The sequence below is a fragment of the Pantoea sp. EKM101V genome (genome assembly GCF_011800325.1).
GTDB lineage: Bacteria > Pseudomonadota > Gammaproteobacteria > Enterobacterales > Enterobacteriaceae > Pantoea > Pantoea anthophila.
In genome coordinates this window covers 230,083-287,753 of record NZ_JAALFP010000004.1, presented here as the reverse complement: position 1 = coordinate 287,753, position 57,671 = coordinate 230,083, and the positions used below count along the sequence as shown (strand labels likewise).

Below are 57,671 nucleotides of genomic sequence, written 5' to 3'. Positions count from 1 at the left end.
CAGTTCGATTCTGGTGCTGCCAATTGAGAAGATGATGGAGTAAGCCATGGCCTTTTCTACCCCGATTGAATGGCAGCAGTGCACCCCGGAACAGCAGCAGGCGCTGCTGTTACGTCCTGCGATTGCCGCCTCTGACAACGTCACACAGACGGTGCGCGACGTCCTGGAGCAGGTAAAGTCCGGTGGTGATGAGGCGCTGCGCCAGTTCAGCGCCCGGTTCGACAAGGCGCAGGTTGACCAGCTGCGCGTGACCCCGCAGCAAATCGCAGAAGCCAGCGCCCGTCTGAGTGACGCGCTGAAGCAGGCGATGGCTGTGGCGGTGAAGAATATTGAAACCTTCCACAATGCCCAGATCCTGCCGCCCGTGGATGTGGAAACACAGCCCGGCGTGCGCTGCCAGCAGATTACCCGTCCGGTGAAATCGGTCGGGCTCTATATCCCCGGCGGTTCCGCCCCGCTCTTCTCAACCGTGCTGATGCTGGCAACCCCGGCACGCATCGCCGGATGCGGGCGCGTGGTGCTCTGTTCACCTCCGCCGATTGCCGATGAGATCCTTTATGCCGCGCAGCTGTGTGGTGTTGAAGAGGTCTTTCAGGTGGGCGGCGCGCAGGCTATCGCCGCCATGGCTTTCGGCACGGAAACGGTGCCGCGCGTGGACAAAATTTTTGGTCCGGGCAACGCGTGGGTCACCGAGGCAAAACGTCAGGTGAGTCAGCGCCTGGATGGCGCGGCAATCGATATGCCGGCAGGCCCCTCAGAAGTGCTGGTGATCGCCGATGAGGGGGCGACGCCCGCGTTTGTCGCCTCTGATCTGCTTTCACAGGCGGAACACGGCCCCGATTCACAGGTGATTCTGCTGACGCCTTCCCTGAAGCTGGCTGAGGCAGTTGCGGACGCGGTTGAACAGCAGCTGGCACAGCTTCCGCGTGCGGCCACCGCCCGTCAGGCGCTGGAGAGCAGTCGCCTGATCGTGGCGCGTGACCTCGAGGAGTGCGTGGCGATTTCTAACCTCTACGGCCCGGAGCACCTGATTCTGCAGACCCGTCAGCCGCGCGATCTGGTGGACACCATCACCAGCGCCGGTTCCGTCTTCCTGGGCGACTGGTCACCGGAGTCGGCGGGGGATTACGCGTCAGGCACTAACCACGTCCTGCCAACTTACGGTTACACCGCGACCTGTTCCAGCCTGGGACTGGCCGATTTTCAGAAACGCATGACGGTGCAGGAGCTGACGCCGCAGGGTTTCCTGAACCTGGCCGCGACGATTGAAACCCTGGCCGCCGCTGAGCAGCTGGATGCCCACAGGAATGCCGTCACCCTGCGCGTTGCCGCACTGAAGGAGCAAGCATGAGTAAGGATATTGAGCAGCTGGCGCGCGCCAATGTGCGCGCGCTGACCCCCTATATGTCGGCGCGTCGTCTGGGTGGTAACGGCGATGTCTGGCTTAACGCCAACGAGTTTCCGCTGCCGGTGCCGTTTGAGCTGTCGCAGCAGACGCTGAACCGCTATCCCGAGTGTCAGCCGAAAATCGTGATTGAGCGCTACGCCGCCTACGCAGGCTTAACCCCCGAGCAGGTGCTGGTGAGCCGCGGCGCGGATGAAGCCATTGAACTGATCATGCGCGCCTTCTGTGAGCCGGGTCAGGATGCGATTCTGTTCTGTCCACCGACCTATGGCATGTACAGCGTCAGCGCCGAAACCATCGGCATCGAATACCGCACCGCTCCCGCGCTGGACGGCTGGCAGCTGAACCTGCCCGCGATTGCAGAGCAGCTGGAAGGCGTTAAAGTCGTTTATCTCTGCAGCCCCAACAACCCGACCGGTAACCTGATCAATCAGGAAGATATCCGTCAGTTGCTGGCAATGACCGCCGGAAAAGCGCTGGTCGTGGCCGATGAGGCCTATATTGAGTTCTGCCCGCAGGCGACACTGACCGGATGGCTTAAGGATTATCCGCATCTGGTGATCCTGCGTACGCTCTCGAAAGCCTTTGCGCTGGCAGGCCTGCGTTGTGGCTTTGCGCTGGCGAATAAGCCGGTGATCGACCTGCTGATGAAGGTCATTGCCCCCTACCCGCTGGCGACGCCCGTGGCCGACGTTGCGGGTCAGGCACTTAGCGAGCAGGGTATCGCCCTGATGCGTGAGCATGTGGCGCAGCTGAATGCCAGTCGCGGCTGGCTGCTGGATGCACTGGCTCAGCTCAGCTGCGTGGAGCAGGTTTTCCCCAGTGAAACCAACTACGTGCTGGCGCGCTTTACCGATTCGCCCAGGGTCTTCAAAACCTTATGGGATCAGGGCATTATCCTGCGTGATCAAAACAAAAACCCAGGCCTGTCGGGATGCCTGCGCATCTCCATCGGCACGCGTGAAGAGTGCGAACGAGTGATCGCCGCGCTGCAAGCCTTTTCTGTGGAGCAAGCATGAGCCAGAAGACCCTTTTTATTGACCGCGATGGCACCCTCATCTCTGAGCCGCCTGAAGATTATCAGGTTGACCGACTGGATAAGCTGGCATTTGAGCCAGACGTTATTCCGGCGCTGCTGGCGCTGCAGGCCGCCGGTTATCGGCTGGTGATGATCACCAATCAGGATGGTCTGGGCACCGCCAGTTTCCCGCAGGCGGACTTCGATGGTCCGCACAATCTGATGATGCAGGTGCTGACCTCACAGGGTATCGCGTTTGATGATGTGCTGATCTGCCCGCATATGCCGGACGATCACTGCGACTGCCGCAAGCCGAAAACCAGAATGGTGGAAGCCTGGCTGGCAGAAGGCGCGCTCGATACCGCCAACAGCTACGTCATCGGCGATCGCCTGACCGACGTTCAGCTGGCGGAGAACATGGGCATTCAGGCTATCCGCTACGGCGCAGATGGCCAGAGCTGGCAGACCATCCAGCAACGCCTGACCCAGCGCGACCGCCATGCGCTGGTGCAGCGCAACACCAAAGAGACGCAGGTTCGGGTTGAACTGTGGCTGGACCGCGAAGGCGGCAGTAAGATCAATACCGGCGTGGGCTTCTTCGACCACATGCTGGATCAGATTGCGGTGCACGGCGGTTTCCGCATGCACATTGAAGTGAAAGGCGATCTCTATATTGACGATCATCACACGGTGGAAGATACCGGTCTGGCCCTGGGGGAAGCGCTGCTGAAAGCACTGGGCGACAAACGCGGTATTGGCCGTTTTGGCTTCGTGCTGCCGATGGACGAATGCCTGGCGCGCTGTGCGCTCGATATCTCCGGCCGTCCTCACATCGAGTTCAAAGCCGAGTTCAACTACCAGCGTGTGGGTGACCTCAGCACCGAGATGGTCGAGCACTTCTTCAGCTCGCTCTCTTACGCCATGATGAGCACCCTGCATCTCAAAACCAAAGGCAAGAACGACCATCACCGTGTCGAGAGCCTTTTCAAAGCCTTTGGTCGTACGCTGCGCCAGGCGATTCGCGTAGAGGGTAATACCCTGCCGAGCTCGAAAGGAGTGCTGTGATGAACGTGGTGATCATGGATACCGGGTGCGCCAACCTCTCATCAGTGAAATGGGCGATTGAACGTCTGGGCTACCGCCCGGAAGTCAGCCGCGATCCTGATGTGGTCCTGCGCGCCGACAAACTGTTTCTGCCGGGCGTTGGCACCGCGAAGGCGGCGATGACGCAGCTGGAAGAGCGTGACCTGATCGATCTGGTGAAAGCCTGTACCCAGCCGGTGCTGGGGATCTGTCTGGGGATGCAGCTGCTGGGACGCGGCAGCGATGAAAACGGCGGTGTGCCGACGCTGGGCATTATTGATGAACCGGTTTCGTTGATGGACACGCAGGGTCTGCCGCTGCCGCACATGGGCTGGAACCAGATTACCGCGCAGGCGGGCAATCACCTGTTCCGCGGCATCGACGATGGCAGCTATTTCTACTTTGTTCACAGCTACGCCATGCCGGTCAACGCCAGCACCATCGCACAGTGTCACTACGGCGAAGCCTTCACCGCAGCGGTGCAGAAGGATAACTTCTTCGGCGTCCAGTTCCACCCGGAGCGTTCGGGCAAAGCGGGCGCACAGTTGCTGAAAAATTTCCTGGAGATGTAATGATTATTCCCGCGTTAGATTTAATCGACGGCAAAGTCGTTCGTCTGCATCAGGGCGATTATGGGCAGCAGCGCGATTACGGCAGTGACCCGCTGCCGCGTCTGCAGGATTACGTTCGTCAGGGCGCAACCGTTCTGCATCTGGTGGATTTGACCGGCGCGAAAGATCCGGCGAAGCGTCAGATCTCCCTGCTGAAAACCCTGCTGGAAGGGGTGGATGTGACGGTGCAGGTCGGTGGAGGCATCCGCAGCCGTGACGATGTGCACGCCCTGCTGGAAGCCGGTGCCAGTCGTGTGGTGGTGGGTTCCACCGCCATCAAACAGCCGGAAGAGGTCAAACGGTGGTTTGCCGAGTTTGGCGCTGAGGCGATCGTGCTGGCGCTGGATGTGCGTATCGACGCCAGTAACCGTAAAGAAGTGGCCATCAGCGGCTGGCAGGAAGCGGCAGGCGTGACGCTGGAAGAGGTGATTACCGATTTCCAGCAGGTGGGCCTGAAGCACGTGCTCTGCACGGATATCTCCCGTGACGGCACCCTCAGTGGCTCCAACGTCGCCCTCTATCAGGAAGTGACCGCACGCTTCCCGTCCGTCGCCTTCCAGTCCTCTGGCGGCATTGGCGAACTTAATGATATCGCCGCCCTGCGCGGCAGCGGTGTTCAGGGCGTCATTGTCGGTCGTGCGCTGCTGGAAGATAAATTCACTGTTTCGGAGGCGATCTCATGCTGGCAAAACGGATAATTCCCTGCCTTGATGTGCGTGACGGCCAGGTGGTCAAAGGCGTACAGTTTCGTAATCACGAGATCATCGGTGACATCGTGCCGCTGGCCCAGCGCTACGCCGCCGAAGGGGCCGACGAACTGGTGTTCTACGACATCACCGCCTCCTCCGATGGCCGGGTCGTAGACAAGAGCTGGGTGTCGCGGGTAGCGGAAGTCATCGATATTCCGTTCTGCGTGGCGGGCGGTATCAAAACACCCGAAGACGCGGCGCGTATCCTGGAATTTGGTGCGGATAAGATTTCGATCAACTCACCGGCGCTGGCTGACCCGACGCTGATCACCCGCCTCGCGGACCGTTTCGGTGTTCAGTGTATTGTGGTCGGGATCGACACCTGGTTCGATGAGAGCAGCGGCAAATATCAGGTTAATCAGTACACCGGTGACGAAGCGCGCACCCGCGTGACCCAGTGGGAAACGCTGGAGTGGTTGCAGGAAGTGCAGAAGCTGGGCGCGGGTGAAATCGTGCTGAATATGATGAATCAGGATGGCGTGCGTAATGGCTATGACCTGGTGCAGCTGAAGAAAATGCGGGATGTCTGCAAGGTGCCGCTGATCGCCTCTGGCGGCGCAGGTACGATGCAGCACTTCCTGGAAGCCTTTATCGAAGCCAATGTTGATGGGGCGCTGGCCGCCTCGGTATTCCATAAGCAGATTATTAATATCGGTGAGCTGAAGAGCTTCCTGATCGACAACGGAGTGGAGATTCGCGCGTGCTAACCGAACAACAACAGGCTCAGCTCGACTGGGACAAAACAGAGGGCATGATGCCGGTCATCGTGCAGCACAATGTCTCAGGCGAAGTCCTGATGCATGGCTACATGAATCCGGCGGCACTGGAAAAAACGCTGGCTGAAGGCAACGTCACCTTTTTCTCCCGTACCAAAAACCGTTTATGGACCAAAGGTGAAACCTCCGGCAACTTTCTGCAGGTAGTGAGCATTACGCCAGACTGCGACAACGACACGCTGCTGATCCTGGCCAATCCGATTGGCCCGACCTGCCATCTGGGCACCAGCAGCTGCTTCTCCCCCGCGGCACCGGAGTGGACCTTCCTTTATCAGCTGGAGCAACTGCTCGCTTCCCGTAAGACAGCCGATCCGGAGAGCTCTTACACCGCCCGCCTCTACGCCAGCGGCACCAAGCGTATCGCGCAGAAAGTGGGTGAAGAAGGGGTGGAAACCGCGCTGGCGGCAACCGTCAATGACCGGCATGAGCTCACCAATGAAGCCTCAGACCTGGTCTATCATCTGATGGTGCTGTTGCAGGATCAGGATCTCGACTTCAGCACGGTGATCAATAACCTGCGCGACCGCCATCAGTAAATGTGCAACATACTGCTCAGAATACCGTTTTTATGCGGATTCTGAGCAGGATTCTTCTCACATCCTGCACCGCTCCCCCTTCGTGAACACCGCCCATCTTCCCGGGAGAAGACCATGACCACCCATGAAAAGTTAATCGCCCTTCTCGACCAGCATCAGGCGCGCTATCGCCTGATGGAGCATGAGGCGACCGGTAAATGTGAAGCCGTCGCGGCAATACGCGGCACCGAAATCGGTCAGGGCGCGAAAGCGCTGGTCTGTCATGTCAAAGGCAACGGCGTTAAACAGCATGTGCTGGCCGTGTTACCCGCCGATCGGCAGGCCGATCTGAATAAGGTTGCCGACGCGGTGGGCGGACGACGCGCGTCACTGGCCAGTCCGGCAGAAACCGACCAACTGACCGGCTGTGTATTCGGGGCGATACCGCCGTTCAGCTTTCATCCCGACCTCCGACTGATTGTGGACCCCGCGCTGTTTGAACGTTATCCGGAGATCGCATTTAACGCCGGTCTGCTGGAGCGCTCAGTGATCCTGAACACCGAAGACTACCGGGCGCTGTGCAAGGCTGACGTGATAGAGATAACGCAATAATTGCCATCCCGGCAGCCCGGCGATACTCTGCATAATCACTCATCACGACAGAATAAGAGCAAAATCATGAACATTTTCACGCAACGCCTGCGTCAGACGCTGGCTCTCACCCTTCTGGCAGGCTGTGCATTTGGCGCGCAGGCAAAAATTGAACAGGTGCGTTTCGCGGTCGACCCGACCTATCCGCCATTTGAATCGAAAACGCCCCAGGGCAAGCTGGTCGGCTTTGACATTGACCTGGGCAACGCACTCTGTAAACAGATGCAGGCGAAATGCGTCTGGGTCGAAAGCCAGTTTGACGGCATGATTCCCGCGCTGAAAGCACGTAAGTTTGATGCCATCCTGTCAGATATGGGCATTACGGAAGAGCGCCTGAAGCAGATTGACTTTACCGTGCCGCTGTATGACACCCACACGCAACTGATTGCCCGTAAAGGCGCCGGCATCCTGCCCACCGTCGAGTCTCTGAAAGGAAAAACGGTTGGCGTGGAACAGGGAACGGTTCAGGAGCGCTATGCCCTGGCGAAATGGCAGCCTCATGGTGTGACCGTCGTCCCTTATGGCGATCAGGCACAGGTAGAAAGCGATCTGGTTTCAGGCAGGCTGGACGCGGTCTTTACCGATGCGGCACAGGCGGCTATCGGATTCCTCAAACAGCCACAGGGCAAAGAGTTTGAGCTGGCCGGCCCGATTATTCAGGATCCGATCATCGGCCCCGGCACGGCGATTGGCCTGCGTAAAGGCGATACTGAGCTGAAAACCGCGCTGGATAACGCCTTTGCCGACATCAAAAAGAACGGCACCTTTGATGAGATTCAGAAGCGCTACTTCGCCACGGATATCTCTATTCAGCAGTAGTGTCGCAGGCCCCATTTTCGTCCTCACTGCGATCCGGCACTATACTCTAACCTTTTCGGGACGGCGCGCTGTCGTCCTTTGCCGATTAAAGGACATTAACACGGTATGCATCAACAACATCATCCACTGTTAAGCGCCTCTTTAGGCACCCAGCGTGAAATCATCAGCTTTCACTTTGCTCAGGATCATGAGCGTCAGGTCTATATCCAGGCGGCATTGCACGGCGATGAACTGCCGGGGATGGCGGTGGCGTGGTTCCTGAAGCAGCGGCTGCAGGCGCTGGAATCCGCCGGGCAACTCAAAGCCGCCTTTACGCTGGTGCCGGTTGCCAATCCTCTGGCACTGGGCCAGCACTGGCACGGTACTCACCTCGGACGTTTTCATACCCTCTCCGGTCAGGATTTTAATCGCCGTTTCCCCTCCCTGGGCACCACCCTGGCGGCCGGGCTGGCTGAGAGCCTGACCCAGAGTGAATCGCAGAACAGAAGCCTGATCCGCGATGCGATCGATCGCCACTACCGCGATACCGTCCCTAAGACCGAACTGGATGCACAGCGCTACACGCTGATGCGAATGGCCAGCCAGGCCGATCTGATGATTGACCTGCACTGCGACTGGGAAGCTGTACCGCATCTCTACACCACCCCGCATGCGTGGCCGGATATTGAGCCGCTGGCACGCTGGCTGGGCAGTGAAGTGCAGTTGCTGGCGCAAATCTCCGGCGGCGAACCCTTTGATGAAGCCTGCTGCGAACCCTGGCTGACGCTGGCGGAGCGGTTTGGCAAAGATTATCCGATGCCACGCGGGCTGCTGCCGGTGACACTGGAGCTGCGTGGCGTGCGTGATGTCTCGCCTGAGCAGGCGGAAAAGGATGCGGATGCCATTATTTCAGCGTTGCAGGAGGGGGGCTATATCGGCTACAGCGAACCTTCGATTTCTGTGGAAGTGGCCGCGCCCGTTATTGGCGGCGATGAGCTGGTCCCCGCGAGCGCAGGCGGGGATGATGTGGTGGCCATCAATGACGGCTCCATCGGTTTAACCGTACCCGATGCGGCTGAAGCGCCGGGAGAGACTGGCGTGATCAAAGAACGCCATAGTGAGGGTTCTGCGGCCTCCTCCCCTGCCCTGAAAAACCCGCCGACACCTCTGGCTGGCTGTGAATATATTCACTCGCCGGTGTCAGGATTGATTCTGCATCGTAAACCGCTGGGCGCAGAGATTCGTCCGGGAGAGGTAGTGGCTGAGATTGTCGATCCACTGACGGATCACATCACCCCGCTGGTGGCGGAGCATGGCGGTATTCTCTATGCACGGCACTGGGTGAGGTTTGCTACAGCAGGCATGCTGGTGGTGAGGCTGGCGGGAGAGAAAGAGATTCGGAATGGGGATTTACTGGTGGGATAAAAAAAGGGCTTCCCGAGGGAAGCCCTTTTTAGTGATTAATCTAACCACTCGGTGTGGAATACACCGTCTTTATCAATGCGCTTGTAAGTATGGGCACCGAAGTAGTCACGCTGCGCCTGAATCAGGTTAGCAGGCAGGACTTCTGAACGATAGCTGTCGTAGTAAGCAATCGCTGCCGAGAAGGTCGGCGTCGGAATACCGTTCTGGATGGCGTAAGAAACGACATCACGCAGCGCCTGCTGATACTGATCCGCGATATCTTTGAAGTAAGGCGCCAGCAGCAGGTTAGCGATGCCTGCATCGGCTTCATAAGCATCAGTGATCTTCTGCAGGAACTGGGCACGGATGATGCAGCCAGCACGGAAAATCTTCGCGATTTCGCCGTAGTGCAGATCCCAGTTGTTCTCTTCTGATGCCGCACGCAGCTGTGAGAAGCCCTGCGCATAAGAGACGATTTTACCCAGGTACAGAGCACGACGAACTTTCTCGATAAACTCAGCTTTATCGCCGGTGAAGGCCTGCGCCTGTGGACCGCTCAGGACTTTAGACGCCGCGACACGCTGGGTTTTCAGCGAAGAAAGATAACGCGCGAAGACAGATTCAGTGATCAGGGACAGAGGTTCGCCGAGATCCAGCGAGCTCTGGCTGGTCCACTTACCGGTACCTTTGTTCGCTGCTTCATCCAGAATCACATCAACCAGGTATTTACCGTCTTCATCTTTCTTGGTGAAGATATCTTTGGTGATGTCGATCAGGTAGCTGCTCAGCTCGCCGTTGTTCCAGTCGGTGAAGGTTTCAGCCAGCTCTTCGTTATTCAGACCCAGTGCGCCTTTCAGCAGTGCGTAAGCTTCGGCAATCAGCTGCATGTCGCCATATTCGATGCCGTTGTGAACCATCTTCACATAGTGACCCGCGCCATTTGGACCGATGTAAGCCACACAGGCTTCACCATCTTCGGCACGTGCTGCAATCTTATCCAGGATTGGCGCAACCAGCTCATAGGCTTCTTTCTGGCCACCAGGCATGATAGATGGGCCTTTCAGTGCGCCCTCTTCCCCACCAGAAACACCGGTACCGATGAAGTTGAAGCCCTGGTCAGACAGCTCTTTGTTACGACGGATAGTGTCTTTGTAGAAGGTGTTACCACCATCAATCAGAATGTCGCCTTTATCCAGGTGTGGAGTCAGAGAGGCGATAGTCTTATCGGTCGCTTCACCCGCCTGAACCATCAGCAGGATACGACGAGGTTTTTCCAGCGATTCGACAAACTCTTCAACGGTGTAAAAAGGAGCAAGTTTCTTGCCCGGGTTCTCAGCGATGACTTCATCAGTCTTTTCGCGTGAACGGTTGAAGATTGAAACAGTGTAACCGCGGCTCTCAATGTTAAGAGCCAGATTGCGGCCCATCACTGCCATACCTACAACGCCGATCTGTTGCTTGGACATATTTTACTCCTGATCGATATATACAGAGCCGTTCAGCTCTATCCCACTTATGAATTCAGACAATTTTAACTTAGCGATTACCATACAACATTTTTTTAAAGAATGTTATCCGTAACACTAAGGTCGTGTTGAAGGAAAGCACTGCTAAACAATAAGAGAGGCGACAATAAGTAAAATCTCAAACCTGTCTTATTACGAATTCTTACAGTTAAACTGTGAAAGGCATTTAGCGTTAAACTGCTCTCTTTCACGATCGTTAAACCAGCCCCATTTGTTGAAATAACGGACAGCGGAAACAATGTGGTAGAAAAGGAATTTAGCATCCTGGTATGAGCGTCGTTGCGATTCATGCACAACGGTGGATTCAGGACAATACTGGATGCCCAGCCCGGAAGCGGAGACACGCCTGGAGAGATCCACATCTTCCATATAGAGGAAAAAGTGTTCGTCAAATCCATTGGTATGATCGAGCGCCTGCCGGCTGATAAGCATGAAGCAGCCAGAAAGTGAAGGAGCATAAAATGGACGACTATAATCAGCTTGATGCAGCTCATAATCGCTATTTGAAACTTTCATATAACGCGAGCAAAAGCGTCGCATAAATAACTGATAAGGCGTCGGCAACAGCTTACAACTATGCTGAAGAGTTCCATCGGGGTAAATCACTTTAGGAATAGTCAGTGAAAGATTATTTTCTTTAGTAAATCGATAAAGAGAATCAACTTCTCCGCAGCCAAAGCTGATATCAGGATTACAAATCAGCATATATTCACACTGATGCTTATATTCCTGAAAGGCTTTATTATGGCCAGCACCGAAACCTTTATTATTTGCTACAGTTAAAACCGAAACTTTCGGATGAGAATAATCATTTAACCAGTTACAATGACCACCATTGTCAACTATGCAAACTTTATCAATACTTTTCTCAGCCAGCAATGAATCCAGCGTGCGTGAAATATCCTCATAAGCATGACGATACAGGACAAGCGATGCGATTATTTTCACAAGATTACCAAAATTAGAACCTGTTAAATAGAGCGTAAGAGAAATTCGTCATCTGCCCCAGGCGGTTTTGATGATAGACGCCGGAGGCTATGAATAATTTTAAACGCGCAGGTAACGCGCTGTCCCTGATTTGGCGAAAAGCATCAAAAACAACCCGATTTTCAGGAGTCATTTCAGCTTTAAGTTGTGCCAGAAAGCTGAAATTCACATCATTCCAGTGTCGATTGCGCCCCTGATGAGCATCAATAAAATTACTGACTCGCTGTGTCAGCTTCATTCCGTTGCCAATCACGTTAGCGTTGTGCTGTCGGTATAACACTGATGGCTCAGGATCATAAAAGACGCTTCCACCACAGGCGGTGACGAGCAAATAAAGCGCCCAGTCATGGGCGATAACAGGCATGTCGAGTATTTTCAGAAAAAGCTGGCGCGCCGCAGCATTGAAGACCATGGTGTTTCCGCTTGCGATATTTTGCAGTAATGCGTTAGGGAAGCCAGGTCTTTTAGCATTAAGTGGCGATAAGCCCAGAACCTGATCATGCTCGTCTATTAACCGGGTTCTGCTGCAATAGAGTGCCGGGCTCTCGTCGGGCAGGGATTGCAGATATTCAACGGCACGTAACAGCTTAGCAGGATGCCATATGTCATCCTGGTCAGCAAAAGCATAAAAATCTGCCTGTATTGCCGGGTTGCCAATCAGAGACTTAAAATTTTCGCAAAACCCTTTTTTCGGACCGGCAAGCACTGTGCAGCTATTTTCTGCACCCGAAAAAAACCGCTCTGTGACAGAGCGGGTATCGTCTGTGGAGCCGTCATCAGACACCCATAAAGACCAGTTTTTCCACTCCTGATCTTTTATAGACTGCAGTTGCTTGCCGATGAAAGCGGCACCATTGAAGGTGCCCATAAGAATAGCAACCTGTCCCTTATGTTGTGTGGTTAACATTGGGAATGGTTCTTGAAGTAATCCTGAAACTTAACAACTTTATTACGTGTACTGCCCCAGGAGTCAAAATTCTCTATCTGCATGAAAAGATGATTTTTACGCCAGTCATCTTTTGTCGTCAGTGAAATAAGCGGTTCCGCCAGCTGCATCGGGGTGAGATTCACCTTTAATCTTGCTACCATCGCCAGAAAATCGTCACAAAATCTATCCACACCTTCGGTCAATTGTGCATTAATCAGGTTATGATCCTTTGATTTAGTCCGGCCAGGATCCGTTACTGGATAAACACCATCTTTAACCGGTTTATAGCCAATAACCGTATTATGTGGTGCAGAGAAAAATAGCTCTATGGCCACGCGATTCTCATAAATCCTGTCCACTAAATCCGGACTGGTCGTATCATTATCAATAAATGCTTTCATTATCTGATGGGGTGTACGACGTTTTCTTTCAAAAGTATTGGCAATGCAAAAATAGTAGCCAATTACATTTATGTTCATGAATTTCTTGACAGTATGGATAAACGCTTCCTGAGTCGTTCCGCTCCAGCCCACGTCTACCATCGCGACAGTGTCGCCCTCTTTAATGCCCAGAGAGTGAAGATAAATGAACAATCCGCGACGATTACGCTGACATACCTTCAGAATTTCTGCTCGAAGCGCGATAAGAAACTTTTCAACTATCTCGTAATTTTCTGGGGCAATGACCAGATCAGGTGCAACACCGGCTGAGACCATCACGCTGTCAGCCGGTGGCTCTACGCCAATACGCTCCAGTAATTCACCCGGGGATAATCCATCAGAGCCTGACATCAGGAAGGGCAGGTTCTGGCTGAAGTTCTCTTCGTCCATCAGAGAGAGATTGAAAGCAATCCGGGATCCCATGAAATAGGAGAAAGAAGGCAGCTTTTCCGTGAAATAACGTGATGCCAGTCTTTCCAGCGCATAACCATCACGGGAAACAAACAATAGCTTATCAACATTGTCTGTAATGCATTCTTTTCGAATCCATTCAAGGAAGCCCCAGGTCGCGGGTGCCTGGTATTCGTAGCCCAGCTGCTGAAAAGAACCGGCAGCGACATTTTCAGGCCGCAGGGTTCGCATCATGCCGTTAATCAGGGAAGAGGCCAGAGGCTGCTTTTTCCCCTTATTGATTAAATGAGGCGATTGGTAATGCCATGCAGTGATACTTTTTTCGCGTGGCTTAATAAAATCAGCCAGTTCATTATCACCGATGTGCAATACCTGATACGGTTCCACTTCGCACTCTGCAAGCAGGTAGTCGAATATTTCTCCCGTATCACGTTTCGTCGCATTACGACTTGCAGAAATGTACAACGGCACGTCTGGCATATCATACTTCTTCAATGCCGCGCGGAAGAAATCCTCTTCAAGATACATATCTGAAGTGATAACTACGGTTTTACCCGATGAAATCAAATCGTTAAAAAAATCAACAAAGAAAGGATTTGGCTCGACCAGAGCCAGCTCAAGCTGATATTCCGCTTCCATCAGGCTTTCAGTACCGCCACGGGTGCCCTGAAAATTATTATAGATATTCTTAAGGGTGATCTCTTTTCTGCCCTCTCTGACCATCTGAGCAAAGGCATTTTTTTGCGCTTTACGACGCAACTGTCTGAAGTCTGGAAGATAGAACTTATTCGCTAACAGATCAAAAGCATCTTCAGGATCGTCCAGTGGACGAATAAAAAGAGTATCAAAAAAATCAAAAGAGATAACTCTGGCGTCTTTAGCTAAATGACGAAGCGAAATCAGATCCATCTCTTCTTTCGTATAAGCAGTGTTAACAGTGTTATCGCAATTAATCATTTCATGATCTCGAAATTATGTCCATTAAACGCAAAGTTGACATTGTAGAAAGGGTCATACTGATAGTACTGCGGATGTTTACTGTTCAGACGACTCAGTTCATTTTGCAAACGTCTTACTTTTTCAGCATCCATATGATCAAGACCGCGCGAAACAGATTCATGATGTATTAGCGTAACAGCCTGACACATAACGTTATAATAACCGTTTTCAACCAGACGCATACAAATATCAACATCGTTATAAGCGATCGGGAATGATTCATCAAAACCGTTTATCGACTCATATTTATCACGTGCAACCATCAGACATGCTCCTGTAACGGCGAGCCAGTTATATTCAATCTGATTGCGTAAGAAATAGCCGGGATGGTTTTTATCCTGTCCAATATAGGCGTGCACAGGGCCTGTCTGAAGATTGAGCACCCCGGTATGCTGAATTGTCTGCCCGTCAGCATAGACCAGTTTAGCGCCAACAGCACCCACGTGTTTCTGCTGAGCGTAGCCGCCCAGTCTGTTCAGCCAGTCGTCCTGCAGGACTTCAGTGTCATCATTGAGGAAAAGTAACAAACTCCCCTCAGCGTGCGCAACACCAATATTATTGAGCTCGGAAAAATTGAAGGGCTGGTCGTGTCGTATTACAGAGACAGCACTTTCGAGCTTGAGCTTATCGAGATACGCAAGCGTTTCGGATTTCTGAGATCCGTTATCAACCACGATTATTTCATAATGAACCCAACTGGTCTTGGTGCGAATTGAATCAATGCAGCGCGCGAGCACGTCATGATTGTCCCGCGTAGGAATGATGATCGATATTAAGGTCTCTGGACGGAGATCATAATTCACGCGGAAATAACCATGATAGCCAGGCAGCTCCTCAACAACACCTTCGATACCACGACGCTTCAGCGCATCTTCACGTACCGCTCTGGAAGCGGCTAAGACGTAAGGCTTGGCAGTAATATCCGACGCGACTGAGGCGGGGATAATACGCCAGTGATAAAGAATTTTGGGTATATGCGAAATTTTCTGAGTAATTTCACTCAGTCTGAGAATGAAGTCCCAGTCCTGACAACCATTAAATTCTGTCCGTAATCCTCCCAGCTGACGGGCAGTGCTCAGACGAACACATGCTGCGTGGCAGGTATACATAGTACCCATCATGGTATCTGGCGACCAGTTTGGTTTGAAGTGAGGCTGAGAATAGTTGCCTTCCGGGGTGAATTTATCCTCGTCACTGTAGATAAAATCAGGATCTTCTTCGTTGATGCATTTTACGAATTCAAACAGGCAATCCTGTGTTAACTCATCATCATGATCCAGGAAAACAATGTAATCACCGCTTGCATTCTCTATCGCAACGTTGGTCGCACCTGCAATCCCCTGATTTTTTTCCATATGAATGACTTTGATTCGGGGATCGGATAAAGCATCGAGAGCCGGTGCGGTCTCCTCGTCAGGACTGCAATCATTAGCCAGCACTAGTTCCCAGTTGTCATACCATTGATCTTCAACCGACTTAACCATCAACGCCAGTAAATCCAGCGGCGTGTTGTAGATAGGCACAATTATTGAGAAAAGCGGTTTGACCTCGAACTCATTGAGAATATCTTCAAAATAATTCGGCTTCCTGGCCGGAATATAAACGTACTCATCCGGACGATCAGAGAACGAGTAGGTTCCATTATTACTGTGCGAGAGAAAAACTGGCTTGTGACCGTTGCCATTATTGATAATCGTCTGTTCATATAAAGCCTGATTGAAAGCAGGATGATGCCGGAACCAGGCAGGCCTTACTTTCATGGCAATTTTTAATGCTTTTTCTTTATATCGCTCAGGTAATTGCAGATAGACGTTGCGCGATACTTCTCTCACGCGCTTTTTCAAACCGCTGTTGTTAGCCTTCGCCTGTGCAATGGCCTTACCTGATTTTACTTTTATTCTCTGCCCCAGATAAAAGAGCCTGAAGAAGTTTCTCTTAATTGGTTGTCTTATCTGCAATGGAACCCGGCGGCCTGCAACACGTAATGGGGCGGAAATTTTCCAGCTTGCAGAGTTCAGAATGGTTTCGACATCATGACGATATTTGTTCAGAAGATGGCTCTGATGTTCATGAAGTGCATGAAGCTGATTTAATTCATCCTGCAATCTGATGGCGCGATCACTTTCATTCTTAAGCGATTCTTCAAGATTAACAATACGCAGCTGGTATTGATCTTTGAGGTTTTTTTCGTGGCTTATTAGTGAATTGAGACCGTTCAGGTCAGTCCAGTATTCAGCACGAACGGCAAGCGAGAATCCTTTAAGCGTGCTGTAAATATCTTCAGCATTCTTATGCTGAATTTTCGCCAGAAAAGCTGACTCCTGCTTCAGATATTTTCGTGAGTCAGCCCCTGAGCATGAAAAGCCCATAGCATTCAACACTGCCGTGGTTAGTTCAGCGATGTTATTACTAATACAGTTTCGGCTATTACCAGCAGAGGTCACCCGTAGCAGGGAGTGATAAATACCGCGATATGCGATATAACCCAGCGTGATGGCGTCGGACGCGTGCCACTCCTGGTCAAAGAAGACAAACTCACCGTTGTCTTTTCTGATCACATTAAAGGGTAAGGCATCCAGATAAGAATCGGGCAGGACAATATCTTTATCTGTCACTAACGGCACCTGCGCTCTGAGCTGTAGCTGATCAAGCCACCCTTTTGCCCATGCCGCCAGTTCTTCGACACGCCAGTGAGGACGATTGATAATACGTAAAAGATCGGTCCAGAGAGATTGGCCATAAATGAACCTTTCCATATCCGCAGACTCAACATCGTTGTCCTGACTGGATCCTGAAAATACAGATAAGCCCTCATCTGTCTGTATGAATTCTACACTCTTTTTCTTATCTGTATTACGCTCATCTGAATAGTAAATAGCAGCCACGTTTTCATGAAGAGCATCCTGCTTAACCGCACTTGTGACCATCAAAAAGGAACTTGAGAGATCAGCAGCAATTTCATTGTTCCAGATGTTTTTGATGCCCTGCTCAATTGAGAACAGATGCTGTGGTACAAGTTGCTTTTCTTTGTGTGCACTTTCCATGGCTAACTGGCTTAACGCTCTGGAATGCTTCTGCCAGCCCAGCGGGGTGACCACTGTGCAGGGCAGCTTATAATCCGGTAACGGAATATATTCCAGTGTGTCCTCGAAACCGGCTTTATCCAGTTCATTTAACAGCTCTTTACGACCAAACGTTACAACGCTCTTTTCGTCGTAACTGTTATTCAGCCCATACATTGGTAAATTCACATGGTCTTCACGTGCGCCCGAGAAATATTTGATGCCCAGTTTATTTTCAATGGCTACAAATAATTTACCCTCTTTCTTCAGACGTTTTTTGCACGCCTGCAAAAGCTTCTGTTCACCGTTTTCACCAACGAAGACCCGAGCGTATTCAAGCACCCCGATCAGTAAAACCGCATCGAAATCACCGAAATCCGGGAGCGTATCGGAAGGCGCACAAATGACAGTGACATTCGGAAGATCACGGCAGCGTGAGCGGGCAATCGTGGCGCGACGGAAACTTCCTTCAACAGAGACAACCTCTGCCGCATTCTCACCGAGGAACCGACTGATTGCACCACATCCACAACCGATTTCTAATATTCTTTTCCCCTTCATCCACTCCTGGAAGGGGCGTAACAGGTTCGAACGAACAGGGCTAAGATGATAGGTTGAAGGCCAGTCTACAATGAAGGGTTCTAATTCTTTTGAGTCAACGCTGACGTCTGATACTTCACTGATTGTTTTGTATATGTAGTTTTCAGTCTCTTCGCCGTCGCTATACGCAAAATCCTTCATGTCTGAAGGCGACCAAAGGGTCGTCTTTTCATTTTTCTGAAAACCAGCATCTGATAAAATTTTTTCTAAATTAGCCATTTTCAAGTTTTATTCTCGCGTTTAAATCGGCCAAACCGGTAAAAGTACCTACAGGTCCTACAGGCAAATGAATTGAGTCATAGCGACGATCATGAGGGATTATTTCGCCCTGCGTGTTGCTACTCGCGATGCCCACAGAAACAAAATAGTCGCCTTCAAAAAGAAGATTTGGCAGTGTTACCGATACGATAAAGGACTGATCGGGCTTTGCCTCTTCGACGATCGAAACGGCCTGCCACTCACTGTTGGTATTGTAGATGGTGACACCCTCTTTGGTTTTGATGGCAAAACCAAAAATAGGTCTGAAAATATAGTCATGACAAATGATTTTAAACAGAAATTGAATGGGCAGTTTAGGCTCAAAGATACCCGGAAATGCCTGACCATCCTGTTCAAAATGATAGTCATAAATTTCTGCCGCCTTATCTCCCCACCGATATTCTGAGGGATTGTAATGGGGCCGCTCATCGAACACGCTGTTCAGCCTGCGCTGGCTTTCTGTGTTACCCTCCGCCGCTGTTTCCAGATCAGTTTCCCGCTCCAGCCGCTCCTCTTCACCTTTAGCCGCCAGCGCAATTTGCTTATCCACATCGGCACGCGTGCTGTCATTATCGCGTTTTTTTCCGAATAAAATATCCAGATAGCGGTTTATCACTTCACGGGGTGCACCACACTCCTGCGTAATCCCCCCATCAAGCAGTAATGCCCGATCACAATGCGTTACGATCTGCTCGGTTGCATGGGAAACAAAGAGAATGGAGGTGCCATTTTGTTTGAGCTTTTTCAACCGGGCAAAACATTTAGCCTGGAACTTTGCATCTCCCACGGCAAGAGCTTCGTCCACGATCAACACTTCTGGTTCGATCTGAGCCTGAACAGCAAAAGCCAGTCGGACGAGCATGCCGCTTGAATATGAGCGGACAGGAGAATGGATGAAGTGGCCGATGTCAGCGAACGAAAGAATGTCATCAAGTCGTGATTCAGTTTCTTCACGAGTCAATCCCATCAGGGATGCGTTGAGGTAAACGTTTTCGAGTCCGCTGAAGTCGTTGTTAAATCCTGCACCCAACTCCAGCAGTGCGGCCACGCGCCCGTTAACGGTGACATTACCGGATGTGGGCGTTAATGTTCCGGCGATAATCTGCAATAACGTAGATTTGCCCGAACCATTTCGCCCGACGATACCCATTGTTTCACCCTTGGGTAAAACAAAAGAAACATCCTTTAAAGCCCAAAAATCTTCATGATAAGCCCGGCTTTCGCGTCCTACTACCCGGTCTACTTTTGGCACAATAAACTGTTTTAATCGTCGTACTGGATTTTCATACACCTGAAAACATTTACTTACGCCATCTATAATAATCGCATTTTCATTAAAGGACATCAGCAAAACCTTTTCGCGTTTTTTGGAACCAGGCGTAACACAGCCACATGATCAAAAGTGAGATAAGTGTGTAGATTGCCATACCAGAAAAATCAGGTAATTTGCCCCATATAAGCACCGCCCGGGCCTGCTCAATGATGAACGTTAACGGATTGAGCATTATCAGCGGACGCAGATTTTCGGGGAGTGAAGATATCGGATAGAATACCGGCGACAAAAACATCATCACGGTCATAATTATGGTAATTGTCTGTCCCACATCGCGCAGATAGACGCCTAAAGAGGATAGGAACCAGGTTAGCCCTAAAGTCAGCAGAGCCAATGGCAAAATAACAACGGGTATAAAAACGATAGTCCAATGGATATAACCATTGAAAATGAAGAAAGCGGTGATTAAAACGAGCAAACTGATAAAGCTATGGAAAAGAACGCTCAAAAAACTCACAACCGGCAGTATTTCTAAAGGAAATACCACTTTTTTGACATAGTTTACGTTGCCGAGTATCAGTGAAGGAGCACGACTAAGCGTTTCGGCAAAAAGACCATGTATAATCAGGCCGACAAACAGAATCACGGCAAAATCAGTCTTTGATTCATTCAGCGCGCCAGCGGTTCCCCACCGGGCTTTAAAAACCACTGAAAAAACGAAGGTGTAAACCATGAGCATAAAGATTGGGTTAATAAAAGACCACAAAATGCCCATTGTCGAACCGCGATAACGACCGACAACCTCTCGTTTGGTCATTTGAAAAATGAGATTTCGGTTTGCCCATGTCTGACGAATCAGAGAAAAGAGTGAGGTAGATCTCGAACTATGCGGATTCATTAGTAATCTCTTAAAAGCTTGAGCTGGAGTTTTTACTGCTGTTACGAACTAATTTTGACTTCAAACGCTTATAGTCCCGGCAATACTGATTGCCAGACACACGATGATTAATATTTTCTCGTGTTTTAAAAGGCATCCGGGCCTGTCGGTTAAATTCTGGTGTAAACTGAGCTTTCTTCTCAATCTTTATTGATACAATCTGTGTTGGAATTTCAGCGACACTGCGCCTTAAAACAAGTAAAGGATGGCCATTTTTATTGGCTCATCCTTAACTTTAACAAATCAAAATAATCACTTCAGTTCGGACAGGAGTAATCCGGCTTTATCTTTTTCAGATAAGATAGGATCTGAAACAGGCCAGTCAATGCCTAATTCAGGGTCATTCCATGACAGACAGCCTTCGCTTGAAGGATCATAATAGTTGGTACATTTATATTCAAAATCTGCAAAATCTGAAATTACGACGAAGCCATGTGCTAAGCCTGGCGGAACCCAGAATTGCGTCTTATTTTCTTCTGACAGATAGACGCCAACCCACTGTTTATAGGTTGGTGATTCAGGCCTGATGTCGACTGCGACATCAAAAACCTCCCCTCTTACAACACGAACCAGCTTGCCCTGAGGATTATTGCGCTGGAAGTGTAAACCTCTTAACACATTTTTTGCTGAGCGCGAATGGTTATCCTGAACAAATTCACCTTCAATGTTAAGCGCGCGCTTATATTTTTCACTCTGGAACGTTTCCAGGAAAAAACCACGTTCATCACCAAAGACTTTTGGCTCAATAATTTTTACATCAGCAATTTTAGTATCGATAATCTTCATTATAAACGCCCTTCCACCAGCGCCATCAGGTATTTGCCATATTCATTTTTAAGATAGGGCTTAGCCAGTTCCTGTAATTGCTCTTTATTAATGAAACCCATTCTGAAGGCAATTTCTTCCGGACAAGCGACTTTCAGCCCCTGACGTGATTCTATGGTCTGGATGAAATTATTCGCTTCCATCAGGCTCTGATGCGTGCCGGTATCCAGCCAGGCATGTCCGCGGCCCATAATGGATACAGAAAGCTTACCCTGCTCCATGTAGATGCGGTTGATGTCCGTTATCTCCAGTTCGCCGCGCGGTGATGGCTTGAGGTTTTTCGCCATCTCAACCACGCGGTTATCGTAAAAATAGAGTCCGGTTACGGCATAGTTACTGCGAGGATGCTCAGGTTTTTCTACCAGTGAAACAGCTTTACCTTCGCTGTCAAACTCGACAACACCATAGCGCTCAGGATCGGTCACGTGGTAGGCAAAGACCGTGGCCCCTTCGTCTTTCACAGACGCGGCTTCAAGCTGCTTGTAAAGGTCATGCCCGTAGAAAATATTATCGCCCAGAATAAGAGCGACAGAATCCTCACCAATAAACTCTTCACCAATAATGAAGGCCTGCGCCAGGCCATCCGGACTTGGCTGAACTTTATACTGAATCGAAATCCCCCACTGGGAACCATCACCTAACAGACTCTCAAAGCGTGGCGTATCCTGCGGCGTACTGATGATCAGAATATCGTTGATACCAGCCAGCATTAACGTGCTGAGTGGATAATAAATCATTGGCTTATCATAGACCGGAAGCAGTTGCTTACTCACTGCCATCGTCACCGGGTAGAGGCGTGTTCCTGAGCCACCAGCGAGAATAATACCTTTATTCTTTTTCACTATTTCACCTTAATTGACCAGGCCGCTTGTGCAGCCTGCGGCTATTAAATAAGAGTTTCAAGCAACATACGTTCGACGCCCACAGACCAGTCCGGCAGTGTCAGACCAAAAGCCTGCTGGAACTTTTCCGTGTTGAGTCTTGAGTTAGCCGGGCGTTTAGCCGGTGTCGGGAATGCACTGGTGGGTACCGCATTAATTGTCTGAACCTGAAGCTCAACACCCTGTGCTTTCGCAAACTCAATCACTTTAGTGGCATAGGCATGCCAGGTGGTCTCACCTGCTGCAATAAGATGGTAAATGCCAGTAACGCCACTGTTACCCAGCGCCACTCTGATTGCGTGAGCAGTGCTATCAGCGATGAGTTCTGCCCCGGTTGGCGCGCCATACTGATCGTTAATCACAGACAATGCATCGCGATCTTTTGCCAGCTTAAGCATGGTTTTAGCGAAGTTATTTCCCTTCGCGGCATAGACCCAGCTGGTGCGGAAGATGAGGTATTTAGTCATGTTACTGACGATGGCTTGCTCCCCTTCCAGCTTGGTCTGCCCATAGACATTCAGTGGCGCTGTTGCATCGTCTTCACGCCAGGGTTGAGAACCCGATCCATCAAACACATAGTCGGTTGAGTAATGAATCAACCACGCGCCAGTTTCTTCGGCCGCTCTGGCCAGCGCATCAATTGAGGTAGCATTGACCAGACGGGCTTTGTCCTCTTCTGACTCAGCCTTATCCACTGCGGTATAGGCAGTAGCATTGACGATAACGGCTGGTCTGATTCTGCGAACTGTCTCTGCAATCCCCTCAGGATTTTCAAAATCGCCACAGAAGTCAGTAGAGTGACGATCTACGACAATCAGATTACCCAGCGGTGCCAGCGCACGCTGTAACTCCCAGCCAACCTGACCGTTCTTACCAAAAAGCAGAATATCCATTAGCTACGTTTCTCGTAGTTTTGTTCGATCCAGTTCTGATAGGCACCACTCTTCACATGCTCAACCCATTGTGAATTATTCAGATACCATTCGACAGTTTTCTTCAGGCCTGTTTCAAAGGTCTCTTCCGGTTTCCAGCCCAAGTCTTTTTCAATTTTAGCAGCATCGATCGCGTAACGGCGATCGTGTCCCGGACGATCCTGAACGTAGGTAATCTGATCGCTATACGGGGTTGCTTTTGGACGCAACTCATCCAGCAATTCGCAAACCTTCAGCACTACATCGATGTTTTTCTTTTCGTTGTGGCCACCGATGTTGTAAGTAGTCCCGGTTTTTGCCTTTTTCACCACGGTATAGAGTGCGCGCGCGTGGTCTTCAACATAGAGCCAGTCACGGATCTGATCGCCTTTACCGTAGATTGGCAGTGGTTTGCCTTCTAGCGCATTGCTGATGATCAGCGGGATCAATTTTTCCGGGAAGTGATAAGGACCATAGTTGTTTGAGCAGTTAGTGACAATCACTGGCAACTTGTAGGTGCGACCCCATGCGCGAACCAGATGATCGCTGGCAGCTTTAGTCGAGGAGTAAGGGCTGCTCGGTGCATAAGGTGTCTCTTCGGTAAACAATGGCAGCTCACCATCCATTTCATCCGGATGCGGCAGATCACCATAAACTTCATCCGTCGAGATATGGTGGAAACGGAAGGCATTTTTACGTGCTTCAGGTAAGGCACTCCAGTAATGACGTGCCGCCTCTAACAGCGCATAGGTGCCTACCACGTTCGTCTGAACAAACTCTGCCGGTCCGGTAATCGAACGGTCTACATGGCTTTCGGCAGCCAGATGCATGATCGCATCCGGCTGAAACTCATTCAGCACGTCAGTGACAGCCTGTCCATCACAGATATCAACCTGTCTGAACGTGTAGCGGGAGCTGTCGCTGACGTCTTTTAATGACTCAAGATTGCCTGCATAGGTCAGTTTATCAACGTTTATAACTTCATCATTCGTATTGTTAATAACATGACGGACAACTGCCGAACCGATAAAACCTGCACCACCAGTGATAAGTATCTTCATAACGTGTTTATTCCTGACAAGCTATCTGAGGCATGGGTGCCTGTATAAATTGCAGACAATCATATGCGTCCAGAGCACGCTACCGCCCCTGGGTTACAGCTCCCACAATGCTGATTGTCTTCAGACGAATGACTATGCTGATACCGAGCACTCGCTTCACGATCAGCATTTCATTGATTGATATCACTTTATTAATGAAATTGTTTAAGTGGGTTTATCATTCAACAATCGCAAATTCTATCACTCAGGTATGGCTATTACGAATAAAATGCGTTTGTTTAACAGGTGTTAGTTCAACTTATGAGCGCTTGACTGACGCAGGGGATGGTTACTGATGTGCCAGGACGAGACAATCAGAATAGTGAGAAAGGGTCGATAAGATATTTCAATGTAAACATTAAAAAAGGCGAACCTCAGTTCGCCTTTTTTCAACTACCGGAACCCATCCGGGTTCTTACTCTGCCAGTTCCACGTATCGCGCATCATCTCATCGATGCCGCGCGTCACGCGCCAGTCGAGCTCACGGTTCGCCAGGGACGCATCCGCCCAGAAGGCAGGCAGGTCTCCGTCACGACGGGGTTTGATCTCAAACGGAATCGCTTTGCCGGAGGCCTGCTCAAACGCCTTGATCATCTCCAGAACCGAGAACCCTTTGCCGCCGCCGAGGTTAAAGGCGGTGTAACCCTCAACTTTGCTCAGATGGTCCAGCGCTTTCAGGTGTCCTTCAGCCAGGTCGACCACATGGATGTAGTCACGCAGGCAGGTGCCGTCTGGCGTATCGTAGTCTCCGCCAAACACACCCAGCTTCTCCAGACGACCAATCGCGACCTGTGCGATGTAAGGCAGCAGGTTATTCGGGATGCCGGTCGGGTCTTCGCCGATTTCGCCTGACTCATGCGCGCCAACCGGGTTGAAGTAGCGCAGCGCAATCGCCTTAAACTTCGGCTCTGCTTTGGCAAAGTCGCGCATGACGAACTCGATCATCAGCTTAGAAGTGCCGTAAGGACTGGTGGTGCCGCCAATCGGGGTTGTTTCCACATAGGGAACCGGTGCATCCGCGCCATAAACGGTGGCCGATGAACTGAAGATGAAGTTCCAGACGCCCGCGTTACGCATCTCTTCCAGCAGCACTACCGTACCCGCGACGTTGTTCTCGTAGTACTCCAGAGGCATACGCGTCGACTCTCCGACCGCTTTCAGCGCGGCGAAGTGGATGACGGCGGAAATGCTGTTTGAGGCAAACAGGTCGCGCAGGCAGGCGCGGTCACGGATGTCGCCTTCGACGAAGGTCGCTTTCTTCCCCGCCAGCTTTTCAACGCGGTTGATCGCTTCGCGTGAGGCATTGCAGAGGTTATCCAGCACCACTACATCATCACCGCGCTGCAGCAGCGCCAGTACGGTATGGGAACCGATATAGCCCGCCCCGCCCGTTACCAAAATAGCCATGTGCACTCCTTGTAAGCTGCCGCGCAGTGCGCGGCAAAATAATTACTGTTGTTTTGCCAGGATGTTCTGAATCGCTTCGCGGAAATCGCGGCCCTGGGCGTTGTTACGCAGTCCGTAAGAGACGAACGCCTGCATGTAACCCAGTTTACGACCGCAGTCGAAGCTGTGACCGGTCAGCAGTGAAACATCAACAGGTTTGTTTTTGCTCAGGCTGGCGATCGCATCGGTCAGCTGGATACGGCCCCAGGCACCCGGTTCAGTGCGCTCCAGTTCAGCCCAGATGTCCGCAGAGAGCACATAGCGTCCTACCGCAGCCAGGTCAGAGTTCAGCTCAGCCGGATGCTCTGGCTTCTCAACAAAGTTGGTGATACGGCTGATATCGCCTGGGTTATTGATCGGCTCTTCGGTGGTGATCACCGAGTACTCAGAGAGGTCGGAGGCAGGCATATGCTGTGCCAGAACCTGACTGTGGCCGGTCTCTTCAAAACGGGCAACCATTGCCGCGAGATTATAACGCAGGTGGTCAGCAGTGGAATCGTCCAGCAGCACGTCCGGCAGCACCACGACAAACGGATTATCACCGATCATCGGACGGGCGCAGAGAATCGAATGGCCCAGACCCAGCGGCTGTGCCTGACGCACGTTCATGATAGTTACGCCTGGCGGGCAGATAGACTGCACTTCGCTCAGCAGCTGACGCTTCACACGCGCTTCCAGCAGCGCTTCCAGTTCATAAGTGGTATCGAAGTGGTTCTCGACCGCATTTTTCGATGCATGCGTGACCAGCACGATCTCTTTAATACCTGCGGCAACACATTCGTCAACGATGTACTGGATCATCGGTTTGTCGACGACAGGCAGCATCTCTTTCGGAATGGCTTTAGTCGCAGGGAGCATATGCATACCGAGGCCCGCAACCGGGATTACTGCTTTAAGCTTGGTCATATTTATTCCGTTTAATAAAATGAAGATGTGGGTCGATTATGCAGGATCGGCCGGAAGAGCAAGTATAATCTTTATCTGAAAAGCGGACAGTAACTCTCTGTCATAACTTAGAAATTCGGCATTTTGCCCATTGCAGGCGATACCATAAACTGAGTAAAGACAATCAGTAATCGCAGATTGTCACTGTGATCTGCAGCACTGTTCGTTGCATGGCTGAGACCAGCCATAAATGAAAACGGGCGACCCTGAGGTCACCCGTTGATATCGCTGCGTGATGATTACAGCCAGCCTTCAAACCACTCCGGCATGATGAACAGATTGAAGTGGTTCACCAGCACCATCAGGCCGACAAAGACCACCGACACCGCCACCCACTGCCGGGCATAGGGCATAAAGCGAATGCCAATCACCGGCTTGATAAAGAACGGGTGGGCCAGCGCCGAGATCAGGATCTGCGAGATGGAGAGCGTCAGCGCCACATAGAGCACGTTAGGCCAGATAAAGGTGGTCGCCAGCACGCTCAGCACCACGATACTCGCCACGATGTTCCAGTAGAACTCGACGTTGGTGCGTCCGTTAGCCTGCGAAATGGCACCGGTCAGTCCCCCCATCGGCCGCAGCATACCGAACAGCAGCATCAGCGGGATCAGATGATAAACCTGCTCGTGAGATGCGCCATAAAGTATACGGACGATCACCGGCGAGAAGATGCCAATGACCAGATACATCGCGCTGCTGAACAGCATGATCCCCAGCGTGCCCTTGAGGAACAGCTTTTTCAGCTGCTCGGCATCGTGCTGCTTCTCAGCAAAGCGCGGCAGAGCCAGACGGTTGATGACCGGCGTCACCAGTTTCAGCGGTTGCAGCACCAGCTCTTTCGCCAGCGAGTAGACACCCAGCATCTCTGCGCCCATCACCTTACCGACCACCAGCGCATCCGCCTGGGTGCGCAGCTGGTTAATGGTCTGGGAGCCAAGCTGGTAGCTGCCGTAGCGAATCGCCCCGAAGAACGTCGCTTTGTCGAACTCCCAGGTCGGGCGCCATGACTTCTCACCCAGTGCAATCATGCAGAGGATACGGGTAAAGGCGTTGATGAACAGGCCGAGAATCGCTGCCGCTACGGTCAGTGAGGTGAACTCCAGCATTGCCACCACACAGAGGAAGGCAAACAGCTTGGTGCCCATCTCAATCTTCGCCAGCGACACCATCCGCCTGGTCTTGATGTAGTGCGCCTGATACTGCGACAGGTGTCCCAGCACGAGGAAGTTGAGACTGGTCAGCATGATCAGCCCCGTCAGCTCCGGCAGGTGATAGAACCAGGCCACCGGGAAAGCGATCAGCAGCATGATCAGGCCGGTGCAGAGACTGAGTGATACATTAACCCAGTAGATGGTGCTCTGCTCACGGCGGGTGATGTTCTGGCGATGCACCAGATAACTGCTCATCCCCATATCCTGCAGGACACCCGCCACCGCCAGAATGGCGTTGATGATGGCCAGCAGTCCCAGCTCGTGGGTTTCCAGTTTGCGGGCGAGAAAGCTCAGCTGTGCAACCTGCAGCACCGCAGAAAAACAGGTGCTGCCAAACAGCCAAATCGCCTGTGACTTAAATCCACTCACACCAGTCGCTCCAGAATCTGTGCCAGTTCGCCATAAGCGATATGCTGATTGAACTCCGTCTCAACTTTATGCCGCGCAGCAGCGACCACCGGGGCCACATCCACTTCGCCCTCAGAGAGCTTAAGCAGCGTCTCTGCCAGCGCCTCGGGATCGTCCTCTTCCACCAGCCAGCCGGAGACGTTGTTCTCAATCAGTTCGGGAATACCGCTGTGGAAGGTGGAGACCACCGGCAGGCCGACCGCCATCGCCTCCATCAGCGCAACCGGAATCCCCTCCATGTCGCCATCGGCGGCAGTTTTGGAGGGCAGCAGGAAGATGTCCGCTTCGCTCAGCGCGCGACGGATCTCCTCCTGCGGTTTGAAGCCCGGCATACTGACGCAATCTTCCATCCCCTCGCGGGCGATGAAATCACGCATCATCTCATCCTGATCGCCATTGCCGATGATGGTGTACTGGAACTGACCGCCCCGCTGCTTCAGGATGGCGCTGGCTTTCACCGCCACATCCAGCCCTTTCTTCTCGGTGAGGCGCGCCACCGAGACGATACGCAGCGGCTTGTGAAATGCCTGACGCGGCTGGAAGTTAAACTTCTCTGGCTCAATCCCCATGCGTGTCACATGAATTTTTTCCGGCGGGCAGCCCATCTCAATCAGCTTGTTTTCCCACAGGTGGCTGATTGGCAGCATCAGTTCGCTCTGGCGGAACAGGTTGACGTAGTCGAGCTTGTGCTCTTCCAAAATGTGACGACGGGAAATATCGGCGCCGTGAAACACGGTCGCCTGCTTGCCCTTCAGTACGCCCAGCTCACGCAGCTTGTTCGCCAGCGCACCGGCATAGCCGAAATGCACCAGGAAAACATCCGCGGTGAAGGTCTGCTTCGCGTTGGCCACGATCGACGGCAGCAGCAGCTTGCTGGACTGCGCGCCGTAACGACGCATGTTCAGCGAACGCAGCAGCGACGGTTTGGTCACGTTCGGCAGCACCAGCCTGATGCGCTGGTTGAGCTTATCGACAATTGAGATCTTCTCTTCCGGCAGCAGATAATGCGTCTTCGCCGCCAGACCATATTCATCAAACGCGGCGTGCCGGTTCACTAAATCGCCGGGAAAGACTGAAATAATCTCCACCTCGTAACCGGCATCAATAAAATGGGTTACCTGATTCAGAACGAATGTCTCAGAGGCAACCGGGAAACGCATGGTGAAAAAAGTCAGTTTCATCACATTACCCTAATACTTTGAGAATCTCTTCAGTGATCCGGTTGCCAATTTCCCTTTCATTCGCAACGGCCGTATTGACCTTCAGCTTAATGTTGTCGTAGTCGGCAAGCACACTCTTCACCTTGTCGATCAGCGAGCCATCCATCAGGCTTTTCACATCGGTTGCCATCTGCGGCAGACCCAGCTGGTTCATCACACCCATCGACTTGTGCTCATAGTTGATCGCCACGGCCGGGGTGCCAAAGTTCATGGAGATAATCGCCGAGTGCAGGCGGGTACCAATGGTCAGATGGCAGTGGCTCAGCAGGATGCCCAGCTCCAGGTCATTAAACTCATCCATGATGACATGGTAATGCTCAGGCTGCTCCACGTGATCGCGCAGGGTCAGCGCCACCATGCGGTCATCTTTGGCATAGCTGTCGATGCCGGTACAGGTGGAGAACGCCACGACCTGGTAACCTTCTGCGATCATCGCATTGATCACCCGACCAAAGGCTGCTTCATACTCTTTCTGTGTGACGCCCAAACGTTTATCAAACGGCGCCAGTTCGCGCACGGTGATGGCGATGGTTTTACGGCTGCTGATAATCCCCTGCCAGTGAAGCAGGTTATGGCTCGGATTTTCCACTTCACGCGCGCGCACCAGGAAAGCGGTGTCGACGCCGGCCGCGACTTTCGAGCTGGTCACGCCATCACGTTTCATCAGATCGAGGCTGACCGACTCACGCAGAACCAGGCTGTTAACGCGGTCAAAAACAAAGTTCGCCAGCGCATTGACGCGCGGGTTCTGGAACGGGCCCACCGAGTGACCAATCAGGTAAATAGGCTTTTTCGCCATCAGCGCACAAAGCGCGTGGTCAAACTGGGTGACGCCATAGAGATCGACGAAGAATGACCCGCCAACCTGAATAATGGCGTCATATTTCGCCAGGCTTTCGGTAAAGGCTTTGAGGTGCGGTGGCACGGCAAACGACTTAAAGACGCCGCCCTTGCCCAGGTGCGCCATCATGATGTCGGGCATCAGACGGTTCGCGACTTTACGCTTAAACGAACCGACCAGACCTTTTCCTGACTTGCTGTTGTGCAGAAACAGCGCATCCTGCTGAATATCCTGCTGGAGCAGATAACCGGAGCTGGTTGGATAACGGCTAATCACATCAATGTCTAAATCACTGCGTGCAGACTTCATTGAATCAATCAGTCCACGAAGAATCGCGCCATCCCCACGATTCCCACACGTATGGTTACCCACCAATAAAATTTTCATAACAACTCCGAATAAATTTTTTTAATTCTGTAAGCCGCCCGGATCCGTCATGGGCAAAATGAGCTCTGTTCAAAATAATGCTTACGGGATAACGCACCCAAAGGTACCGCTCCTGTTAAAACCGGCCGCCTCCGTTGTGGCGGCCGTCATGCAAGGGTTATGACTTAATGGCAAAGTAAGGCAGGGCAACCTGTTTCCCGTTGATGACCACGGAAACAAAGCCTTCCGGCTTGCTGGTATCGACCTGATCGGCAGAGAGCGGACGCGACGCCATCAGCAGATCGCCCTGCTCGTTGGCCCCGACACCCGCTTTGCCGTTGTGCAGACTGAAGCGCTGCGGCGCGCGTTTGGTCTTATCGCCCGCCGGCGGATTGCCTGGCTCCATCCGCGCGTTAACGCGCGCGCAGCGACCGGTAACAAAGCGATCCTTGCCGGTGGTTTTCACCAGCACGGCGGCCGATGGCGTCCAGCCCGCCAGTTTGACGAAGAGGCGAACGTCGGTGTCATGTTCAGCGACATAGCGCACATCGAGGACCGGGCTGCTGCCTTCGGCTGACCAGCTCGCTTCAGAGAGGTCTTTCTTGCGCTGCACGTGGATCACGGCGCGGCCACCGGTGGTTTTGTCGCTGATCAGGTTCATCAGGGGCTTGTCGCCGCTGCCGTTGCTGAACTGCGCCTGACCAAAGATTTCGATCTCCCAGGAGTCGCCCACCGTGGGTGAGTAGAGGCTGCCGAGATCAAACCAGGTCTCCTGGTTGGTGTTGTTCTCCAGACGCCAGCGCGAGGTGATGTAGTTGTACTTCAGGCTGCCATCCAGCGCGACGCCGTAAGATTCAACGCGGGTCGACCCCATCTCCCAGATGCTGAGCAGACGATCGCCCTGCATCGAGTTATCGATCCAGCTGCCCGACTGCAGGCTGGTCTGGCGCATATTCAGACGCGTGTTATGGGCGATCAGCGGGTTCTTACAATCCTCCAGGCTCAGCGCATCAACGATCCACTGACCGTTGGAGAGATCGCCCGGGTTGTCACAGTGCTCAATCCAGCCGTTGTGGATAATCGACTGACCGCAGCGCGGCAGGTTGAGGACTTTGCCCCCACGGCAGTACTGCGCGTTGAAGTTCGACAGCTCGATAGCGGTGCTGTGGTCCCATTTGCCCTGCTTCTGTCCTGACCAGCCCGATTTGATGACGTCGCCGCTGCAGCGGGAGGCATACCACTGGTCGATTTTACAATCGAGGGTATCCTGCAGGCTGATGGCGGTACCGCCGACGGCGTTAAAGCGCAGGCAGGCACCCCGGAAATATTGTCCGCCCGGACAGATGTTATGGAAAAAGCCTTGCTGGTTCGGACTCTTATCGCTGTTGCCGTTAAAGATCAGGTTGGAAAGCTCAACCCGGCGGGCATTCATCTGGAAGACGAACTCTGACTTACCATCGGAAACGAGGGTGGTCGCCGGGAAGTAACCAAAGTTGACCATCGCACCGGACATGCGGAAGAAGTTGAGATACTTGTCGCCCAGGTTGCAGGCGGAGACCATAAAGGTCCCGGCCGGGAACTGAACGCAGATCTGCTGGTTCGCCTGCTGCGACCACTGGAACATCGCCATAATGGCGGGTGCCGTATCGGTTTTCCCATCGGCGATGGCACCGAAATCAAACAGCGTCAGGCGGTTGAAATCGTCTACCACACGACGCCAGTGAAAGCCGTCACCGGCAAAGTTGACGCCGCCATCATTCTGCGCGGGCTGGAAGCTGCCGACGAACTCGCCGCCGCCCACTTCCCGTCCCTCGTGCCAGCTTTTGAGTTTGATCTTGGCCCCTTCAAACAGCGGACGGGTCTTGCGTAACTCCGCCACGGACGGGATCTCGCCAATCAGCTGATAACCCGCTGGCTGTGACAGGCGCTGACTGAAATCAGCGGCGCCCGGGCGACTGACATCCGCGATGTTAAACAGGGTCTGCCCGTTATTATCTTCTACCGTCATCGAATGCGAAGGATCGGCAATCAGCGCAGCATTATCCTGGATAAACTGCGCAAAGTTGCCCTTGTTCAACGCGATAGGCTGAGCAATCTCGGAGACCTTACCGCTGGCGTCACGCAGGAAGACCGGAATCTGGTTGCCAGGCTTGCTGGCATCCACACCGGCTTTACCAATCCAGAGCTTACCCTCAAAGCTCTGCCAGAACTGCGGTGGCATCGCGTAGACATTTTCCGGCGTCAGGATCGGCACGTCTCCTTTCGGCACGGCGGTGGCATCAACCGGTTTCAGGGCAATGCCGTTACTTTTAGCAGCGTAGCTGGAAAAGGTGCTCACGGAGAGAGCCCCCACCAGAGCGGAGGCGGCGGTCTGTAACACTTCTCTTCTTTTCATGCATCAATTCCCGTAGTCAATAAGGCCATTGGCCATGGCGGTGTCCCTGAGGCACGTCGCAAGTGAGCGTTTCCAGCTCCGGTTAAACCAATGACAGCCAGCTTTTTTTGATCTGATTACCGTCGAATTTCAGCGCGGTCTGTTTCGTTTTTTCGCTCATGGCATAGAGCAGCGCATCATCTGTCGCCAGCTGCTCCATTCGCGCCAGAAACGTGGCTTTGTCATTCATGGGCACCAAGAAACCATCTTCGCCGTGGTTGATGATCTCCTGAGGCCCGGTCGGGCAGTCGTAGGCGACGACCGGCAGTGACCAGGATTTCGCTTCCAGCAGCACCAGCGGCAATCCTTCATAGCGGGAGGTCATCAGCGCCATGTCGCTGTCGCGATAGTAGTCATTGATGTTGCTGACCTTGCCGACAAACTTCACACTGTCGGTGATCCCCAGCACTGCCGCCTGGTCGTGCAGCTGCTGACGCAGTTCACCGTCACCGGCAATCACCAGCGTCCAGTCCGGGTGTTTTCTGGCAAAGTCGCGCCAGATATCCAGCATCAGGTCAAACCCCTTCTGGTTATCCAGACGTCCGACGGCCAGCGCCTGACGGGAGCGGGTCTGGCGCTGATAGCCTTTGTAAACCACCGGATTGGGGATTTGCATGCTGGGAATGCGCCAGCGGCTGAACACCTGATGATCTTTGTCGGTCAGAACAATCACGCGGTCGTAGTAGCGCAGCAGCAGGAACTTGAGGAACTTAATCGGTTTGCTGAAGGAGTTAATGGCGATGTGTTCGCAGGCGTAGGCTTTGCCACGCTTCTTCTTCATCAGCAGCAGATTCCAGAAGGCGAACATCACGCTCAGGCGGCCCATGCTGATCAGGAAGACGGTGTCGAAACCCTCTTCATGGATTCGGGCAACCGCGCTTTTGATAGGGTTGCTCTGCCCTTCAAAGCTGACAATCTCTTTGACATGCTCAAACGGGTAGAAGGTTTTTCCGCTGCCTTCCAGCGAGTAGATGGTGACGTCATGCGTTTCGCCAAGACATTCTGACATAAAGTTACAGATGTTCTCGGTGCCCGCATAGGAGTAAGCATCTTTGATCACCAGGACAATTTTTTTCATGAAACGCTATCCACCTCAAATTTTAAAGACAATCCTGCCGACGGGCTTAACGATGCTTAAGGGTAAACAGCACACCATTCACCATATACCAGGCGTAATAGTAATAGATTTTTAAAGGATTGTTTTTATAGATAATTCTTAATAATTCGAGGTGCCACTGGGCCGCTTTATTCTTATTACGTGAAAGGGAATCCCCTAACTCGTAATAGTTGACCAGAATCGTCTGAATTACGCGTGCCTGCTTGTAGCGGGTGAACAATTCATAGAGAAACAGGAAATCTTCGTGCCCTTTGCGCTGGAAGAAGAGTCCCTGAGGCGGGCGGCGGAAGCAGACGGAAGAGAAGCAGACGCGATACTGCTTTTTCACGAAATTTTCCTGCTGCAGATAAGGTTTGCCGTAGGTGATGTCGTGCTCAGCCTTGCGGGTTTTGTAGTGATACTCGGTAATGACAAAATCATCACCGGCCTCAATGGCAGCCACCTGCTGAGTCAGCTTATCCGCATGCCATTCATCATCGCTGTCGAGGAAGGCGATGATCTCTTCCGTAGCCGCACGCAGCCCGACGTTGCGGGTCTCTGCTGCGCCCATGTTGACCGCGTTGTCCAGAATGGTGATGCGCGGGTCCTGGCAGTGCTCGCGCACAAACGCCAGCGAGTCGTCAGTGGATTTATCGTTGACCAGATAGAGGTGCCAGTCGGTATAGTGCTGGTTGATCACCGATTGCACGGCGCGTAATACCGTCTGACGGGCATTATACATAGGCATCACAATGCCAACGGTTCCAACAGAAGTCTTCATCTTCAACCCTGAATTAAATGAAAAGAGAGTGGCTCCTGATATCAGGAGCAGAGCGGGACGCGCCGCGCGTCAGGAGATCGCTTTCTCACCACCGAAACGTGCTCTGACCTTGTCTTTGACCCGGTTCATGAAATAGGCACGGTTATCTTTGTTGGTGAGGAAGAAGTAGCGGGCAAAGCTCAGGCTCGCCATCAGCGACTTGCCATCCATCTTGTAGCGCAGCGGCAGCTTAAAGGCTTTGTAAGTGTGGATATCACGCGGGGTCAGATGCGGCTTCATGGTATCAAGCCAGAACATCGAATATTTCACCGATTCGCCTTTGTGCTTGGAGCCAAATTTGGTGACCAGATGATAGTTCGCCAGCGGCGCGGCAATCATCACGAAGTCATAGCCCATGCGGTCGGCACGAATGCAGAAATCATAATCCTGATGGCGGATATAGCGGGTATCGAACTGAATTTTTGCCGCGTCTTCCCGCTTCAGCACGATGGTGCTGGTCTGGATAAAGCCGTAGCAGCCGAACAGATACTCGGCGACGGTTTCGTTTTTGCCTGGTGGCTGCATCGGCATTACTTTCAGGAACGATCCATCCTGATAGATATTGACCTGACTGAAGATGACAAATTTCTGTCTGCCCTGCCCCTCCAGCTGCGCGATTTTCTCGCTCACCTGCTGCAGTTTGTCAGCGGCCCACTCGTCATCGGCGTCCAGGAAGCTGACATAGTCGCCGGTGGCCAGCTCAATGCCTTTGTTGCGCGCACCGGCGCCGTTAAGTTTCACCTCAGAGAGCACCAGATTGATATCCAGCTCCTGATAGCGTTCGCTGCGAACAACGTCCGCCAGCGCGGCGGCATCCGCCGACTTATCATCAACGATGATGACCTCAAAATTGCGATACGTTTGAGCTTTAACGCAATCCAGCGTCGTGACAATCGATTCTGACGCGTTATAAGCCGGAATTACGATAGAGAAACGAATGTCCTTCATGGCCAGCACCTCATCAAAATAATTCAAAAATAAACAGTTCAGTCGACAACCGTCGAAGAAAAACCGGGGATCTGACAGGCGGCTGCCTCTCTGGAGAGTCCAGCCGCCCGGTAATCAGTGAATCAACCAAAACTCCCGCGCCACTTCATAGCCGGTCACCGCCTGCTTGGTTGAAATGGTGTTGTAGTAGAGGTAATAGAGCAGGAAGAACACCAGCATGCCAAACAGCGCGGGTTTCCATGACCGTCTGGCCTGATAAATCAGCGAGGTCAGGATGATCGGTTCAACCTGCTGCAGATAGTTAGACAGACGCGAACCGGATGGGAAGTTGTACAGGAAGATCCTGATCGCACCGCCGATGGCAAAACTTAAAATCAGCAGATAGTTAAGACGATACTGGGCGTAATTTTCGCGCTTCAGCTCATCGGTCAGCATGAAATAGAAAAACACAAACACCAGCATGATGTTTTTCAGGTTCGACACCGCCAGGATACTGCCACCCATCGCATAAGAGGGGTCATTGTTATAGCCCGACGCCCTCTCACCCAGCGATCCCAGATGTCCGGCAATCAGGGCAATAAAGCTGGAACCGCCCACGACGGAGAGCGGCAGGCTGGCCACGATGATGATCACCGGCCACCAGCGCCAGTCACGAATAAACAGGAACGGCACCAGCGTCACGACCATGATCCCGGTGTTGTGACTGGTGAATGACAGCACGAAGAAGGCAAACGCCCACCAGTAGCGCTTGAGATAGATCGACCACAGGACGCCAAGGAACAGCGCCGAGCTCAGGCCAAAGCGAATCTGGTTGATGTCTTTGTTGATAAAGATGTGCGCCGAATAGAGCATCAGCGCCAGCACCGGATAGGGTGACATCTTCCGGAAAAAGTAAGTGTTAATGAAAACGGCAATCGCACAGAAGACAAACAGAAAGATGCTGGCGTTGTGCGAAAACAGGCTGGTCAGCCAGGCGATCGCAAAAATCAGCGGTTCATAACGGAAAAAGGCGACGGTTTTAAAGAAGCCGTTAATCTCGATACGTCTGACAAAGTCTTCAAAGAAGCTCCGGTACTGGAAATCATCCATGCCGGTGCCGAGACCGCGAATCCCCCCGAAAACAATCAACAGTATGGCGGCCACACAGAGCAGCCAGGTCAGAATATGATTTGTGCGTTCGTCTTTTTTTAGCGCAATTTCAAACAGCGCAAGCAGCAGTAAAAAGCCTGATACATACCAATAGGGAGCCATGGTGTGATTCCTTAATTCCACAAGTTCTCATGCCAGCAATCATCCTGCTTCGCCTTCCCGGCCGGCTTTTCCGCGAGCCAGAGAGCACGATCATAAATGACGTGCGGGCGATGCCCTGCTGGAGATGAAGTCTGTTGAGTGACGCTCGCCATGCGATTTATCGTTTTATCGCTTTTCCGGGTCCGGACAGAATAACCTGTGTCAATTGATGCGTGTCGTCATTCAAGGGGACGATAAAAAGGGGCGGTCAGACCGCCCCCTGTTGCTTACTCAATGATCAGCTTTTGTTGGTCTTGCCGTAGTCGTAGGCGTAGTAGTCGTACCCATAGCCATACGCGTTGGCCGCTTTACGCACCACGGCGTTGAGGATCACACCTTTAATCTCAATACCGTTCTGGGCAAAGCGTTTGAAGCTGACGTCCACTTCTTTCGTGGTGTTGGCTTCGAAACGCGCCACCATCAGCGAGGTGCCTGCCAGCTTACCGATAATTGACGCATCGGTAACGGCCAGGATAGGTGGCGTATCGATTAATACCAGGTCGTAGTTCTTGCTTGCCCAGTCCAGCAGCTCACCCATGCGACGATGCATCAGCAGCTCAGACGGGTTCGGCGGCACCTGACCACGAGGCAGGAAGTCGAAACCGTATACACCCTGCTGAATCAGCGCCGGGCTGAACTCGGTTTTACCGGACAGGACGTTGGACAGGCCTGATTTGTTATCCGCGCCCAGCAGTTCGTGGGTGTAGCCACGACGCATGTCGCCATCGATGAACAGGACACGCTGGCCCGCTTTCGCGACCAGGGTCGCCAGGTTGGCACAGATAAAGGTTTTACCAATACCCGGGCTGGCGCCGGTGATCATCAGGATGTTGTTTTTCGCTTCCATCATGGCGAAGTGCAGGCTGGTACGCAGACTACGAATCGCTTCGATAGAGAGGTCAGTCGGGTTACCCAGCGCCAGCAGCGTTTCGTGCGGATCGGTTTTCACCTTGCTGCCGCGACGCGCCAGGGCTTCGGTATCCTTCTTACGCTGCCAGTCTGACAGAGGCACGCTGGCATAGACATTCATGCCCAGCTCTTCCAGCTGATCCGGGTTCTCGATGCCGTGATGCAGCAGCGCTTTCAGCAGAACCAGACCGACCGACACGAACAGACCCAGAATCAGGCTTGCGGCGATGATCAGCATCTTCTTCGGTGCAACCGGCGCGTTTGCTGTCTGCGCGCTGTCGATGATGCGGACATCACCCACGGTGCTCGCTTTACTGATGCCCAGCTCCTGCTGACGGTTCAGCAGCTGCATGTAGATCTCCTGACCAGACTGAACGTCACGGGTCAGACGCAGGATTTCCTGCTGAGTCTGAGGCATGCCAGAGATTTTCTTGTTCAGCTGGGCCTGCTCATTCTCCAGCGTTTTACGTTTTTCCAGCAGCGCACGGTAGGTCGGGTGATCTTTGGTGAACAGCTGAGAGACTTCCGCTTCACGGAAGGTCAGTTCGTTCAGCTGGCTCTGCACGCTGACAGAGGAGTCCAGGGCAGATTTCGCTTCCAGTGACAGGTCAACCGATTCGTTCTGACGACGGAAGGCGTTCAGTTTGTTTTCCGCATCATCCAGCTTGCTGCGAACGGCAGGCAGCTGAGTGCGCAGGAACTCCAGACTTTTCTCGGCCTGCTCAGACTTGCGCTCAACGTTCTGCAGCAGATAGTTGTTCACGATCTGATTCAGGACTTTGCTGATCTGCTCCGGATCTTCACCCAGGTACTCCAGACCCAGCACGCCGGTATCTTTACCTTTGTCAGCTACGGTCAGGTTGGAGAGAACAGAACGGATTGCCTGCAAATCGTTCAGCTTGGTGACGGTGAAGCTGGTGCCTTCGTCAGCGTGGATCTCGCTGACCAGCATGGTGACGTCGCCGTGCGACTCCAGCTGACCGACTTTACCTTTGAACAGCTCATCACCATCTTTAGAAACGGTGTAGCTCTGCGGGCCGGTCACTTCCAGTTCCACGTTACGCTTGTCGATGGTGCGTGGGATTTCCAGGCGGGAAATCGCGATGCTGGCAGGTTTATTCCCCATCAGGCGCGACAGACCCTTACCGATAACCGGGAAGTAGTTCTGCTCAACCACGGTATCCAGACCCAGATCGTCAACCGTTTTGCCGATGACCATACGGGATTCGAGGATCTCGATTTCCGTATCAGACGCCGGGGTCGGTGGCAGAATGCTGTCAATTTCGTTCAGAACGGTGCTGGCGTTCTTCTGCTCAACCTGAACCAGCGCATCTGCGCTGTAAATCGGTGTCGCAAACAGTGTGTAGAGTGTTCCCGCCAGCATGAAAAAAGCGGTAACGGCAACAATGATCCAGCGATGATCAATTAGCTGTCCCACAAGATGCGCCAGATCCCATCCATTCGACTCCTCTCCCGGCGCGGTTCTGACCTTATTTTTTATATTCATGGATAATCCCAACTATCGGCTTAATACGTTGACCCACTTCTGGGTAGCGTTTTCCAGTAACCCGTAAATCTCTTCAAAGGCCTCACGGCTTTTTCGATACGGATCCGCAATTTCTTTCTGATTGAGCCAGTGCCCAAGCAGCATGGTTTTGCCACGCGCAGCGGGGTCGATGCGATTCACCTGTTCAATCTGTCGCTTTTCCATCACCAGAATCAGATCGGCCTGACGGCACATCTCGGCCGTCAGCTGCTGCGCCTGGTGACCGTCCAGCGACAGACCCTGCGCAGCGGCGACGTCAGAGGCTGTCTGGTCGGCCGGGTGGCCTACCAGCGCCCCCAGGCCAGCAGAACGAACATCCAAATCGGGCAGCGCGCGTTTAAACAGGCGCTCTCCGGTGGGAGAGCGGCAGATATTGCCGACGCAAACGACTAACACGGACGTAATCATGGTCAGACCTTAGTTCGACCAGTTGCGGATACGCAGCGCGCTCTCGCTCACATCGTTGATACCCGCAATGGTTGGCAGTAATTGCGAGATCACACGGTTCCAGCGCGTCAGCGGTGTAGAGGTGACATAAACGATGTCGTAAGGCTGAAGCTGGAAATCGGTGCCCATCACCATGGATGCCGCATCTTTGGTGTTCAACTGATAGATGTTGGCAATCTTGCTGCGATCGGTACCGTGCAGTGGACGGATAACGAAGACACCGGTGGCGTCAGAGGTGGTCTGATCCATCCCGGCCGCATTACCCAGCGCTTCCGCCAGCGTCATGCCGCTGCGGTCCATTTTCAGGGTCGCCTGCTGCTTCACTTCGCCCATGACGAAGATTTTCAGATCGTCATTACGCGGAACGTAGAGGATATCGCCCGGATAGAGGAGATGGTTCTGGCTCAGGTCGCCATTCTGCATCAGCGCCTGCAGAGAGACACGCTGCTCACGACCATTGTGCGTCAGCACGACGTTACGCCAGTCTGCATCGGCAGCCAGGCCGCCCGCGGCGTTAATCGCATCCAGAATCGTCAGCGGCACGTTGGTAATCGGCTGCTGGCCTGAGGTGGTGACTGAACCGGTCACGTAGGCTTTCTGTGATTTGAACGAGGCGATGCTGACATCAACCTGAGGACTTTCGATGTACTGTGCCAGGCGGCGGGCGACTTCGTTACGAACGTCGCCGACGGTACGGCCCGCGACACGTACACGACCGATGTAAGGATAGAAGATGGTGCCGTCTGAGTGTACCCAGTTGCCGGTGTCGCTGGCGCTACGATACTGACCGGCTGGGGTGGTCAGCTCCGGGTGATCCCAGACCGTGATGGTCAGGACATCACCCACACCGATACGGTATTCGTAGTTCTGAATTTCGTTCTGGAGAGTCGGGTTCGCCTGGGCCACCAGTGGCTTAGGACGCATCTTCTCAACCAGTGAAGGGGTTAACGGAAAGACGTTGACGTATTTGTCGATGTCAAAGTTGCTATCCTGCTGCTCAATGACATCTTTTCCCGACGTAGAAAGGCGCTGACCTGGTTCGATCGTACACCCGCTGAGGAATGTGGCGGATACCAGCAAGGGTATCAATTTCATTTTGATTGTAATCATTTAGATCTTCGCTATCAGTTATTTATTGATAGAGGCGAAACCGCCGCTGTGTAAGCGTCCAACAAAAAAAGTAAATCCTGCCTGACTTAAGCTCTGAACCTGTCGTTCATTATCCTTGCTCCACTTGTTATACGTTGTCGCCATCTGTCAGGGCGAATCTGTGTGCCGTGCATCATAGTAGACCAATAATGCACGACGATATCCCTGACGATGGCGCCAACAACGACACGCCTGACAACGGCACAACACCTCTGAGTGCGCGTTAACGCACTCCTTTCGACTCACACTTAATACGCACCGTCACGTTTCAGGACGACACCCACTGTTTTGAACAGAATGGCGATGTCATTCCACAGTGACCAGTTTTTTACGTACCACGAGTCGAAATAGACGCGGGTTTCATAGTCAACATCATTACGACCGCTGACCTGCCACAATCCCGTCATGCCTGGCTTAGCCATCAGGTAATAATCAACATCACCAGCATAACGGCAGAGTTCATCTTCAATGACCGGACGAGGACCGACCAGGCTCATATCACCGCGCACCACATTCCAGAGCTGAGGTAACTCATCCAGACTGGTTTTACGAATGAAGTGGCCCACTTTAGTAATACGTGGATCATTTTTAAGTTTGAAATCTTTATCCCATTCCGCACGTGCAATCGGGTCAGTACGAAGGACCTCTTCCAGCACTTCTTTGGAATTAATCACCATCGAACGGAACTTCAGGCATTTAAATTTACGGCCATTCATTCCTACACGTTCGTGACCATAAATCGGCGGTCCACCATCACGGCCAACCAGGAAGCCGAGCACCAGCAGCGCAGGCATCAGCATCAGAATAATCGACAGCGCACCGACAATATCGAATGTCCGCTTCAGGAAGCGCGACGTGCGTTTCGCCAGGTTGTTCTGAACACGCAGAATCATCACTTCATGGCTGAAGATGTAGGCCATGTCGGTCCCGTAGAGCGGCACACCGCGCAGGGTCGGGATAACGGAAACGGAACGGCAGTTGTGCATCGCCAGCGATTTCAGCCACATATCGCGGTACTGACTCTGCTCAAACTCCACCGCCACGATGAACTGGGTTTCACTGCTGGCCAGATGCCAGAGTTCCTGCTCGTCGCGCAGCACCGGCACGCCATTCATGATCTCCTGCGGGCAGGTTCCATCAACGTCATAGAAGGCCACCACGTCAAAGCCCATCACCTCTTCGCTTTGCAGCGCCTGCCAGGCTTCGTGGGCATTTTTGCTGCTGCCAATAATAATGGTCTGTTTTTTCCACAAGCCATTTTTATTAAGCAGACGTTTTGCCAGGGCGCGACAGGTTGGAATGAAAATCAGCGCCAGTACCCAGGTCAGCAGCCAGACAAAACGCGACATCTGCCACTGCGACAGCGCGGTAATCGACAGGTCAATAACAGAAAATATAAGAATGGTACGAAAAACTTCTTTTAATTCGAACCAGAAAGGTTTGCGGTAAGTGTAGTGACGAAGTCTTACCCAGAACCAGCCGATGCAAATAATTGACAGACAAATGTGCGTGGCAATTTGTAGATTCATTTCTTTTTCAGAAATATCTGCCAGCGGCGAATCTGACTGAACATTAATTAGCATCATCGCTATAAATAAAGCTGCGTTGAAACAAATTAAATCTGAACAGGCCAGCGTTAATTTGGTAATAAGACTTTTAAACGTAAATTGTGTATCGCGCATATTTAACTCTTTATTTTATTTCCTTTAACCCGCAACGGCTATCGCCTGTTTAATCGCTGAACGATGAAGCCTCTTCAGACTGAGCCGTTTCTAAGGGGAGCTCCTGCGGCGTTTACGCCCATGATCTTAACCATAAATCCAATAATATTGTGATGAATACCAACAGATTACTCTGACTTTAATCACCGCCAGCGCTGCTCATTTTATCAACGAAAAACACGATTCAGGCACGCTACCGCCCTTGGCTGTCGCTGCCAATATCGCTGTCATCATTCATATTGCTCCCCATAATGCGTCAGCGTTACCGGAACGCATCATACAGACGTTCGCGCTCAAATTACGCAATCCGGACATTGCGATTAATGTCGAATCGGCACGCAAATTACGACTCTGGGGAAGAGTTTGCTAACTTGTTGCTATACTAGTTATTACTGGCTTGTTTACAAGCAGGTCCCGCCATCCCTGGACTATTTTAGGAAAAAGACTACCAGCGATTAGTATTGAAGCCAGACAGGCAGTGCAATCCTTTCGTAATAATTCGGATTAATGCCATACTCCCGCTGCGATAAATCGCATAAGCCCCGCAGGTGAATATCGTTTTCACGGTGCAGAATGAGTAAGAATTATCTCCCCTCCCCTCTGCAGAGTTAATCAAACCGTCACACCGTTATGCTCATCTTTTGCACGATAAATCCGGGCTATCCGGCTGTAACGCCCCTGCCCTGCCATTTGTACCGGGCTTCGCACTCCACTATCATCAGAGAAAACGCAATTTAAAATATTCAGGTGAACACGAGATGCTGGACGTAATGGCGGATCCCTCGCTCTGGGCAGGATTAGTAACGCTAATCGTTCTGGAACTGGTTTTAGGTATCGACAATCTGATCTTCATCGCCATTCTGGTTGAAAAGCTTCCCGGGCCGCTTCGTGACCGGGCACGCGTGATCGGACTGCTGCTGGCGCTGCTGTGCCGGTTGCTGCTGCTGGCTTCGCTCTCCTGGCTGGTTACGCTGAAGGAACCCTGGGTTACGCTGGCGGGCCATCCCTTCAGTGCGCGCGATTTGCTGCTGCTGTCAGGCGGGATTTTCCTGCTATTTAAGGCCACAACAGAGTTGAATGCGCGGCTGGAAGGCCATGATGAAGAGAGCGGTCAACAAAAAGGCGGCGCTAAATTCTGGCCGGTGGTGGCGCAGATTGTGGTGCTGGACGCAATCTTTTCACTGGATGCCGTGATTACGGCCGTCGGGATGGTCAACGACCTGCCGGTCATGATGATTGCGGTCACCATTGCCATTCTGCTGATGCTGCTGGCCAGTAAGCCCTTAACCCGCTTTGTGAACAGCCATCCGACGATTGTCATCCTCTGCTTAAGCTTTTTACTGATGATTGGCTTCAGTCTGGTGGCGGAGGGCTTTGGCTTTGTGATCCCGAAAGGGTATCTCTACGCCGCCATTGGCTTCTCGGTAATTATTGAAGCGCTGAACCAGCTGGCTCACTTCAACCGCAGGCGGGTTCTCTCGGCGGGGCGCCCGCTGCGTCAGCGAACGGCGGAGGCGGTGCTGCGACTGCTGCGTGGCGCGGCGGAACCGGCGGAGCTGGACGCAAAGACCTCGTCACTAATTGCAGACAGCGATGACAGCATGCTGTTTAACCGGCAGGAACGGGTGATGATTGCCCGGGTGCTGGGCCTGGGTCAGCGCCACGTCAACAGCATCATGACCTCGCGCCATGACGTCGAACATATTGATCTCAGTGACGACCCGGCAGAGATCATGTCACGCCTCGACCGCAATCAGCACACGCGAATCCTGATTACCGACCACTCCAGCGAACCGCTCGGTGTGGTTCACGTCATCGATCTGCTGCATCAGTCACTGCACAACGTGTCGCTCGACCTGCGCGCCCTGATCCGCCAGCCGCTGGTGTTTCCTGAACGCCTGACGCTGCTGCAGGCGCTGGAGCAGTTTCGCCAGGCGCACACGCACTTCGCCTTTGTGGTGGATGAGTTTGGTTCGGTGGAGGGCGTCGTCACCCTGAGTGATGTGATGGAAACTATCGCCGGCAATCTGCCGAACGAAGCCGGTGAAATCGACGCCCGTTACGATATTCAGATTCTGGCTGAAGGCCACTGGGTGGCTAACGGCCACATGCCACTGGAAGATCTGGCGCTCTATGTGAAGCTGCCGCTGGATGAGCAGCGCGACTATCATACGCTGGCAGGATTACTGATGGATAAGCTGCAACACATCCCGCAGGCAGGCGATGCGCTGCAGCTGGGCGACTATCTGCTGAAGACCCTGCAGGTTGAAAACCACCGGGTTCAGAAGGTGGAGATCCTCTTCCAGCCCCCTGTTGTTGAGGGGGTGTAAAAACCTGCGCCCGTTACGGGCGCAGGATTTTCTTCAGGTTCTGTCTGTTCTCGTCATCTTTCTGGCGATCGATCCACTGATTGAGCCGGGATTTCGCTTCACTCTGCAACCGGTCACGCAGCACGGCATCCACCGGCAGTGAATATTGCAGACTGTCCCAGTCGCCATACATACGCAGCGGAATCGGCTGAGCAGACAGCGTCTTCACCAGCGCGTCGTCACCCTGCCAGCCACTAATTTTCAGACCCAGCGTGACATCCAACTGACGCTGCGCCAGATCCACCCTGCCCGCGCCCTGTAAGCCGAGATCCTGACCATTGCCTTCGATATCGCTGAAGCTGAGCACACCTTTATTCAGGGCGACCTGCGCACTGATCGACTCAATGCCTTCATCGGCCTTCTCTGTATTGCTGACTTTGTCGCTCACCCGCGCCACGGCGCGCTGCACCATCTGCTGAAGGTTAATCTGAGCCAGCTTCAGGTTACTGGCGCTGATCGTCGCCCTGCCCTGCCAGCGACGTTTGGCCGCCTCGACATTCAGCGTGTCGCCGGCCAGTTCGCCATCAAGACTCAGATTGCCCTGCAGACTCTCCGGCAGCGCAAATGCCTTCAGCAGCGGCTGAATGGCAATCAGCCGGAGCTGGGGCTTCAGGGCCACCTGCGTCTCCGGCTGACGGATATCAATGCTGCCGGGGATCGAGAAGCTGCCATTGCCCAATTTGCCGCGCAGGGTGTTCAGGGTCATCAGCCCCTGCTGGTTGCTGGCATCGACGGTGAGGCCGGTGAGCGACAGTCCGCGCCAGACCGCACTGTCCGCCTGTAATTTCAGGGCCAGATCCATCTCGTTCAGCGGGGAATCGGCATTGCGGGTTTCACGCGGCGCAGCAATCACCGGCGACCGTGCGACGGTCGCGCGCTGCACGCCGGGCGTCTCGGCAACGGGGGCACCGTTCAGCAGATTATCGAGGTTCAGCGTGGTCGCTTTCAGATCCAGCGCCAGCCGCTGCGGCGGCGCAATATGGCCCTCACCCTGACCGGTCAGCGTGGTGTCATTAGCCGTGAGTTGCAGGTTGCTGAAGGCAAACTGCTGGCGGTCGCCATTCCATTCGCCCTGCAGGGTCAGCGAACCTTTAATGCCCTGAGGCGGGATATCGGCACCGGAAAGGGTGTAATCAAACTGCTGGAGCTGGCCGGTGAGACGATGAGGATACTGGGCGGCATCCAGCTGACCTTTGAGGGTGACAGTGGCGTTGCGCTGGTTGCGCATCAGCGTGGTGCTCAGCGCCAGCGTCGCCTGCTTGTTCGCGTCCTGCTCCATGTTCATGTTGAGGTCGCGAAAATTGTATTCGTCGCCGCCTGGCTGCTGCCAGATCAGCAGGCTGTCTGCCACCTGCAGTTTCGCGATGTCAAACGACCAGCCGCCGGAGGGAGCAACCGGATCGGCATCACGGGGTCCCTGGGGGGCATTTTTGCTCAGCCGGGCAGCGCTGTCTGGCGTGACGCGCACCACCGCATTTTTCAGCAACACCTGGCTGACGCTCAGCTGATGGGATAACAGCGGCCAGAGATCCACATCCAGCCGCATATTGTCGGCCGAGACCAGCGGCTGGCTGGCACCCGGCGCGGTCAGACTCATCCGGCCGGAGAGAATGCTCAGCTGCGGCCAGACGTGCCAGCGCAGATCGCTGCTGACCTGAAGCTGATAACCACTGCGTTGTTCGACCTGCTGCACCATATAGGCACGGAAGTCGTTGGGATTGACCAGCAGTACCAGCGCGCTCATTCCCGTTACGACCACCACTAACAGGATGGCCAGCGTGGTTATCACTCTTTTCATCAAATCCTCAGATCAGTCTTTGTCGATACGACTGGCGTCAGCGCCCTGCTGACCCCGATATTTGGCATCTTCACGACGGTTATAAGGGCGTGCAGCCGGGCCAGAAAGCGGCTCGAAACTCAGCGCGCCGATAAGCATACCGGGACGCAGCGCCAGCGGCAGTTTACCGGAATTGTAGAACTCCAGCACGATCCGGCCCTGCCAGCCGGGATCGATGCGGTGCGCCGTGACATGCACCATCAGTCCGAGCCGGGCCAGCGAAGAGCGACCATCCAGCCAGCCCACCAGATCGTCCGGCAGCGTCACCGACTCCAGCGTTACCGCCAGGGCCAGCTCACCCGGATGCAGGAAAAAGGCTTCGCCATCCGCCAGCACGATCTCATCGCTCATCACGCGATCCAGTGCCGCGCTCACTTCCTGTTTCGGGCCGCTCAGATCGATAAAGGCTGCGGTATGACCGCTGAAGGTACGGAACTGATTGCCCAGGCGCACATCGACCGTGGCGCCGTTGATGCGCTCGACCGGCGGACGCGGCTCAATCGCCAGCTTGCCGCTGTCCAGCCAGGCTTCGATATCGCGATCGCATAATCTCATTGCGGTAACTCCATGACATGAGTGTAGCAAACCGGCAGGCGTGCCTGCCGCCGGTCTGCCTCACGTCCTCAGGGACGTGAACTATTCAAAAAACTGGTTGATTTTCGCCTTGAGGATATCGATGGCGATACGGTTCTTCCCGCCGCGTGGCACGATGATATCCGCGTACTGCTTAGACGGTTCGATAAACTGCAGGAACATCGGACGCACGGTCTTCTGATACTGGCTCATTACCGAATCCATGGAGCGGCCACGCTCATTGACGTCACGTTTCATACGGCGCATCAGACAGATGTCGAGCGGCGTGTCCACGAAGATGGAGAAGTTGAGCTCCTGGCGCAGGCGCGCGTCGGTCAGCAGCAGGATCCCCTCAAGGATAATTACCTTCTTCGCCTTGAGGATCTGCGTTTCCTGGGTGCGGGTGTGCTCGACATAGCTATACACCGGCAGCTCAATATCCTGCCCGGCTTTGACGGCCTGCAGATGCTGCAGCAGTAAATCATGATCCATCGCGCTCGGATGGTCATAATTGGTTTTAACCCTCTCTTCCATGGTGAGGTGACTTTGATCTTTGTAATACGCATCTTCCGGGATAACCCCGATATGCTCGCCACCAACCTGATCACGGATTTCACGATAGAGCGTGCTGGCAATTAAACTTTTACCGGATGCGGAAGCGCCGGCAATGCCTACAATCACGCACTGATGGGACTTGTCAGTCATACTTTTTTAAGACCTGATAACTGGAGCCTGCCACTGGTCACACATTACGTGGGCAGCTGACGGGCCGAAATGGAGAGGGTGTGTTCGCGCTAAGTATAGGGATTTCGGCCTTTTGATGCCAGAGAAATGGCGTCTGCGACTTTTCAGACTTTCTCCTTTGGACGCCACTCATTTCACCGATAAACTAGTGTCACCCCCTACTCAGAAAAAAATGGCCTGCGCAGCGGGCCGTTCAGATAACCCGTGTCGCGAACGTGACGACCGAATGATGCATCAGGAGTTGTATGCACTGGAAGACTTTGACCTATTTTGGCGACAGCATGCTGTTGATTCCGACAGCGGTGATTATTGCGCTGATTCTGCCGTGGAAGAGTGATAACCGTCTTACGGTGTTTTACTGGATTGTGGCATTTGGCCTGGCCGGTCTGACCGTCAGCCTTTCTAAAATTCTGTTTCTGGGCTTTGGCATCGGCAGCGCCCGCTTCAACTTTACCGGCTTCAGCGGTCACAGCGCCATGTCTGCCACCCTGTGGCCAGTGATGCTGTGGCTGATCTCCGGGCGCTGGCCTGCGCTGCTGCGCGTGGCGGCGATTGGCGTTGGCTATCTGATCCCGCTGATGGTCGGTTTCTCCCGTCTCGTTATCCACGCACACTCGAAAAGTGAGGTGGCGACCGGTCTGCTGCTGGGCTTCACGCTGAGCACCGCGTTTCTGATCTCCCAGCGCCGCACCGCGCTAAAGGGCTTCAGCTGGCCGCAAATCGGGGCCGCGCTGCTCGTGCCGTTTGTCCTGATGAGTCACGGTCGCGTTGCCACTACCCAGCAGTTTCTGGAGCGCTTCTCTGCCAGCCTGGCGGGTCTGGAAAAACCCTACACCCGGGCCGATCTTTTTCGCCAGTAATCAACAGGCTGCCCATCGATATTTCCCTGCCCGTCAATTCGCTGAATAACGGGCAAACTCGATTTCCTCCCTTTTTTCTTTGCCGAATGTGCTAGCATGCAGTCAGAGAATGACCGGTGCCTGATTCGCCATTGCGGAGCCCTGCACCCTGCCGGAAGTCTGCATGACGATTGAGATCTTTGCCCCGCAAAATAGCACACCTGGCCACTGGCTCTCGGCCCTGCTCCTGGGCTGTGCGGTATTTGTCCTGACGCTGTTCTGTCTTGAACTGATCGTGGTGAGCGTGAAAATTTCACCGCTCTGGTTCCCGACCACCTTCATGACTATTGTGGTGTTTCGCTGCCCGCTACGTCAGCTGCCGCTGCTGCTGACGGCCTGCGTGCTCGGCACCGCAGCCGCTAATGCCATCGTCATCGGCCCTGCCCTCGCTAACATTAAATTCGCCCTGCTCAACCTGGTGCAGGCGGGCGTGGGCGGGATGCTGCTGCGCGCCCTGCTCGATCGGCGTGCGCCGCTGAATTCGCTGCACGACTGGGCACGGCTGGTGCTGTCGGTGGGCATTGTGACCCCGCTGCTCGGCGGGCTGCTGGCGCTGTGGATGCTCAGGGTTAGCGGGCACGCGTCGTTTCCCTTCTTCTATACCTGGGTGATCTCTGAAATCATCGGCATGCTGGTGTTAGGCCCGATGTTACTGCTGATGCCGTGGCCGCTGCGGCGCGCGCACTTCAGCGATCTGCGTCCGGCGGAGTGCGTGCTGACGCTGCTTATCACTTTAGGCGCCAGCTACCTGGCACTGCGTTTTATGCCGTGGCCCTTTACCTTTATCGTGGTGATCCTCTTCTGGTGCGCCGTTCGCCTGCCTAAGCTGCAGGCGTTTGTGCTGTTCTTCCTCAATGCCAGCTTTATCGCATTATTGCTGGCCTGTAACCTGGTCAGCGTGGTGAATAACAACACCGCGCTGGGCCCGGTCTCCAGCTGGTTACCCTTCCTGCTGGTCCTGATCCCCAGCCATATTATGTCGCTGGTGATGGATGCGTTCCGGCGCGAAAAGCTGCATATCACCGACAGTGAAACCCGTTTCCGTCATGCGATGGAGTACTCCGCGATCGGTATGGCGCTGGTCGCGCCGCAGGGTAACTGGCTGCAGGTGAACCGTTCGCTTTGCCAGATCCTGGGTTATCCGGCGGAGGAGCTGAAGCGGCTGACGTTTCAGCAGATTACCCATCCCGACGATCTGGCTCTCGACCTGCAGCAGGTAAACCAGCTGCTGGAAGGTGAGATTGATACCTACACCTTTGAAAAACGCTATTTCCGCAAGGATGGTGAGATCGTCTGGGCGCGGCTGACGGTGTCGCTGGTGCGTGACGGCGACACGGCACCGCTCTATTTTATTGCGCAGATCATCGACATCTCCGAGCTGAAAAAGAGCGAGCAGGTAAACCGGCGCCTGATGGAGCGCATCACGCTGGCGAATGAGGCGGGCGGCATCGGCGTCTGGGAGTGGAACCTGCTGACCGGCGAGATGCTGTGGGACAAGCGCATGTACGCCCTGTTTGGTCTGGCTCCGCATGAGTCGCCCAGCTATGACCTCTGGCTCCATCTGCTGCATACCGCCGATCGCGAATATGCCGCATTGACGGTGCAGCAGGCGATAGAGCTGCGCAGTGCGTTCCATATGGAGTATCGCATCGTGGACGCGCAGGGTCAGCGCTGGATCCGCACGCAGGCGAACCGGCAGCTGAGTAAAGAGGGCCGTATCGAGCGTATGCTCGGCATCTGTCAGGACATTACGCCGCTGCGCGATCTTAATGAAGCGCTGTTTCAGGAGAAAGAGCGCATGGCGATCACCCTGGACTCGATCGGCGAGGCGGTGATCAGTACCGATGAAGCGATGCGCGTGGCCTTTATGAATCCGGTGGCGGAGAAGATGAGCGGCTGGTCTCAGGAGCAGGCCGCCGGCAAGCCGCTGAGCGAGCTGCTGCACATCACCCAGGGACAGACCGGCCCTGAGGTGGAGAATCTGCTTCTGTGCCAGTTACCGCCAGAAAAAATCACCCCCGATCTGGATGAAGATCTGGTGCTGCACACCCCGGATGGCGGCCATATCGATATTCACTACAGCATTACGCCACTGCGCTCCGAAGCGGGTCTTGAACAGGGCGCGGTGATGGTTATTCAGGATGTGAGCGAGTCGCGAAAACTGATGAAGCGCCTGAGCTACAGCGCGCTGCATGACACCCTGACACGTTTGCCTAACCGGGCCAGTTTTGAGCTGCAGCTTAAGCGACTGCTGTTTGACGCGGCTGAACATCATCATCAGCACGTGCTGGTGTTCATCGACCTGGATAAGTTTAAAGCGGTCAATGACAGCGCCGGCCATGCTGCGGGCGATGCGTTACTGCGGGAACTCTCAGAGCTGATGCAGCACCATCTGCGCAGCAGTGATTTCCTGGCCCGACTGGGCGGCGATGAGTTTGCCCTGCTGATGGCCGACTGTCAGGTCGACCAGGCGCGTGACGTGGTGCAGCGGATTGTGGCCGCCGTAAACGACTATCGTTTCCAGTGGCAGGAACGCCGCTATCAGGTGGGGGCGAGCGCGGGCGTCACACAGATTTCCGCTGACAACTGTGTCAGCGGTGATGTGCTGTCGCAGGCAGACATCGCCTGCTACAACGCCAAACGCAGCGGGCGCGGACGGCTGGTCGTCTTTGAACAGCATCGTCTGCCGCTGCCGGGCAACCCTCAGGGAGTGGATGCTGCGATGATTGATGCGCTGCAAATTGAGCTGCCCGCCTGGGCTGTCGCCCCGCCTAAAACGCCTCAGTCAGCCTTTATCTGGCTGCTGGAGGTCCAGCTGTTGACTGCGGAGGGGATTCTGGTGGATGAAGCCCTGCTGCGTCATAACCTGCCGGATGAAACGCTGCGTCGCCGGCTCGATAGCAATATCATCGAGGCCTTTTTCCGCCAGGACGTCGGGACGCTCAACAAAAAAGGGATCCCGGTCATCCTGCCGCTGAGTGAAGAGCTGCTCGGTGACGCCGCTTTTGTGCAGCAACTCTGTCAGCGCTTTGTCGCTGCAGGTCTCGCCAGCAGCCGCTGTGGTTTTGCTTTCCCGGCCGCCAGCGTACTGAGTAAGAGCGATCGGCTCTATACCGCGCTGCTGCAGCTGCGTGAGTGTGGCTGTCGCATCGCGCTGCACCATTTTGGCCGCAATCTGGACGCCTTTAATCTGCTGAGTGACGAAGTGGTCGATTACCTGGTGCTGGCACCGGAACTGGTCGCTAACGCCCACACCAGCCTGATGGATGAGATGCTGCTGACCATCATTCAGGGCCAGGCAAAGCAGCGCCATATTTCGGTGCTGGCGGGTCCGGTTTCCGTTCCGGCGGTGCTTAGCACGCTGGCTGATCTTGACGTCGATGGCGTCTGGGGCAGCGCGGTAACCGAGCGTCAGCCGCTCCGTTCCCTGGCAGAAGATCGCCTCTTTGCTATCCGCTGATTCCCGCGCTGGCCGCTTGCCACCCTGCTGAAGCTGCGCTAAAGTCGCCCCCTTTTTTCCGGCATGGGGGCGAAAATGTTCATAGGATTCGATTACGGCACGGCTAACTGCTCCATTGCAGTGAGCGAAAATGGCTCGCCGCGTCTGTTAACGCTGGAAAAGGGTCAGCGTCTGCTGCCGTCAATGATCTGTGCACCGACCCGCGAGTCGGTCAGCGAATGGCTCTATCGCCATCATCAGGTGGCCACCCCAGACAGTGAAACCACCGCGCTGCTGCAGCGCGCGCTGCGTTACAACCGCGAAGAGGATATCGAGGTTCAGCCCGGCAGCGTGCAATTTGGTCTGACCGCCCTGCAGCACTACATGGTCGATCCCGAAGATGTCTGGTTCGTTAAATCCCCCAAATCCTTTCTGGGTGCCAGTGGCCTGAAGCCACAGCAGATCGCCCTGTTTGAAGATCTGGTCTGCGCCATGATGCTGCACATCCGCCAGCAGGGTGAAAGCCAGCTCGGGCAGACCCTCGATCAGGCGGTGATCGGTCGCCCTGTCAACTTCCAGGGGCTGGGCAGCGATGAGTCGAACCAGCAGGCAGAGGGTATCCTGCTGCGTGCCGCCCACCGCGCCGGATTCCGTGACGTTGAGTTTCAGTTTGAACCCGTCGCCGCTGGACTCGATTTCGAAGCGACCCTGCAGCAGGAGACGCGGGTGCTGGTGGTGGATATTGGCGGCGGCACCACCGACTGCTCGATGTTGCTGATGGGCCCGCAATGGCGCAACAGAGCCGACCGTCGTGAAAGCCTGCTGGGCCACAGTGGCTGTCGCGTCGGCGGTAACGATCTGGATATCATGCTGGCCTTTAAGACGCTGATGCCGCTGCTGGGTCTGGGCGGCAACACTCAGAAGGGCACCGCCCTGCCCGCGCTGCCGTGGTGGAACGCGATTGCCATCAACGATGTGCCGGCGCAGAGCGACTTTTACAGCGCCGCCTGCGGGAAATGGCTGCGGGATTTAGTGCGTGACGCAGAACAGGGTGACATCGTGGCGCGTCTGCTGAAAGTGTGGCAGCAGAAGCTGAGTTACCGCCTGGTGCGCGCGGCGGAAGAGAGCAAGATTGCGCTGTCAGACGCCCCGGTGCATACCGCCTCACTCGACTTCGTGGCCGCCGCGCTGCAGACAGACGTGAGTGTGGGTCAGCTGCAGGAGGCGATCAGTCAGCCGCTGGAGAAAATTCTTGAGCAGGTGCAGCTCGCCTTAGCCACCAGCCAGATTAAGCCTGATGTCATTTACCTGACGGGCGGCAGTGCGCGTTCGCCTCTGCTGCGCGCGGCGCTGCAGCAGACGCTGCCCGACACGCCGATTGCCGGTGGCGATGATTTCGCCTCGGTCACGGCCGGTCTGGCCCGCTGGGCAGAGGTGTTGTTCCGGTAATAGTGCTCTTCTTTACTCTGCAATGAAAAAACGGCACCCGTGAGTGCCGTTTTTTTTGCGGGTAACTGAGAGCAGGCTCAGGGAGCCTGTGCCTTTCGCAAAGACGCAAAACCCGCCATCCCTGGCGGGCTCAGCGCGGGCCATCCCTGGCCCGCTATGCTTTGCTACTGGCGCAGACTCCCATCGCTTTACGTCTGAGAGTCGTCCGTTCAGGTGTTATTGAGGATCAGAAGGCAATATTGGCGCTGATACCGCCGATAAAGGCATCTTTAACTTCACTCACCGCGCCCGGTGCCACCACATACTGCAGGTTAGGTCGCAGTGACATCCAGTTCGTCACTTTGGCGTTGTAGTAAACCTCATAGTTGTACTCTGACCCTTCCTGAATCGGCAGATAGGTCGGGCTGTCAAAGCGGCTCTCACCATTAGCCTGATTCTGCTGACGCAGTGAGCGGGTATAGTCGCTGTTCACATGAATGCGTGATGCGCCTACGCCAATCTCATCCTGCGGACGGGCATCAAACGGACCGGTCCAGGTCAAGGCGACAGACTGGTAGTTGTCGGTTTTCGAGGTCTTGTGATCGTTCATCACAGCCTGCACCCGCACGCCCAGACCACGATTCACATCGCCATCCTGCGCGGTCAGCTGCTGTTGTAACAGCAGATAGCCGCCATAGGCGTGAGCCTGATCCTGATAGCCGCCGTTGCGCCAGCTGCCATAGACATCGCCATCCACTGACGAGTAGTAGTAGCCGATGCGGTAGTTACCCGGTAATTTCTCCGGCCCGAACGTCGGTTTCCAGCCCAGTTCGACCGGCACCAGATTGCCTTCAGAGTTGCTGGTATCCAGCCGGAAGCCATCGCCGCGATCGTAGTTGGCGCGGTTCTGGTTGTAGAAACCCACCTGGAAGAACAGCTCAGGCGTCATATTGATTTTTACCCGACCGCCCCACTGCGAGACAGGCCAGTTGAACCAGCGGTCGCCGCGCCAGTTACCCGCCTGGCCGCTGCCCAGCGCCAGGTTCTGGAACAGATTGCCGTCGAAGTTATCGAAGTCCTCGCCCACGGTGACCCGCCCGGCTTTCAGATCAACCACATCGTTGAACAGCCCTTTGCGCAACCAGAACTGCGTCAGCCGCCAGGTCTGACCGCGACCGTACACCTCCTGAACCGATGAGAGCATACCGGTGCGTTTATCCGCCACCTGCTCAGAGAGATTCTGTCCGTCGCGGTTAGTGACGGTCATCTGAAACTCTGCATCCTGCCAGTTCAGCAGTTTTTCCAGGTCGAAGTTGGTGCCAAACGTCCACTGATCGCTGTAGCGCATGGTGGTGTTGGTATCTGCGCCGCCCCCCAGATTAGCGGCACTTTCCATGGTGTAGTTAACGTCAAACTTAATCCCTTCGTCCTGCAGCTGCGTTCGGTAACCGTCCCAGTCACCAAACATCCATTCGGAATCCGGGCTCAGAGCGTCAGCCGCCATAGCGGGCGCGGAGAGAATAGCCAGGATCAGGGTGCCGGTTGCCACACGGCGCAGCGGAAAAGCGTGCTCTGCTTGTCTGTTTTTCATGGTGCGTTTTCTTATGTGAGTGACAGGAAGTGACGCGCAGAGGATAGTGCTGGATAAGCTTCAGTTTTTGTAAATACGTGCGCATAATTTCCTGAAACATCAGTTTATTAACGCATTTGTGATCGGGATCGCTGAATGGTTATTCTGCGGGCAGAAAGCGCATTTTTTGACAGGCGTAATCGATAAAGGGGCGCTAGCGCCCCCTGAATCAGCGGCTGGCCTCGTCCAGCTGTGCAATCTGCTCTGGGGTCAGGGTCAGTTGTGTCGCCCCCACCAGGTCGTCGATCTGCTGAAGCGAGGTGGCGCTGACAATCGGCGCGGTAATCCCGGGACGGGCAATCTGCCAGGCGAGTGCGACCTGCGTCGGCGTCACCTGATGCGCCTCGCTGATGGTATCCAGCGCGTCGAGAATCCGCAATCCGCGCGGATTGAGGTATTTCTCTACCACGCCCTGCCCCCGTGCGCTTTTTCCGGCATCAGCCGCATCCCGGTATTTGCCACTGAGAAAACCGCTCGCCAGCGAGTAGTAGTTAATAACGCCCAGACCGTGCGCCATGACCACCGGCTCAAGCTCCGATTCATAGGGCTGACGATCGTAGAGGTTATATTCAGGTTGTAAGGTCTCATAACGCGCCAGCCCCTGGCTCTCACTCACCTGCAATGCCTCCTCAAGCCGCGCCGCACTGTAGTTAGAGGCTCCGATGGCGCGCACTTTCCCTTCCCTGATCAGGTTGTCGAAGGCACTCAGGGTGTCGGCCAGCGGCGTATCCTGGTCGTCGCGATGCGCCTGATAGAGATCGATATAGTCAGTCTGTAACCGGCGCAGTGAATCTTCGACCGCCTGGCGAATATATTGCGGCTTCAGCCCGGTTTTCTCGGGTGACAGCTCCATGCCGACCTTGGTCGCCAGTACGATCTGGTCACGTTTACCGCTTTTTTTCAGCCACTCACCAATAATGGTTTCCGATTCTCCCCCTTTGTTGCCCGGTGCCCAGCGGGAATAGACGTCGGCGGTGTCGATAAACCAGAGTCCTTTCTCCACCAGCGCATCCAGCAGCGAAAAGGAGGTCGGCTGATCTACCGTCCAGCCAAATACATTGCCGCCAAACGTCAGTAACGGCACCGCGATACCACTGTCACCTAACTGCCGGGTTTGATTCTGACTCATCCTCTGCTCCTTATTTGCCTGATAAAGGGTCTTTATTTCAGCATAGCAAAGGGATTTTCATGGCTTAATGACGATTGTGCTGCGATTAATGAAAGAACAGGCATAATTACGCCGTCCTGACAGATATCCTTAATTCCTTCAATTTCTGCCTGTCAGAGGCGACTACACTCTGTCGTTTGCAGGCTCCCCCTTTGATGCCTGCGCCTGGGACTACGTCACTGCTGGAGAGCATCAACAATCATGAGCACCCGACATCCTGTTATGAAAAAAACCCTGATCGTGCTGGCCCTGATCGCCGTGGCCGCTGGCGGCTATTACGTCTGGCAGCGCCCCGCTGAGCCGCAGAGCAGCCAGAGTGGCTCGCCAGCCCCACGCGGTAAGGGTGGCGATGACGGCGCACGCCGTTCGCTGGCACCGGTTCAGGCCGCTACAGCGACCCGCCAGAGCGTGCCGCAATATCTGAGCGGTCTCGGCACCGTCACCGCCGCCAATACCGCCACGGTGCGCAGCCGGGTGAATGGCGATCTGCTGGCGATTCATTTTACCGAAGGTCAGCAGGTCAAAGCGGGCGAGTTGCTGGCGGAAGTCGATCCGCGGCCTTATCAGGTAGCCCTCACCCAGGCACAGGGCCAGCTGGCGAAAGATCAGGCGACGCTGGCTAACGCCCGCCGGGACCTG

Annotated in this window: 46 protein-coding genes (2 of these 46 only partly in view); 16 read left to right on the top strand and 30 right to left on the bottom strand. The window is 53.8% G+C overall.

Annotation, left to right across the window (positions count from 1 at the left end; genetic code table 11):
* The 11 genes from hisG to HFD92_RS09130 form a co-directional block, all read left to right on the top strand.
* Positions 1-43, top strand: partial view of an ATP phosphoribosyltransferase gene (gene hisG / locus HFD92_RS09180; protein ID WP_009089318.1) — the 3' end only. Its footprint begins 857 nt before the window's first position; the window shows 43 of its 900 coding nt (coding positions 858-900); its start codon lies beyond the left edge, outside the window; its stop codon occupies positions 41-43.
* Positions 44-46: 3 nt separating this feature from the next.
* On the top strand, positions 47-1,351 hold the full coding sequence (hisD, locus tag HFD92_RS09175; protein ID WP_167428805.1) for a histidinol dehydrogenase: 1,305 nt from the start codon (positions 47-49) through the stop codon (positions 1,349-1,351).
* Positions 1,348-2,424 (top strand): histidinol-phosphate transaminase, encoded by a 1,077-nt coding sequence (gene hisC, locus HFD92_RS09170; protein ID WP_167428804.1) that lies wholly within the window; start codon positions 1,348-1,350, stop codon positions 2,422-2,424. Before hisD ends, hisC begins: the two co-directional genes overlap by 4 nt.
* Positions 2,421-3,488, top strand: coding sequence for a bifunctional histidinol-phosphatase/imidazoleglycerol-phosphate dehydratase HisB (gene hisB, locus HFD92_RS09165; protein ID WP_009089312.1), 1,068 nt, complete (start codon positions 2,421-2,423; stop codon positions 3,486-3,488). Before hisC ends, hisB begins: the two co-directional genes overlap by 4 nt.
* Positions 3,488-4,078 carry an imidazole glycerol phosphate synthase subunit HisH gene (gene hisH, locus HFD92_RS09160; protein WP_111208232.1) on the top strand — a complete coding sequence of 197 codons (591 nt, stop codon included), beginning with the start codon at positions 3,488-3,490 and terminating at the stop codon, positions 4,076-4,078. The genes hisB and hisH overlap by 1 nt, the downstream gene beginning before the upstream one ends.
* Entirely contained in the window at positions 4,078-4,815 is a 738-nt protein-coding gene (hisA, locus tag HFD92_RS09155) for a 1-(5-phosphoribosyl)-5-[(5-phosphoribosylamino)methylideneamino]imidazole-4-carboxamide isomerase (protein WP_167428803.1), read from the top strand. Before hisH ends, hisA begins: the two co-directional genes overlap by 1 nt.
* Positions 4,797-5,573 carry an imidazole glycerol phosphate synthase subunit HisF gene (gene hisF / locus HFD92_RS09150; RefSeq protein WP_167428802.1) on the top strand — a complete coding sequence of 259 codons (777 nt, stop codon included), beginning with the start codon at positions 4,797-4,799 and terminating at the stop codon, positions 5,571-5,573. Before hisA ends, hisF begins: the two co-directional genes overlap by 19 nt.
* Complete coding sequence (gene hisIE, locus HFD92_RS09145; RefSeq protein WP_009089305.1) at positions 5,567-6,178, top strand: bifunctional phosphoribosyl-AMP cyclohydrolase/phosphoribosyl-ATP diphosphatase HisIE; 612 nt, start codon at positions 5,567-5,569, stop codon at positions 6,176-6,178. The genes hisF and hisIE overlap by 7 nt, the downstream gene beginning before the upstream one ends.
* 114 nt (positions 6,179-6,292) lie before the next feature.
* Positions 6,293-6,769 carry a YbaK/prolyl-tRNA synthetase associated domain-containing protein gene (locus HFD92_RS09140; protein ID WP_058956675.1) on the top strand — a complete coding sequence of 159 codons (477 nt, stop codon included), beginning with the start codon at positions 6,293-6,295 and terminating at the stop codon, positions 6,767-6,769.
* A gap of 66 nt (positions 6,770-6,835) precedes the next feature.
* Positions 6,836-7,627 carry an ABC transporter substrate-binding protein gene (locus tag HFD92_RS09135; RefSeq protein ID WP_111208234.1) on the top strand — a complete coding sequence of 264 codons (792 nt, stop codon included), beginning with the start codon at positions 6,836-6,838 and terminating at the stop codon, positions 7,625-7,627.
* A gap of 105 nt (positions 7,628-7,732) precedes the next feature.
* Positions 7,733-9,031 carry a succinylglutamate desuccinylase/aspartoacylase family protein gene (locus HFD92_RS09130; protein WP_111208235.1) on the top strand — a complete coding sequence of 433 codons (1,299 nt, stop codon included), beginning with the start codon at positions 7,733-7,735 and terminating at the stop codon, positions 9,029-9,031.
* Positions 9,032-9,066: 35 nt separating this feature from the next.
* Here the strand turns inward: HFD92_RS09130 and gndA are convergent, their stop codons facing one another.
* From gndA to wbaP, 25 genes are all read right to left on the bottom strand, one after another.
* Complete coding sequence (gene gndA / locus HFD92_RS09125; RefSeq protein ID WP_111208236.1) at positions 9,067-10,476, bottom strand: NADP-dependent phosphogluconate dehydrogenase; 1,410 nt, start codon at positions 10,474-10,476, stop codon at positions 9,067-9,069.
* A gap of 192 nt (positions 10,477-10,668) precedes the next feature.
* The gene (locus tag HFD92_RS09120; protein ID WP_111208237.1) at positions 10,669-11,484 is read right to left on the bottom strand and encodes a glycosyltransferase; all 816 of its coding nucleotides are present in this window, start codon (positions 11,482-11,484) and stop codon (positions 10,669-10,671) included.
* Positions 11,485-11,497: 13 nt separating this feature from the next.
* A complete protein-coding gene (locus HFD92_RS09115; RefSeq protein ID WP_111208238.1) occupies positions 11,498-12,430 on the bottom strand; it encodes a glycosyltransferase family 2 protein in 933 nt (310 codons plus the stop codon).
* The gene (locus HFD92_RS09110; protein ID WP_167428801.1) at positions 12,424-14,211 is read right to left on the bottom strand and encodes a haloacid dehalogenase; all 1,788 of its coding nucleotides are present in this window, start codon (positions 14,209-14,211) and stop codon (positions 12,424-12,426) included. Before HFD92_RS09110 ends, HFD92_RS09115 begins: the two co-directional genes overlap by 7 nt.
* Positions 14,212-14,255: 44 nt before the next feature.
* Complete coding sequence (locus tag HFD92_RS09105) at positions 14,256-18,182, bottom strand: glycosyltransferase (protein WP_111208240.1); 3,927 nt, start codon at positions 18,180-18,182, stop codon at positions 14,256-14,258.
* Entirely contained in the window at positions 18,175-19,566 is a 1,392-nt protein-coding gene (locus HFD92_RS09100; protein WP_111208241.1) for an ABC transporter ATP-binding protein, read from the bottom strand. Before HFD92_RS09100 ends, HFD92_RS09105 begins: the two co-directional genes overlap by 8 nt.
* Positions 19,556-20,392 (bottom strand): ABC transporter permease, encoded by an 837-nt coding sequence (locus tag HFD92_RS09095; protein ID WP_111208242.1) that lies wholly within the window; start codon positions 20,390-20,392, stop codon positions 19,556-19,558. Before HFD92_RS09095 ends, HFD92_RS09100 begins: the two co-directional genes overlap by 11 nt.
* 291 nt (positions 20,393-20,683) lie before the next feature.
* Positions 20,684-21,217 carry a dTDP-4-dehydrorhamnose 3,5-epimerase gene (rfbC, locus tag HFD92_RS09090; RefSeq protein WP_111208243.1) on the bottom strand — a complete coding sequence of 178 codons (534 nt, stop codon included), beginning with the start codon at positions 21,215-21,217 and terminating at the stop codon, positions 20,684-20,686.
* Complete coding sequence (gene rfbA / locus HFD92_RS09085; RefSeq protein ID WP_111208244.1) at positions 21,217-22,098, bottom strand: glucose-1-phosphate thymidylyltransferase RfbA; 882 nt, start codon at positions 22,096-22,098, stop codon at positions 21,217-21,219. The genes rfbC and rfbA overlap by 1 nt, the downstream gene beginning before the upstream one ends.
* A 44-nt stretch (positions 22,099-22,142) precedes the next feature.
* A complete protein-coding gene (gene rfbD, locus HFD92_RS09080; protein WP_167428800.1) occupies positions 22,143-23,030 on the bottom strand; it encodes a dTDP-4-dehydrorhamnose reductase in 888 nt (295 codons plus the stop codon).
* The gene (rfbB, locus tag HFD92_RS09075; protein WP_167428799.1) at positions 23,030-24,109 is read right to left on the bottom strand and encodes a dTDP-glucose 4,6-dehydratase; all 1,080 of its coding nucleotides are present in this window, start codon (positions 24,107-24,109) and stop codon (positions 23,030-23,032) included. The genes rfbD and rfbB overlap by 1 nt, the downstream gene beginning before the upstream one ends.
* A gap of 432 nt (positions 24,110-24,541) precedes the next feature.
* A complete protein-coding gene (galE, locus tag HFD92_RS09070; protein ID WP_009089272.1) occupies positions 24,542-25,555 on the bottom strand; it encodes a UDP-glucose 4-epimerase GalE in 1,014 nt (337 codons plus the stop codon).
* Between the two features lie 42 nt (positions 25,556-25,597).
* Entirely contained in the window at positions 25,598-26,500 is a 903-nt protein-coding gene (gene galF / locus HFD92_RS09065) for a UTP--glucose-1-phosphate uridylyltransferase GalF (protein WP_009089271.1), read from the bottom strand.
* Positions 26,501-26,778: 278 nt separating this feature from the next.
* A complete protein-coding gene (locus HFD92_RS09060; protein ID WP_167428798.1) occupies positions 26,779-28,119 on the bottom strand; it encodes a lipopolysaccharide biosynthesis protein in 1,341 nt (446 codons plus the stop codon).
* The gene (locus HFD92_RS09055) at positions 28,116-29,339 is read right to left on the bottom strand and encodes a glycosyltransferase (RefSeq protein WP_009089267.1); all 1,224 of its coding nucleotides are present in this window, start codon (positions 29,337-29,339) and stop codon (positions 28,116-28,118) included. The genes HFD92_RS09060 and HFD92_RS09055 overlap by 4 nt, the downstream gene beginning before the upstream one ends.
* A gap of 4 nt (positions 29,340-29,343) precedes the next feature.
* Entirely contained in the window at positions 29,344-30,606 is a 1,263-nt protein-coding gene (gene wcaK / locus HFD92_RS09050; protein ID WP_033736181.1) for a colanic acid biosynthesis pyruvyl transferase WcaK, read from the bottom strand.
* Positions 30,607-30,763: 157 nt separating this feature from the next.
* Positions 30,764-32,980 carry a phage tailspike protein gene (locus HFD92_RS09045; RefSeq protein ID WP_009089264.1) on the bottom strand — a complete coding sequence of 739 codons (2,217 nt, stop codon included), beginning with the start codon at positions 32,978-32,980 and terminating at the stop codon, positions 30,764-30,766.
* A gap of 82 nt (positions 32,981-33,062) precedes the next feature.
* Positions 33,063-34,097, bottom strand: a complete 1,035-nt coding sequence (locus HFD92_RS09040) for a glycosyltransferase (RefSeq protein ID WP_009089262.1) — start codon at positions 34,095-34,097, stop codon at positions 33,063-33,065.
* A gap of 46 nt (positions 34,098-34,143) precedes the next feature.
* On the bottom strand, positions 34,144-34,896 hold the full coding sequence (locus HFD92_RS09035; RefSeq protein ID WP_046102193.1) for a glycosyltransferase family 2 protein: 753 nt from the start codon (positions 34,894-34,896) through the stop codon (positions 34,144-34,146).
* 69 nt (positions 34,897-34,965) lie between these two features.
* A complete protein-coding gene (locus tag HFD92_RS09030) occupies positions 34,966-35,883 on the bottom strand; it encodes a glycosyltransferase family 2 protein (protein ID WP_009089259.1) in 918 nt (305 codons plus the stop codon).
* A gap of 114 nt (positions 35,884-35,997) precedes the next feature.
* On the bottom strand, positions 35,998-37,134 hold the full coding sequence (locus HFD92_RS09025) for an EpsG family protein (protein WP_009089257.1): 1,137 nt from the start codon (positions 37,132-37,134) through the stop codon (positions 35,998-36,000).
* Between the two features lie 277 nt (positions 37,135-37,411).
* The gene (gene wzc / locus HFD92_RS09020) at positions 37,412-39,589 is read right to left on the bottom strand and encodes a tyrosine-protein kinase Wzc (protein ID WP_009089255.1); all 2,178 of its coding nucleotides are present in this window, start codon (positions 39,587-39,589) and stop codon (positions 37,412-37,414) included.
* Positions 39,590-39,601: 12 nt separating this feature from the next.
* The gene (locus HFD92_RS09015; RefSeq protein ID WP_009089253.1) at positions 39,602-40,036 is read right to left on the bottom strand and encodes a protein-tyrosine-phosphatase; all 435 of its coding nucleotides are present in this window, start codon (positions 40,034-40,036) and stop codon (positions 39,602-39,604) included.
* A gap of 9 nt (positions 40,037-40,045) precedes the next feature.
* A complete protein-coding gene (locus HFD92_RS09010) occupies positions 40,046-41,185 on the bottom strand; it encodes a polysaccharide export protein (protein ID WP_009089251.1) in 1,140 nt (379 codons plus the stop codon).
* A gap of 287 nt (positions 41,186-41,472) precedes the next feature.
* Positions 41,473-42,906 carry an undecaprenyl-phosphate galactose phosphotransferase WbaP gene (gene wbaP, locus HFD92_RS09005; protein WP_009089249.1) on the bottom strand — a complete coding sequence of 478 codons (1,434 nt, stop codon included), beginning with the start codon at positions 42,904-42,906 and terminating at the stop codon, positions 41,473-41,475.
* A 797-nt stretch (positions 42,907-43,703) separates the two neighbouring features.
* Between wbaP and HFD92_RS09000 the strand changes: the two genes are divergently transcribed.
* On the top strand, positions 43,704-45,275 hold the full coding sequence (locus HFD92_RS09000; protein WP_167428797.1) for a TerC family protein: 1,572 nt from the start codon (positions 43,704-43,706) through the stop codon (positions 45,273-45,275).
* Positions 45,276-45,288: 13 nt separating this feature from the next.
* Here the strand turns inward: HFD92_RS09000 and asmA are convergent, their stop codons facing one another.
* The 3 genes from asmA to udk all read right to left on the bottom strand — a co-directional run bounded on the left by asmA (position 45,289) and on the right by udk (position 48,429).
* Positions 45,289-47,112, bottom strand: a complete 1,824-nt coding sequence (gene asmA / locus HFD92_RS08995) for an outer membrane assembly protein AsmA (RefSeq protein ID WP_167428796.1) — start codon at positions 47,110-47,112, stop codon at positions 45,289-45,291.
* Positions 47,113-47,124: 12 nt separating this feature from the next.
* Entirely contained in the window at positions 47,125-47,706 is a 582-nt protein-coding gene (gene dcd / locus HFD92_RS08990) for a dCTP deaminase (protein ID WP_009089244.1), read from the bottom strand.
* An 81-nt stretch (positions 47,707-47,787) separates the two neighbouring features.
* Entirely contained in the window at positions 47,788-48,429 is a 642-nt protein-coding gene (gene udk / locus HFD92_RS08985; RefSeq protein ID WP_009089240.1) for a uridine kinase, read from the bottom strand.
* Between the two features lie 284 nt (positions 48,430-48,713).
* On the opposite strand from udk, the gene HFD92_RS08980 reads away from it, so the two are divergent.
* The 3 genes from HFD92_RS08980 to yegD all read left to right on the top strand — a co-directional run bounded on the left by HFD92_RS08980 (position 48,714) and on the right by yegD (position 54,255).
* On the top strand, positions 48,714-49,328 hold the full coding sequence (locus HFD92_RS08980; protein ID WP_009089238.1) for a phosphatase PAP2 family protein: 615 nt from the start codon (positions 48,714-48,716) through the stop codon (positions 49,326-49,328).
* 163 nt (positions 49,329-49,491) lie between these two features.
* Complete coding sequence (locus HFD92_RS08975) at positions 49,492-52,827, top strand: diguanylate cyclase (protein ID WP_167428795.1); 3,336 nt, start codon at positions 49,492-49,494, stop codon at positions 52,825-52,827.
* 75 nt (positions 52,828-52,902) lie between these two features.
* Entirely contained in the window at positions 52,903-54,255 is a 1,353-nt protein-coding gene (yegD, locus tag HFD92_RS08970) for a molecular chaperone (RefSeq protein ID WP_046102197.1), read from the top strand.
* A gap of 226 nt (positions 54,256-54,481) precedes the next feature.
* Here yegD and HFD92_RS08965 read toward each other — a convergent pair whose 3' ends face one another.
* Both HFD92_RS08965 and HFD92_RS08960 read right to left on the bottom strand, forming a co-directional pair.
* The gene (locus HFD92_RS08965; protein WP_167428794.1) at positions 54,482-55,825 is read right to left on the bottom strand and encodes a carbohydrate porin; all 1,344 of its coding nucleotides are present in this window, start codon (positions 55,823-55,825) and stop codon (positions 54,482-54,484) included.
* Between the two features lie 208 nt (positions 55,826-56,033).
* Positions 56,034-56,993, bottom strand: a complete 960-nt coding sequence (locus tag HFD92_RS08960) for an aldo/keto reductase (protein ID WP_167428793.1) — start codon at positions 56,991-56,993, stop codon at positions 56,034-56,036.
* 240 nt (positions 56,994-57,233) lie between these two features.
* On the opposite strand from HFD92_RS08960, the gene HFD92_RS08955 reads away from it, so the two are divergent.
* Positions 57,234-57,671, top strand: the start of a protein-coding gene (locus tag HFD92_RS08955) for an MdtA/MuxA family multidrug efflux RND transporter periplasmic adaptor subunit (protein ID WP_058956690.1). Its footprint extends 795 nt past the window's final position; 438 of the gene's 1,233 nt are visible here — the first part of the coding sequence; the start codon lies at positions 57,234-57,236; the stop codon falls past the right edge of the window.

Excerpts from the sequence above, each read along its gene's own strand:
- hisD (WP_167428805.1), top strand. The coding sequence starts at position 47 with ATGGCCTTTTCTACCCCGATTGAATGGCAGCAGTGCACCCCGGAACAG.
- hisC (WP_167428804.1), top strand. The coding sequence starts at position 1,348 with ATGAGTAAGGATATTGAGCAGCTGGCGCGCGCCAATGTGCGCGCGCTG.
- hisB (WP_009089312.1), top strand. The coding sequence starts at position 2,421 with ATGAGCCAGAAGACCCTTTTTATTGACCGCGATGGCACCCTCATCTCT.
- hisH (WP_111208232.1), top strand. The coding sequence starts at position 3,488 with ATGAACGTGGTGATCATGGATACCGGGTGCGCCAACCTCTCATCAGTG.
- hisA (WP_167428803.1), top strand. The coding sequence starts at position 4,078 with ATGATTATTCCCGCGTTAGATTTAATCGACGGCAAAGTCGTTCGTCTG.
- hisF (WP_167428802.1), top strand. The coding sequence starts at position 4,797 with ATGCTGGCAAAACGGATAATTCCCTGCCTTGATGTGCGTGACGGCCAG.
- HFD92_RS09140 (WP_058956675.1), top strand. The coding sequence starts at position 6,293 with ATGACCACCCATGAAAAGTTAATCGCCCTTCTCGACCAGCATCAGGCG.
- HFD92_RS09135 (WP_111208234.1), top strand. The coding sequence starts at position 6,836 with ATGAACATTTTCACGCAACGCCTGCGTCAGACGCTGGCTCTCACCCTT.
- HFD92_RS09130 (WP_111208235.1), top strand. The coding sequence starts at position 7,733 with ATGCATCAACAACATCATCCACTGTTAAGCGCCTCTTTAGGCACCCAG.
- gndA (WP_111208236.1), bottom strand. The coding sequence starts at position 10,476 with ATGTCCAAGCAACAGATCGGCGTTGTAGGTATGGCAGTGATGGGCCGC.
- HFD92_RS09115 (WP_111208238.1), bottom strand. The coding sequence starts at position 12,430 with ATGTTAACCACACAACATAAGGGACAGGTTGCTATTCTTATGGGCACC.
- HFD92_RS09110 (WP_167428801.1), bottom strand. The coding sequence starts at position 14,211 with ATGGATCTGATTTCGCTTCGTCATTTAGCTAAAGACGCCAGAGTTATC.
- HFD92_RS09105 (WP_111208240.1), bottom strand. The coding sequence starts at position 18,182 with ATGGCTAATTTAGAAAAAATTTTATCAGATGCTGGTTTTCAGAAAAAT.
- HFD92_RS09100 (WP_111208241.1), bottom strand. The coding sequence starts at position 19,566 with ATGTCCTTTAATGAAAATGCGATTATTATAGATGGCGTAAGTAAATGT.
- HFD92_RS09095 (WP_111208242.1), bottom strand. The coding sequence starts at position 20,392 with ATGAATCCGCATAGTTCGAGATCTACCTCACTCTTTTCTCTGATTCGT.
- rfbC (WP_111208243.1), bottom strand. The coding sequence starts at position 21,217 with ATGAAGATTATCGATACTAAAATTGCTGATGTAAAAATTATTGAGCCA.
- rfbD (WP_167428800.1), bottom strand. The coding sequence starts at position 23,030 with ATGGATATTCTGCTTTTTGGTAAGAACGGTCAGGTTGGCTGGGAGTTA.
- rfbB (WP_167428799.1), bottom strand. The coding sequence starts at position 24,109 with ATGAAGATACTTATCACTGGTGGTGCAGGTTTTATCGGTTCGGCAGTT.
- galE (WP_009089272.1), bottom strand. The coding sequence starts at position 25,555 with ATGGCTATTTTGGTAACGGGCGGGGCGGGCTATATCGGTTCCCATACC.
- galF (WP_009089271.1), bottom strand. The coding sequence starts at position 26,500 with ATGACCAAGCTTAAAGCAGTAATCCCGGTTGCGGGCCTCGGTATGCAT.
- HFD92_RS09055 (WP_009089267.1), bottom strand. The coding sequence starts at position 29,339 with ATGAAACTGACTTTTTTCACCATGCGTTTCCCGGTTGCCTCTGAGACA.
- wcaK (WP_033736181.1), bottom strand. The coding sequence starts at position 30,606 with ATGAAAATTTTATTGGTGGGTAACCATACGTGTGGGAATCGTGGGGAT.
- HFD92_RS09045 (WP_009089264.1), bottom strand. The coding sequence starts at position 32,980 with ATGAAAAGAAGAGAAGTGTTACAGACCGCCGCCTCCGCTCTGGTGGGG.
- HFD92_RS09040 (WP_009089262.1), bottom strand. The coding sequence starts at position 34,097 with ATGAAAAAAATTGTCCTGGTGATCAAAGATGCTTACTCCTATGCGGGC.
- HFD92_RS09035 (WP_046102193.1), bottom strand. The coding sequence starts at position 34,896 with ATGAAGACTTCTGTTGGAACCGTTGGCATTGTGATGCCTATGTATAAT.
- HFD92_RS09030 (WP_009089259.1), bottom strand. The coding sequence starts at position 35,883 with ATGAAGGACATTCGTTTCTCTATCGTAATTCCGGCTTATAACGCGTCA.
- HFD92_RS09025 (WP_009089257.1), bottom strand. The coding sequence starts at position 37,134 with ATGGCTCCCTATTGGTATGTATCAGGCTTTTTACTGCTGCTTGCGCTG.
- wzc (WP_009089255.1), bottom strand. The coding sequence starts at position 39,589 with ATGAATATAAAAAATAAGGTCAGAACCGCGCCGGGAGAGGAGTCGAAT.
- HFD92_RS09015 (WP_009089253.1), bottom strand. The coding sequence starts at position 40,036 with ATGATTACGTCCGTGTTAGTCGTTTGCGTCGGCAATATCTGCCGCTCT.
- HFD92_RS09010 (WP_009089251.1), bottom strand. The coding sequence starts at position 41,185 with ATGATTACAATCAAAATGAAATTGATACCCTTGCTGGTATCCGCCACA.
- wbaP (WP_009089249.1), bottom strand. The coding sequence starts at position 42,906 with ATGCGCGATACACAATTTACGTTTAAAAGTCTTATTACCAAATTAACG.
- HFD92_RS09000 (WP_167428797.1), top strand. The coding sequence starts at position 43,704 with ATGCTGGACGTAATGGCGGATCCCTCGCTCTGGGCAGGATTAGTAACG.
- asmA (WP_167428796.1), bottom strand. The coding sequence starts at position 47,112 with ATGAAAAGAGTGATAACCACGCTGGCCATCCTGTTAGTGGTGGTCGTA.
- dcd (WP_009089244.1), bottom strand. The coding sequence starts at position 47,706 with ATGAGATTATGCGATCGCGATATCGAAGCCTGGCTGGACAGCGGCAAG.
- udk (WP_009089240.1), bottom strand. The coding sequence starts at position 48,429 with ATGACTGACAAGTCCCATCAGTGCGTGATTGTAGGCATTGCCGGCGCT.
- HFD92_RS08980 (WP_009089238.1), top strand. The coding sequence starts at position 48,714 with ATGCACTGGAAGACTTTGACCTATTTTGGCGACAGCATGCTGTTGATT.
- HFD92_RS08975 (WP_167428795.1), top strand. The coding sequence starts at position 49,492 with ATGACGATTGAGATCTTTGCCCCGCAAAATAGCACACCTGGCCACTGG.
- yegD (WP_046102197.1), top strand. The coding sequence starts at position 52,903 with ATGTTCATAGGATTCGATTACGGCACGGCTAACTGCTCCATTGCAGTG.
- HFD92_RS08965 (WP_167428794.1), bottom strand. The coding sequence starts at position 55,825 with ATGAAAAACAGACAAGCAGAGCACGCTTTTCCGCTGCGCCGTGTGGCA.
- HFD92_RS08960 (WP_167428793.1), bottom strand. The coding sequence starts at position 56,993 with ATGAGTCAGAATCAAACCCGGCAGTTAGGTGACAGTGGTATCGCGGTG.